Annotated in this window: 56 protein-coding genes, 2 tRNA genes, 1 pseudogene and 1 riboswitch; of the genes and pseudogenes, 27 read left to right on the top strand and 32 right to left on the bottom strand. The window is 56.5% G+C overall.

What is annotated here, in order from left to right; all coding sequences use genetic code 11:
• Positions 1–108 precede the first annotated feature (108 nt).
• Positions 109–1,434: an MFS transporter gene (locus KP708_RS12640; protein WP_215749499.1), complete on the top strand. Its 1,326-nt coding sequence runs from the start codon at positions 109–111 to the stop codon at positions 1,432–1,434.
• 21 nt (positions 1,435–1,455) lie between these two features.
• Here the strand turns inward: KP708_RS12640 and KP708_RS12635 are convergent, their stop codons facing one another.
• On the bottom strand, positions 1,456–2,331 hold the full coding sequence (locus tag KP708_RS12635) for an SDR family oxidoreductase (protein WP_215749501.1): 876 nt from the start codon (positions 2,329–2,331) through the stop codon (positions 1,456–1,458).
• A gap of 225 nt (positions 2,332–2,556) precedes the next feature.
• Here KP708_RS12635 and KP708_RS12630 point away from each other — a divergent pair, with 225 nt between their 5' ends.
• Positions 2,557–4,665 carry a catalase gene (locus KP708_RS12630; protein ID WP_215749503.1) on the top strand — a complete coding sequence of 703 codons (2,109 nt, stop codon included), beginning with the start codon at positions 2,557–2,559 and terminating at the stop codon, positions 4,663–4,665.
• A 41-nt stretch (positions 4,666–4,706) separates the two neighbouring features.
• Here the strand turns inward: KP708_RS12630 and KP708_RS12625 are convergent, their stop codons facing one another.
• The 4 genes from KP708_RS12625 to rfaD are packed head-to-tail and all read right to left on the bottom strand — an operon-like array spanning position 4,707 to position 8,727.
• Positions 4,707–6,107, bottom strand: a complete 1,401-nt coding sequence (locus KP708_RS12625) for an amidohydrolase family protein (protein ID WP_215749505.1) — start codon at positions 6,105–6,107, stop codon at positions 4,707–4,709.
• Between the two features lie 55 nt (positions 6,108–6,162).
• A complete protein-coding gene (gene pgeF, locus KP708_RS12620) occupies positions 6,163–6,936 on the bottom strand; it encodes a peptidoglycan editing factor PgeF (RefSeq protein WP_215749506.1) in 774 nt (257 codons plus the stop codon).
• Positions 6,929–7,735 (bottom strand): prolipoprotein diacylglyceryl transferase, encoded by an 807-nt coding sequence (gene lgt / locus KP708_RS12615; RefSeq protein WP_099211185.1) that lies wholly within the window; start codon positions 7,733–7,735, stop codon positions 6,929–6,931. The genes pgeF and lgt overlap by 8 nt, the downstream gene beginning before the upstream one ends.
• 11 nt (positions 7,736–7,746) lie before the next feature.
• The gene (rfaD, locus tag KP708_RS12610; RefSeq protein ID WP_215749509.1) at positions 7,747–8,727 is read right to left on the bottom strand and encodes an ADP-glyceromanno-heptose 6-epimerase; all 981 of its coding nucleotides are present in this window, start codon (positions 8,725–8,727) and stop codon (positions 7,747–7,749) included.
• Between the two features lie 82 nt (positions 8,728–8,809).
• Between rfaD and KP708_RS12605 the strand changes: the two genes are divergently transcribed.
• From KP708_RS12605 to KP708_RS12585, 5 genes are all read left to right on the top strand, one after another.
• Positions 8,810–9,100 (top strand): accessory factor UbiK family protein, encoded by a 291-nt coding sequence (locus tag KP708_RS12605; protein ID WP_202206821.1) that lies wholly within the window; start codon positions 8,810–8,812, stop codon positions 9,098–9,100.
• 202 nt (positions 9,101–9,302) lie between these two features.
• Entirely contained in the window at positions 9,303–9,809 is a 507-nt protein-coding gene (locus KP708_RS12600) for a YbjN domain-containing protein (protein ID WP_215749511.1), read from the top strand.
• 2 nt (positions 9,810–9,811) lie between these two features.
• On the top strand, positions 9,812–10,633 hold the full coding sequence (proC, locus tag KP708_RS12595) for a pyrroline-5-carboxylate reductase (protein WP_215750088.1): 822 nt from the start codon (positions 9,812–9,814) through the stop codon (positions 10,631–10,633).
• A gap of 80 nt (positions 10,634–10,713) precedes the next feature.
• Positions 10,714–11,403, top strand: coding sequence for a TetR family transcriptional regulator (locus KP708_RS12590; RefSeq protein WP_215749513.1), 690 nt, complete (start codon positions 10,714–10,716; stop codon positions 11,401–11,403).
• 69 nt (positions 11,404–11,472) lie between these two features.
• A tRNA-Gln gene (locus KP708_RS12585) sits at positions 11,473–11,547 on the top strand.
• A gap of 6 nt (positions 11,548–11,553) precedes the next feature.
• On the opposite strand, the gene KP708_RS12580 is transcribed toward KP708_RS12585, so the two are convergent.
• On the bottom strand, positions 11,554–11,823 hold the full coding sequence (locus KP708_RS12580; protein ID WP_202206824.1) for an HU family DNA-binding protein: 270 nt from the start codon (positions 11,821–11,823) through the stop codon (positions 11,554–11,556).
• 162 nt (positions 11,824–11,985) lie between these two features.
• Between KP708_RS12580 and KP708_RS12575 the strand changes: the two genes are divergently transcribed.
• Complete coding sequence (locus KP708_RS12575) at positions 11,986–12,885, top strand: rhamnan synthesis F family protein (protein WP_215749515.1); 900 nt, start codon at positions 11,986–11,988, stop codon at positions 12,883–12,885.
• On the opposite strand, the gene KP708_RS12570 is transcribed toward KP708_RS12575, so the two are convergent.
• Entirely contained in the window at positions 12,871–15,645 is a 2,775-nt protein-coding gene (locus KP708_RS12570) for a glycosyltransferase (protein ID WP_215749517.1), read from the bottom strand. The genes KP708_RS12575 and KP708_RS12570 overlap by 15 nt on opposite strands.
• A 108-nt stretch (positions 15,646–15,753) precedes the next feature.
• Positions 15,754–17,109 carry a calcium-binding protein gene (locus KP708_RS12565; RefSeq protein WP_215749519.1) on the bottom strand — a complete coding sequence of 452 codons (1,356 nt, stop codon included), beginning with the start codon at positions 17,107–17,109 and terminating at the stop codon, positions 15,754–15,756.
• A gap of 565 nt (positions 17,110–17,674) precedes the next feature.
• Here KP708_RS12565 and KP708_RS12560 point away from each other — a divergent pair.
• Positions 17,675–20,518, top strand: a complete 2,844-nt coding sequence (locus KP708_RS12560) for a glycosyltransferase (protein WP_252347313.1) — start codon at positions 17,675–17,677, stop codon at positions 20,516–20,518.
• Positions 20,519–20,618: 100 nt separating this feature from the next.
• Here the strand turns inward: KP708_RS12560 and KP708_RS12555 are convergent, their stop codons facing one another.
• Together KP708_RS12555 and KP708_RS12550 are read right to left on the bottom strand one after the other, a co-directional pair.
• Complete coding sequence (locus tag KP708_RS12555; protein WP_046900348.1) at positions 20,619–22,010, bottom strand: NAD-dependent succinate-semialdehyde dehydrogenase; 1,392 nt, start codon at positions 22,008–22,010, stop codon at positions 20,619–20,621.
• 91 nt (positions 22,011–22,101) lie between these two features.
• The gene (locus tag KP708_RS12550) at positions 22,102–24,120 is read right to left on the bottom strand and encodes an NAD(+) synthase (RefSeq protein ID WP_215749521.1); all 2,019 of its coding nucleotides are present in this window, start codon (positions 24,118–24,120) and stop codon (positions 22,102–22,104) included.
• A 163-nt stretch (positions 24,121–24,283) separates the two neighbouring features.
• Between KP708_RS12550 and KP708_RS12545 the strand changes: the two genes are divergently transcribed.
• Positions 24,284–24,457 carry a DUF1328 domain-containing protein gene (locus KP708_RS12545; RefSeq protein WP_046900350.1) on the top strand — a complete coding sequence of 58 codons (174 nt, stop codon included), beginning with the start codon at positions 24,284–24,286 and terminating at the stop codon, positions 24,455–24,457.
• 6 nt (positions 24,458–24,463) lie between these two features.
• On the opposite strand, the gene KP708_RS12540 is transcribed toward KP708_RS12545, so the two are convergent.
• Genes KP708_RS12540 through mlaD form a run of 6 tightly spaced genes read right to left on the bottom strand, consistent with a single transcriptional unit; the run spans position 24,464 to position 28,502 of the window.
• Positions 24,464–24,979 carry a disulfide bond formation protein B gene (locus KP708_RS12540; protein ID WP_215749523.1) on the bottom strand — a complete coding sequence of 172 codons (516 nt, stop codon included), beginning with the start codon at positions 24,977–24,979 and terminating at the stop codon, positions 24,464–24,466.
• Complete coding sequence (locus tag KP708_RS12535; RefSeq protein ID WP_211495738.1) at positions 24,976–26,313, bottom strand: trehalose-6-phosphate synthase; 1,338 nt, start codon at positions 26,311–26,313, stop codon at positions 24,976–24,978. The genes KP708_RS12540 and KP708_RS12535 overlap by 4 nt, the downstream gene beginning before the upstream one ends.
• Entirely contained in the window at positions 26,301–27,023 is a 723-nt protein-coding gene (gene otsB, locus KP708_RS12530) for a trehalose-phosphatase (RefSeq protein ID WP_046900353.1), read from the bottom strand. Before otsB ends, KP708_RS12535 begins: the two co-directional genes overlap by 13 nt.
• A 50-nt stretch (positions 27,024–27,073) precedes the next feature.
• On the bottom strand, positions 27,074–27,748 hold the full coding sequence (locus tag KP708_RS12525) for a DUF2155 domain-containing protein (protein ID WP_215749525.1): 675 nt from the start codon (positions 27,746–27,748) through the stop codon (positions 27,074–27,076).
• Between the two features lie 2 nt (positions 27,749–27,750).
• Positions 27,751–27,972 (bottom strand): hypothetical protein, encoded by a 222-nt coding sequence (locus tag KP708_RS12520; RefSeq protein ID WP_202206833.1) that lies wholly within the window; start codon positions 27,970–27,972, stop codon positions 27,751–27,753.
• Positions 27,969–28,502 (bottom strand): outer membrane lipid asymmetry maintenance protein MlaD, encoded by a 534-nt coding sequence (mlaD, locus tag KP708_RS12515; RefSeq protein ID WP_207204216.1) that lies wholly within the window; start codon positions 28,500–28,502, stop codon positions 27,969–27,971. Before mlaD ends, KP708_RS12520 begins: the two co-directional genes overlap by 4 nt.
• Positions 28,503–28,696: 194 nt before the next feature.
• On the opposite strand from mlaD, the gene KP708_RS12510 reads away from it, so the two are divergent.
• The 8 genes from KP708_RS12510 to KP708_RS12475 all read left to right on the top strand — a co-directional run bounded on the left by KP708_RS12510 (position 28,697) and on the right by KP708_RS12475 (position 35,289).
• Positions 28,697–30,211, top strand: a complete 1,515-nt coding sequence (locus KP708_RS12510) for a vitamin B12-dependent ribonucleotide reductase (RefSeq protein ID WP_215749526.1) — start codon at positions 28,697–28,699, stop codon at positions 30,209–30,211.
• Positions 30,212–30,356: 145 nt separating this feature from the next.
• A complete protein-coding gene (locus KP708_RS12505; RefSeq protein WP_086634744.1) occupies positions 30,357–30,725 on the top strand; it encodes an AtpZ/AtpI family protein in 369 nt (122 codons plus the stop codon).
• Positions 30,703–31,452, top strand: coding sequence for a F0F1 ATP synthase subunit A (locus tag KP708_RS12500; RefSeq protein WP_046900946.1), 750 nt, complete (start codon positions 30,703–30,705; stop codon positions 31,450–31,452). Before KP708_RS12505 ends, KP708_RS12500 begins: the two co-directional genes overlap by 23 nt.
• A 46-nt stretch (positions 31,453–31,498) precedes the next feature.
• Positions 31,499–31,723, top strand: coding sequence for an ATP synthase subunit C family protein (locus KP708_RS12495; protein ID WP_007284348.1), 225 nt, complete (start codon positions 31,499–31,501; stop codon positions 31,721–31,723).
• Between the two features lie 8 nt (positions 31,724–31,731).
• Positions 31,732–32,292 (top strand): ATP synthase F0 subunit B', encoded by a 561-nt coding sequence (locus KP708_RS12490; protein ID WP_046900359.1) that lies wholly within the window; start codon positions 31,732–31,734, stop codon positions 32,290–32,292.
• Between the two features lie 10 nt (positions 32,293–32,302).
• Positions 32,303–32,803 carry a F0F1 ATP synthase subunit B gene (locus KP708_RS12485; RefSeq protein WP_064275509.1) on the top strand — a complete coding sequence of 167 codons (501 nt, stop codon included), beginning with the start codon at positions 32,303–32,305 and terminating at the stop codon, positions 32,801–32,803.
• Between the two features lie 4 nt (positions 32,804–32,807).
• Positions 32,808–33,560, top strand: a complete 753-nt coding sequence (locus KP708_RS12480; protein WP_211495733.1) for a glycosyltransferase family 2 protein — start codon at positions 32,808–32,810, stop codon at positions 33,558–33,560.
• A 76-nt stretch (positions 33,561–33,636) separates the two neighbouring features.
• Positions 33,637–35,289, top strand: coding sequence for a glycosyltransferase family 39 protein (locus tag KP708_RS12475; RefSeq protein WP_215749529.1), 1,653 nt, complete (start codon positions 33,637–33,639; stop codon positions 35,287–35,289).
• 17 nt (positions 35,290–35,306) lie between these two features.
• Here KP708_RS12475 and KP708_RS12470 read toward each other — a convergent pair.
• A tRNA-Ala gene (locus tag KP708_RS12470) sits at positions 35,307–35,382 on the bottom strand.
• 50 nt (positions 35,383–35,432) lie between these two features.
• Between KP708_RS12470 and KP708_RS12465 the strand changes: the two genes are divergently transcribed.
• On the top strand, positions 35,433–35,831 hold the full coding sequence (locus tag KP708_RS12465) for a YggT family protein (RefSeq protein WP_235271739.1): 399 nt from the start codon (positions 35,433–35,435) through the stop codon (positions 35,829–35,831).
• 3 nt (positions 35,832–35,834) lie between these two features.
• Here KP708_RS12465 and KP708_RS12460 read toward each other — a convergent pair whose 3' ends face one another.
• The 3 genes from KP708_RS12460 to KP708_RS12450 all read right to left on the bottom strand — a co-directional run bounded on the left by KP708_RS12460 (position 35,835) and on the right by KP708_RS12450 (position 38,849).
• Entirely contained in the window at positions 35,835–36,047 is a 213-nt protein-coding gene (locus KP708_RS12460; protein ID WP_202206837.1) for a hypothetical protein, read from the bottom strand.
• A 98-nt stretch (positions 36,048–36,145) separates the two neighbouring features.
• Positions 36,146–37,609 (bottom strand): metalloprotease TldD, encoded by a 1,464-nt coding sequence (gene tldD / locus KP708_RS12455; protein WP_215749530.1) that lies wholly within the window; start codon positions 37,607–37,609, stop codon positions 36,146–36,148.
• 76 nt (positions 37,610–37,685) lie between these two features.
• On the bottom strand, positions 37,686–38,849 hold the full coding sequence (locus tag KP708_RS12450; protein WP_215749532.1) for an aminotransferase: 1,164 nt from the start codon (positions 38,847–38,849) through the stop codon (positions 37,686–37,688).
• Between the two features lie 529 nt (positions 38,850–39,378).
• Here KP708_RS12450 and glnA point away from each other — a divergent pair.
• The 3 genes from glnA (at position 39,379) to KP708_RS12435 (ending at position 42,488) form a co-directional block, all read left to right on the top strand.
• On the top strand, positions 39,379–40,761 hold the full coding sequence (gene glnA / locus KP708_RS12445; protein WP_215750092.1) for a type I glutamate--ammonia ligase: 1,383 nt from the start codon (positions 39,379–39,381) through the stop codon (positions 40,759–40,761).
• 84 nt (positions 40,762–40,845) lie between these two features.
• Positions 40,846–41,475 (top strand): trimeric intracellular cation channel family protein, encoded by a 630-nt coding sequence (locus KP708_RS12440; RefSeq protein ID WP_064275503.1) that lies wholly within the window; start codon positions 40,846–40,848, stop codon positions 41,473–41,475.
• 29 nt (positions 41,476–41,504) lie between these two features.
• Positions 41,505–42,488, top strand: a complete 984-nt coding sequence (locus KP708_RS12435; RefSeq protein ID WP_215749534.1) for an MBL fold metallo-hydrolase — start codon at positions 41,505–41,507, stop codon at positions 42,486–42,488.
• 21 nt (positions 42,489–42,509) lie between these two features.
• On the opposite strand, the gene KP708_RS12430 is transcribed toward KP708_RS12435, so the two are convergent.
• Both KP708_RS12430 and KP708_RS15840 read right to left on the bottom strand, forming a co-directional pair.
• On the bottom strand, positions 42,510–42,722 hold the full coding sequence (locus KP708_RS12430) for a heavy-metal-associated domain-containing protein (RefSeq protein WP_046900368.1): 213 nt from the start codon (positions 42,720–42,722) through the stop codon (positions 42,510–42,512).
• 84 nt (positions 42,723–42,806) lie between these two features.
• Complete coding sequence (locus tag KP708_RS15840; protein ID WP_371822682.1) at positions 42,807–43,118, bottom strand: putative quinol monooxygenase; 312 nt, start codon at positions 43,116–43,118, stop codon at positions 42,807–42,809.
• Between the two features lie 157 nt (positions 43,119–43,275).
• Here KP708_RS15840 and KP708_RS12420 point away from each other — a divergent pair, with 157 nt between their 5' ends.
• Positions 43,276–43,746: a YbaK/EbsC family protein gene (locus tag KP708_RS12420; protein ID WP_064275500.1), complete on the top strand. Its 471-nt coding sequence runs from the start codon at positions 43,276–43,278 to the stop codon at positions 43,744–43,746.
• A 61-nt stretch (positions 43,747–43,807) separates the two neighbouring features.
• On the opposite strand, the gene gcvP is transcribed toward KP708_RS12420, so the two are convergent.
• From gcvP to gcvT, 3 genes are all read right to left on the bottom strand, one after another.
• Positions 43,808–46,645 (bottom strand): aminomethyl-transferring glycine dehydrogenase, encoded by a 2,838-nt coding sequence (gcvP, locus tag KP708_RS12415; RefSeq protein ID WP_215749538.1) that lies wholly within the window; start codon positions 46,643–46,645, stop codon positions 43,808–43,810.
• 76 nt (positions 46,646–46,721) lie between these two features.
• On the bottom strand, positions 46,722–47,081 hold the full coding sequence (gene gcvH / locus KP708_RS12410) for a glycine cleavage system protein GcvH (protein WP_064275498.1): 360 nt from the start codon (positions 47,079–47,081) through the stop codon (positions 46,722–46,724).
• A gap of 17 nt (positions 47,082–47,098) precedes the next feature.
• Positions 47,099–48,232, bottom strand: a complete 1,134-nt coding sequence (gene gcvT, locus KP708_RS12405) for a glycine cleavage system aminomethyltransferase GcvT (RefSeq protein ID WP_215749540.1) — start codon at positions 48,230–48,232, stop codon at positions 47,099–47,101.
• A gap of 137 nt (positions 48,233–48,369) precedes the next feature.
• Positions 48,370–48,460, bottom strand: a riboswitch (glycine riboswitch).
• Between the two features lie 98 nt (positions 48,461–48,558).
• Here gcvT and KP708_RS12400 point away from each other — a divergent pair.
• From KP708_RS12400 to KP708_RS12390, 3 genes are all read left to right on the top strand, one after another.
• Entirely contained in the window at positions 48,559–48,861 is a 303-nt protein-coding gene (locus KP708_RS12400; RefSeq protein ID WP_211499316.1) for a putative quinol monooxygenase, read from the top strand.
• A 1-nt stretch (position 48,862) separates the two neighbouring features.
• Positions 48,863–49,132: a DUF333 domain-containing protein gene (locus KP708_RS12395; protein ID WP_215749542.1), complete on the top strand. Its 270-nt coding sequence runs from the start codon at positions 48,863–48,865 to the stop codon at positions 49,130–49,132.
• Positions 49,133–49,263: 131 nt separating this feature from the next.
• On the top strand, positions 49,264–49,701 hold the full coding sequence (locus KP708_RS12390; RefSeq protein ID WP_215749544.1) for a MarR family winged helix-turn-helix transcriptional regulator: 438 nt from the start codon (positions 49,264–49,266) through the stop codon (positions 49,699–49,701).
• Positions 49,702–49,736: 35 nt separating this feature from the next.
• Here KP708_RS12390 and speE read toward each other — a convergent pair whose 3' ends face one another.
• From speE to miaA, 6 genes are all read right to left on the bottom strand, one after another.
• Positions 49,737–50,609, bottom strand: coding sequence for a polyamine aminopropyltransferase (speE, locus tag KP708_RS12385; RefSeq protein ID WP_046900377.1), 873 nt, complete (start codon positions 50,607–50,609; stop codon positions 49,737–49,739).
• A gap of 72 nt (positions 50,610–50,681) precedes the next feature.
• Positions 50,682–51,161: an adenosylmethionine decarboxylase gene (gene speD / locus KP708_RS12380; protein WP_046900378.1), complete on the bottom strand. Its 480-nt coding sequence runs from the start codon at positions 51,159–51,161 to the stop codon at positions 50,682–50,684.
• 448 nt (positions 51,162–51,609) lie between these two features.
• On the bottom strand, positions 51,610–52,629 hold the full coding sequence (ilvC, locus tag KP708_RS12375; protein WP_046900379.1) for a ketol-acid reductoisomerase: 1,020 nt from the start codon (positions 52,627–52,629) through the stop codon (positions 51,610–51,612).
• Positions 52,629–53,156: an acetolactate synthase small subunit gene (gene ilvN, locus KP708_RS12370; protein ID WP_215749546.1), complete on the bottom strand. Its 528-nt coding sequence runs from the start codon at positions 53,154–53,156 to the stop codon at positions 52,629–52,631. Before ilvN ends, ilvC begins: the two co-directional genes overlap by 1 nt.
• The gene (ilvB, locus tag KP708_RS12365) at positions 53,156–54,952 is read right to left on the bottom strand and encodes a biosynthetic-type acetolactate synthase large subunit (RefSeq protein WP_215749548.1); all 1,797 of its coding nucleotides are present in this window, start codon (positions 54,950–54,952) and stop codon (positions 53,156–53,158) included. Before ilvB ends, ilvN begins: the two co-directional genes overlap by 1 nt.
• A gap of 9 nt (positions 54,953–54,961) precedes the next feature.
• Entirely contained in the window at positions 54,962–55,969 is a 1,008-nt protein-coding gene (gene miaA / locus KP708_RS12360; protein ID WP_215749550.1) for a tRNA (adenosine(37)-N6)-dimethylallyltransferase MiaA, read from the bottom strand.
• A 42-nt stretch (positions 55,970–56,011) separates the two neighbouring features.
• On the opposite strand from miaA, the gene serB reads away from it, so the two are divergent.
• Positions 56,012–56,905 (top strand): phosphoserine phosphatase SerB, encoded by an 894-nt coding sequence (gene serB, locus KP708_RS12355; protein WP_215749552.1) that lies wholly within the window; start codon positions 56,012–56,014, stop codon positions 56,903–56,905.
• Between the two features lie 29 nt (positions 56,906–56,934).
• On the opposite strand, the pseudogene KP708_RS12350 reads toward serB, so the two are convergent.
• Positions 56,935–57,125 (bottom strand): annotated as a pseudogene (locus KP708_RS12350) (hypothetical protein); the annotation flags it as partial.

The raw sequence follows: 57,125 nt of genomic DNA, 5'->3' as shown, positions 1-57,125 counted from the left end.
CCCAGATTCTACCTTCCTGATACCCTACCCCAACCATGGCTGGACCCACGCCCAAACCGCCAGATAGTCTGTCACAGTCCCCATAGTTGCCTGCGTCCCAGAGAATCCATGAGCATCGCCCTCCGCATCGAACATCTGCCATTCACACCCTTCCATCGCCGCCTACTGATCCTGGGGGGCTGCGGATATATGTTCGACGGCCTAGACTCGGCGATTGTAGCCTTCACACTCCCCGTCCTGAAAACGCAGTGGCATCTGTCTGGCCCCTCCCTCGGCCTTCTCGGAAGCGCTACGTATCTGGGCTACAGCATGGGCTCGCTCCTTGCTGGCTGGTGGGCCGACAGATCAGGACGCAAATCCGTCATGATGAGCGCCCTTGCCCTCTACGCTATCGGCTCCCTGCTTTCAGCTGTGTCCAGCTCCTTCAGCAGCTTCTTTTCAGCCCGTCTTCTTGCAGGACTAGGCGCAGGCGCAGAAGCAACCATTATCGCGCCCTATCTGAGCGAGTTTGTCTCTTCCCGCTATCGAGGCGCCTTCACGGCAAGTCTCACCGGGTTTTATTCGTTTGGATACGTAGCAGCAGCCATTCTCGGCTTCATGCTCGTTCCATCGTCTCCTGACGGCTGGCGGTGGGCCTTGATGGCCACAGCCCTGCCTGTCCTGATGCTATTATGGTGGAGGCGCACCCTTCCGGAATCTCCAAGATGGCTAGACCAACGCGGGCGGACACACGAAGCCTGCCATATCGTCGGACTGATCGAGCAGAGCGCAGGTCTGGCCGCAGGCCTCACAACGACATCACACTCAGAGCCGCAGGCGATCCGCCCGCTGAAGGACCTGTTTGCTCCAGATCTCAGACGCTCAACTCTCATGAGCTGGGTCATGTGGCTGACCATCACTTTCTGTTTCTATGCGTTCTTCACATGGATCCCCACTCTCATGATCGAACGCGGCATGACGGTCACACGCAGCTTCGCCTACGCCATTTCCATCTACTCAGCCCAACTCCCCGGATATCTTGCATCGGCATATTGTACCGAACGGCTCGGCCGCAGAACGACCGTAGCAACCTTCATGATCGCTGGCGGGATTAGCGCCATCGGCATGGCGGCCAGTCAGACCCCTGCTCAGGTTCTGGTTTTCGGCATCCTGCTGTCCATGTTCATGAACGGAACCTATGGCGGCATTTACGCTTATACACCCGAGCTTTTTCCGACAGCCCTCCGAGGGCGGGGAATGGGTCTCGCCTCAGCTATTGCTCGGCTAGGCGCCATATCTTCGCCCATCCTGATTGGCTGGATTTACCCCGCAGCAGGTTTCCCCGGAATTTTTGGCCTCACGACCTGCCTGCTCCTGCTAGGCGCGAGTGTCACATTGCTGTTTGGTCCCAAAACTGAAAAACGCCCGCTCGATCAGGAGCAGGCGTTTCCATAATTTACCAATACTTTCAGCACATCAAAGCATCGGCATCCCACCATTGACCGCCAGCAGCGCACCAGTCGTGTAACTATTCAGCGGGTCTGCAAAATAAACATAGGCACCCGCAAGTTCTGCTGGCTGACCCGGACGGCCCAGCGGGACATCAGAGCCCACTTTCTTCTGTGCCTCTTCAGGCATCCCCGTGGCAATGAAAGGCGTCCAGATCGGTCCCGGCATAACGCCATTTACACGGATCCCACGCGCCGCAAGCTGCTGCGCCATACTAACTGTAAAATTCGCAATCGCCGCTTTCGTCATGGAATACGGCACTAAGATCTCAGGAGGAGTTTTCAGATTAACTGAAGACGTATTGATGATGGATGCTCCTGCCTTCAAATGCGGCAAGGCAGCCTTCGTCAGGTAGAAGAGTGCATGCGTATTCGTGTCAAAATGCCGCTTCCATTCCTCCTCACTGATATCTTCCAGATGCTCCGCCCAATTCTGGAAAGCTGCATTATTAACAAGAACATCGAGATGCCTCAGCTCCGCGAGAACCTTATCTATAAGAGCTGAGCAATGGGCTGAATGCCGAATATCTCCGGGCAACAACAGACAACGACGCCCCTCTGCCTCAATCTGGGCTGCAATCTCCTTGGCATCCGAGCTTTCGTCTTCAAGATAGGAAATGGCAATGTCCGCCCCCTCCCGTGCAAAAGCCAGCGCAACAGCACGCCCGATACCAGAGTCACCACCAGTTATCAGAGCCACTTGTCCCTTCAGCTTGCCAGCCCCCTTGTAAGTCTTCTCGCCATAATCGGGCTGCGGCGTCATCTTCGCTGAGAGTCCTGGAAAGGGCTGACTCTGCGCTTCAAAAGGCGGCCGAGGATAACGGTTGCGAGGATGGACAGGCATTCAAGCCTCCTGCTCTGCGAAAACGATGCAAGTAAGTCTCTAACGGTCCGCTCTTTCTTTCAGTTCAGAACATTTCCTCAAATTATTTTCCGGAACATTTGCCCTCGTCTCGGACTTCTAAAGTGACAGATTTCCAAAAAAGGAAATCAACGCACAGGAATTGAATCGAAACACCCGGCGTTATTTGCGCCGGACATTCGAGACGACAGCAGATCGGACCGAACCATGAGCGACACGGCAGACAAACGCACCACCGTGACCATCGGTGACCAGACCTTCGAGCGCGGCCCTCAAGGCGCGACTCATCAGACGGCGGATGGCGACACACCGACCCTAACCACCCAGCAAGGCGTTCCCGTCGCGGATGACCAGAACTCCCTAAAAGCTGGCCCGCGCGGCGGAACGCTTCTGGAAGATTTCCATTTCCGGGAGAAGATCTTCCACTTCGATCACGAACGCATTCCTGAACGCGTTGTTCACGCGCGCGGCTACGGCGCTCATGGCTTCTTCGAACTCACAGACTCCCTGTCCGACTACACGACCGCAAGCGTCCTTGTAAAAACCGGCACCCGTGTTCCGGCATTCGTCCGCTTTTCAACCGTCGCAGGTGGCAAAGGCTCATTCGATCTCGCCCGCGACGTCCGCGGTTTCGCCGTGAAGCTCTACACCGAGGAGGGCAACTGGGATCTCGTGGGCAACAACATGCCCGTGTTCTTCATCCAGGACGCCATCAAGTTCCCGGACATGGTACACGCCGTAAAGGAAGAGCCCGATCGCGGCTTTCCGCAGGCACAGTCCGCTCATGACAACTTCTGGGATTTCGCATCTCTCTCGCCCGAAACCGTTCACATGCTCCTCTGGATCATGTCAGACCGGGCCATCCCCCGCTCCTTCCGCTTCATGGAAGGCTTCGGCGTCCACACCTTCCGGCTCATAAACGCCGAAGGAAAATCCACCTACGTGAAGTTCCACTGGAAGCCGAAACAGGGCCTTCAGTCAGTCGTCTGGAACGAAGCCGTCAAGATTAACGGCGCCGACCCTGACTTCCACCGCCGTGACCTATGGCAGGCCATCGAATCCGGGGACTATCCAGAATGGGAACTGGGCGTACAGCTCTTTGACGACGCCTTCGCCGACAAATTCGACTTCGATATTCTGGATGCGACCAAACTCATCCCGGAAGAACTCGTCCCCGTTCGACGGATCGGTCGCCTCGTGCTGGACCGCATGGTGGACAACTTCTTCGCTGAAACCGAACAGGTCGCCTTCTGCACCCAGAATGTTGTCCCCGGTATTGGCTTTACCAACGATCCGCTCCTGCAAGGCCGGAACTTCTCGTATCTGGATACGCAGACAAAGCGTCTCGGTGGCCCGAACTTCACGCATATCCCCATTAACGCGCCCAAATGCCCGTTCCACAACTTCCAGCAGGACGGCCACGCCGCCATGCACAACCCGAAGGGTCGCGTAAACTACGAACCCAACTCCTGGGGTTCAGGTCCGCGTGAAAACCCCAAGACCGGCTACAGGCACTTCCCCGACGACAACGGTCGCACAACCCGCGAACGCGGTGAACTCTTCGCCGATCACTACAGCCAGGCACGCCAGTTCTACATCAGCCAGACGAAGCCCGAACAAACGCACATCAAGAACGCATTCGTCTTCGAGCTCAGTAAGGTTGAAACACCAAACATCCGCTCCCGCGTCGTTGCTCATCTTCTGAACGTGGATGAAACGCTGGCCAAAGGCGTAGCTGAAGGTCTGGGCCTGAAAGATCTCCCCGCTCCAGCTCCAGCCGCCCGTACACCCATCACGGATTTGGCCGCCTCAACAGCGCTCAGCATCCTCAAGAACGGCCCCGACTCCTTCGCAGGCCGCAAACTGGGTGTCGTGATTACAGACGGTACGGATGCAGCACTGCTGGACGCTCTCCAGAAAGCTGCAAAGGCGGAAGGTACACTGATTGAACTGGTAGCTCCCGTTGTCGGCGGCGTAACACTAACAGACGGAAAAACCGTCCCGGCAGGCCAGAAAATCGTCGGTGCGCCATCCGTACTTTACGACGCCGTCGTGCTGCTTTCTTCTGCCGAGGGAACAAAGCTTCTGACCAGGGAAGCAACAGCCCGTGACTTCGTGGCCGATGCTTTCGCCCATGCCAAATTCATCGCCTACGGCCCGGATGCTGCCCCGCTTCTGGCAAAAGGCGGCATCACACCCGACGACATAGACGATGGTGTGATCGCCATCAAAAACGATGGCGATTTCAAACCCTTCATCACAACCTGCCGGAAGCTCCGCTTCTGGGATCGTGAAGCCAAAACCCACAGCGTCTGACACACGCATAGGAAAAGCCGGGGATCACACCCCGGCTTTTTTTAATGCTGAACAGAGGCCGCAACCCGCCGATCAGCTTCCTGCCGAACATGCGCAAAATCCTGCTTCAGCGGCTTGCCATGTTCCACCATCAGCACGCCCCCCACATAGACCTGCTCCAGATTTTCCTGAGCCGCCGCAAAAACCAGCGTGGCATACGGGTCAAACACATACCCAAGATTGGTCGGATCAATCACAAGGAAGTCCGCCAGTTTCCCGACTTCCAGACTTCCAAGACGATCCCCAACTTCTAGAACATCAGCACTTCCCCGCGTGTGCAGTCGCACCACATCATACGGGCTCATGATTGCAGCGCTCTGGTACTTGTCCCGGATGGCATAAAGCCCGGTCCGCATGTTCTCGAAAGGATCTGCCAGATCGGCACTGGCTTCCCCGTCCTCTCCCATCCCAACCCGCAAACCAGCTTTCAGATAGGCCGGAATATCCGCCGTCCCTGACGCCAGACGACCGTTTGAAAGCGGATTCCAGACCATGGACGCCCCAGCCTTTACGGATCGAGCAATAATCTCAGGCGTCGTATGAATGAAATGCCCGAAAATCAGATGAGGCCCGAGAATGCCTTCATCCTCAAACCAGTGGAACCGAGCCTGCTGGGCTGAAACGTTTTCAGGCGGCTCCAGATAATGGCTCTGGTTGGACAGACGATACTCCCGCATCAACGCGCCTTCGATCTTCGCAACGTCTCCGGTGTCGTGAAATCCCGCCCCACCATTGATCATCACAGACAGGAACGTAGACCCCACATGCTGCCCGGCGGACCACGCCAGAAAATCCCCAACATGCTGACGAGCCTTTGCGAGTGACACATCGGCTTTACCCGGCAATGGCTCAAGACCATGTACAAATCGAATGCCGGAGGCTGTTTCAGCCTGAAACTGCAAACGATCCGTTTGCGCGACCATCTTCGGGCTCGCCCCGCCATAATTGAAATTATAGGCAGCCGTGACGCCATGAGCGAGATGATCCAGCGCGCCATCGAGAGTGAACCAATAAATATCCTCAGCTCGCGCCACACTCGCCTTGCCGGAATACAAAGCCGTAATCCATCCCATCAACGTCTGATCCGCCGCGAGGCCACGATACGCGGCCTGCCAGAGGTGGCTATGAGCGGAAATGAACCCTGGCATGACCCAATGTCCATGCAGATCCACATCCTGATCCGCTTGAAGATCCTTGGGTGGAGCACCGGGGCCAATATGATCGATCACGCCATCTGAACGAACAGAAAAATACCCTTTAAAAGGCGCTTTCTGCCCATCAGCCATCGAAAAAATCAGGGCGTTACGAACCAGAAGATGAGACGGCTCGGCGTAGGCTACGCCCCCGGCACAGGCGGCCACCAGCATGGAACAGAGAATCTGAGCAGGACGAAGCATTTTCATGCCGGAACGATAACAGTCCCAGCGATCCGCACAAGCGCTGCGGCACTCTGCAATACTATGATGAAACGCGAGGCCGGATTGCTGAGATCTGGTGACCAATATGGCCACCGCCTGCGAGTGTCCGTCGGCGGTGGCTGAAGAACCTCTGGTCCGTCAATGTATCCACACCCAGAACTTCAACCTGCTGAACACCAGCAGCTTTCAAACGCGCCGAGCAGTATTCTGGCAAATCGAACATGAAATGCCCTGCCCGTTCCGCCACGCGGAAAAACACGCCTGCGTTCCCGTCCTGAGCCAGAACGGCATCCCGCATATCCGGGCCAACCTCATAACTCTCAGGCCCAATGCAAGGGCCGACTACTGCCCGAATATTCGTGGCGCCCAGAGCTTTCATTTGCGTCACAGCAGATTCGAGAACGCCGCCTACCGCTCCACGCCATCCTGCATGCGCGGCTCCCACAATACGTCCATCCTCGGAAGCCAGAAGAACAGGCCCGCAGTCTGCCGTAATGACCCCAACACCGACGCCAGGGCGATCCGTCACCAGCGCATCGCCATCCTGCCCACGCCCCATAGCCCAGAGAACCGTCTCCCGGGTCACTGGAACCGTAATGTCACTATGCGTTTGCTTCAGACCCAGAAGCTTTTCTGGCTCAACCCCGATCTGCCGCGCAACACGCGCACGGTTTTCGCTCACATTTGCCAGATCATCAGGAGACGACAGAGAGCAGTTCAGGCTGTCATAAGGTTTCGGGGACACGCCGCCGAGGCGCGTAAAAAAGCCATGTGGCACGCCAAGACCATTACTTCTGAGAATAGCCTCAGACATGAGCGCTCTCCTGCGCCGGACGACGAAGGGCATACGTCATCAGACCTAACCCGGCGAGCGCCATCGGAATACACAGGATCTGCCCCATCGTGACCCCGCCGGCCAGAAAGCCGATATTCGCATCCGGCTCCCGAAAAAACTCACAGAAGCTCCGTGCGCAGGCATATCCAAAAAGGAACAACCCTGACAGAAATCCGAAATGTGCCCGCAATCTTGGACGGGTTGCGGCGAACAGCATGACGCACAACAGGAGAACGCCTTCCGTCAACGCCTCATAAAGCTCGGAAGGATGCCGTGCCACGGGGCCACCTGTGGGGAATACCATGGCCCACGGCAGATCAGGCGATGCTGGACGGCCCCAGAGTTCCCCGTTCACAAAATTGGCGCAACGACCTAGCGCCAACCCAATCGGAACCACCGGCACAATCCGGTCCGCAAAAGCCAGAAAGCTTAGACGGTTCTTCCAAGAGAAGAATGCCAGAGCCAGAATGACTCCCAGAGCTCCCCCATGAAACGACATCCCGCCGTCCCATGTCTTGATGATGTCCACTGGGTGCGCGAGATAATCCAGAGGTCGGTAGAACAACACGTACCCAAGACGACCACCCAAAAGAACACCCAAAATAGCGTAAAACAGGAAGTCATCGACCTGTTCACTAGTCGCTACTTCCGGTGCCAGCCTGTTCAATCGTCTCGCAATCGGCAACGCGATGATGAACGAAACCATATACGCCAAGGCATACCAGCGCACCGGCAGCGGGCCGACATGAAATGCAACGGGGTCAAACCCAGGGAACATCAAGGGCTGGCTCAAAGGTTTGACTCCGATCGAGAAAGATAATCACGCACATACTGCCGTATTCCGTCTTCAAGAGACGTGAACGGCGCATCATATCCTGCCTGACGCAAACGGCTCATGTCCGCACAGGTGAAGGACTGATACTGCCCGCGGAGCTTTTCAGGCATCTCGACGAATTCCACGTCCCGCGCCCGATGCGCAGCGTCACAGACCGCATGAGCCAGATCCAGATAGCTCCGCGCCACTCCGGTTCCGCAGTTGAAAAGACCACTGACATCCGGATGGTCGAAAAGCCATAGCATGACGTTCACAACATCCCCGACCCAGATAAAATCCCGCTTCTGTTGGCCATCAGCCATCCCCGGAACGTCAGATTTGAATAGTCGTGCAGCAGCCCCGCGCTGAAGGTCATCATACTTGACCTTCACGACGGAGATCATGGACCCTTTGTGATACTCATTCGGGCCATAAACATTGAAAAATTTCAGTCCAGCCCACTGCGGTGGGGCCGGATGCCCAGCTTCCAGCTCACGCTTTACCCACAGATCAAAAACCTGCTTTGACCATCCATAAAGGTTCAACGGTCTGAGATGATCAATCGCATCCAGCCCGTCACGGAACATCTCAGGCTGGTCTGCAGCGCCATATGTCGCCGCAGACGAAGCGTAAATCATCCGGACATCGTTCTGGGCGCACCAACGCCAGAGAAACTGCGACAACGCCACATTAGTCGACCAGACAAGGTCTCCGTCTCGTGCAGTCGTTGCGCTGATCGCGCCCATATGAAAGACCGCTTCGATCTTTGGCGCTGTCTCGAGGAAACTCGGGAGCGCCTCAGGCGTGATGATCTGATCCGGCGCATGAGACGCGAGGTTGCGCCATTTTACGCCCTCACGAAGCCGGTCCACAACAACCGTCCGCAGCCCGCGCTGACGCAGGGCGGCATGAAGGCACGATCCAATGAATCCGGCTCCGCCGGTGACGATAATCATCCTTCCTGTATAGTCTGCCCCCGAAAACGATCCAAGCGACGCGCCACACACGACACGCCGCCTCTCTGCAGGAGTTTCTCCCATGTCTGACAGACCCCGCTTCTTCGACGACCTCGCAGGCCTTGCCGGCAATGCTTTTTCGGCTGTCACCGGTGCCCGCGAAGAACTACACTCCATCATCCGCACCCGCGTTGACGAAGTCCTGACCTCCCTTGAACTGGTTCGTCGTGATGAGTTCGATGCCGTTCAGGAAATGGCGACGCGCGCGCGCATGGCACAGGACGAAGCAGAAGCCCGCCTTGCTGCCATCGAATCGCGCCTGACAGCACTCGAAGACCTCGCAACCGAAGAAAAGGGTGGCCCTCAGGGCTGAAACAGCCCCTCTTCGTTGCGATCCTGATGCAACACATCTTCGTACGAACTGATTGAAGCCGTGCGTGATACTTGCACACTTCACCAAGGCCACATAACGTGATCAGCGTCAGGAGTGGTCATCCCTCTCCTGACCGCAGACATCTGGAGCGCCGCACCGGTGCATGACCGGTTCCGGCCTCCACGGCCTTGGGAGATCCGACATGCCTGCCCTGAGCACCTCACTCACCACAGAAACCGAATCTCATCCGCTCGACCTTATGGAACAGGTCATGGGCCTCTACGAATGGGAATTCGAGCGCCTCGGCCAGTCCGAAATGGCAGCTCAGGCCCCAGGTCAATGGTGTGACTATTCTCTCTATTTCACCTGGTCAGACGAGCTTTCAGCCTTGCACCTGAACTGCACGCTGGATCTACGCTCCCCCACAGCACGTCGGCCAGACGTGCATGAACTGGTTTCCCTCGCCAATAACAAGCTATGGGTCGGCCATTTCATTATTGATACCGAAACCGGTGTCCCTTCTTTTCGCCATACGCTCCTGATGCGTGGGGTCTCCACACCTCCGGGTGAAAGCATGGAAGACCTGATCGATATCGCGATGTCAGAATGTGAGCGTTTTTATCCCGCGTTCCAGTTCACTCTCTGGGGCGGGAAATCTCCTCAGGATGCACTGGACGCAGCCATGCTCGATTGTGTCGGAGACGCGTGACCTTGCCATCAACACCTTCAATTCTACTGGTTGGTTGTGGAAAACTGGGAGGCGCGCTCCTCGATGGGTGGCTCGCCTCTCCCACACCTCCTCGCATCGTTGTCGTTGATCGTCATAGATCCGGTTCGGACGAAACCTGTTCAGTCGTTCGGGCCGCGTCTGACATTCCATCGACCTTTACGCCGGATATTATTGTCCTGGCCGTAAAACCTGCGACAGCGGAAGACGCGATCAGCGCCCTAGGGGAGTCCTTGGGCTCTCGCATGAACAAGGCTGCTCTGCTTTCCGTCATGGCCGGCCGAACCTGTGCCGCCCTGTCAGATGCGACATCTAAAGGCGGCGCCACCCTCCCCATTCTTCGCGCCATGCCGAACACACCGTCAGCAATCGGTGCAGGTATCAGCGGCTTTTATGCGTCTCCTCAGGCGACAGAAGAACAGACAAGCCTCTGCCACGAACTACTATTCGCCGTTGGCGATGTTGTCCGCGTCGATAGTGAGGAAGACCTTTTAGCAGTAACAGCCGTCTCCGGCTCGGGTCCTGCTTATGTGTTTCTTCTTGCTGAACTGCTTGAAAAGGCCGGAGAAGCACACGGCCTTTCCCAAACGACAGCACGCCGTCTGGCACGCGGAACAATCTACGGCGCAGGCCGGATGCTGGATGACATGCCTGACGACGCTGCCGATCTGCGCAAAGCTGTCACCAGCCCGAACGGAACAACCGCTGCTGCCCTGAATGTTCTCATGGCTCCAGACGCATGGCCGTCAAATATTTCAAAAGCCATTGACGCCGCCACAAAACGGGCCGACGAACTCGCCGGTTGATCGTTTCTCTCTGGTGGGAACTTGCTGACACTGGCAAACGCTCCCACCATTAAGAAACAAGATTTCTACAGGAGACCGGCATGGAAGAGCGGCAGGACCCATTTGACACCGATGAGCTGGCATCAGACAGCACACCGGAACTGGACAGGGAAGCCTTCGACATTGCTCTCCTCCAGTCTGCCTTGAGCTTGGCTGGCTCAGACGGCTGGCACCGGTTTTCTCTGGTCGATGCGGCACGAGAAGCAGGACTTCCTGTCGATGCTGTACGTTCCCGTTATCCGGTCAAAGCACTGCTGCTGCTGCGTCTGGGGCGGCTCGCCGATGAAAGCGCACTCCGCGACGAAGGAAATGGCGGTACCCTCCGCGAATATCTCTTCGACCTGATGATGCGCCGATTCGATATTTTCGAAGAATACCGCACAGGCGTCAGGGCTGTTCTTCACGCCCTTCCCTATGACCCCGCTCTGGCAGCCCTTCTCGCCGGAGCAACTGTGGATTCCATGCGCTGGCTTGCGGACGCAGCAGGCATGGACTGCTCTGGTCTCGGCGGCATCTGGCGTATCAATGCCCTGACCGCTGTCTGGGGACATGCGCTCCGGGCTTGGGAAAAAGACGAAAGCCAGGATCTCGGAAGCACCATGGCGGCCTTGGATCAGGCCCTCAACCGAGCCGAGCGTCTGGGTATCCTGAAGGCATCAGCCCGTCGCAATATGGACGAAGCCCTGCGCACTACAGGGCTGCCAGATCACGAACTGGAACTTGAATTCTGATATTGGGCTTTACGAGACGCGTCGGTTCGGATTAAAAGCCGATCCATCGCGTTCGTAAGAGCGATCTACTGGGGCGTAGCCAAGCGGTAAGGCAGCGGATTTTGATTCCGCCATGCGGAGGTTCGAATCCTCCCGCCCCAGCCAAACTCTCTATAAATTCTGCTTCAATCCAGGGCTTGCCTTGAATCGGACCGTTCGCCCGGCAGGAACCTCAACAGGCTCTCCTGTCCGTGGATTTATGGCATGACGTGCTTTTGTTTCGCACACAGTGAATGTCCCGAAAGAAGAGATAGTAAATCCCCCCTCGCGCTTTAGTTCATCAATAATAGCATCTACAAGATCGCTGGCCGCACGCTGTGCAGCGACACCTGTACAGTCGATAGAGTCCTGAAGAACGGCTGCGAGAAATGCCTTACTCATGGGCGCATGCTTCTCCTCTTTTGCGGACCTATCTCAGGATGTATCTTCAACACCTGAACATTCATCATCTTTTACAGCATTCCTCAGTATTTCTTACAATACAATCGGGCAACGATGATATAATCGCGCAAACAGCCTTAGCGTTCCATCGTCAGGGATTTCATGTCGCGTTCTATCTGCCTTTTCGCCTATCACGACCTATCAGCAACGCTGGCTCCACACACCAGACACCTCCTGAGCCAGATTGCAGGATGCGGGTTCGAACTTCATGTCGCGGTTTCCGGACTGGATCCAAATGACACGGCGAGAATGACAGCCCTCGAAAACAGCTTTGCCTCCGGTCCGATCCCGATCAGGGCTAACCTGTACGCCAGAAAGAATTCTGGTCTTGATTTTGGAGCCTGGCAGGACCTGCTCAATAACCACTGCGACGCGGGAGCGAGTGAAATCCTCTTCGCGAATGACAGCGTGTTCGGACCCATGACGCCCTTACGGCCCATTATGGAAAACATGCGGGCCACCCGCTCCCCTATCTGGGGCATGGTACGATCAGAAGCTATTACAGCTCATCTTCAGTCCTGGTTTCTCGTCATGACACGCGATGTCCTCGATCATCCCGCCATCAGGCGCGTGTTCCAGCAGCCATTCAACAGTATGAGCAAGCCGGAAATCGTCTTGCATGGTGAACTCGGTCTCGGCTTGGCCATACAGGCCGCCAAACTGGATATCGCAGCTTCATGGAGCAGCACACGGGGGCTGGCACGCCTTTTATCCTTGAACCCAATGCATACAGATTGGCGCACTGTGCTCCACTCAGGGCAAGCACCGTTCATTAAGACAGAGCTTCTGCGAGATAACCCAAGCGGGGTCGCGTCAGTCCATCTGTGGCGAAGCGAAATTCCTGACAAAACCTTTTTCGACCCAGACTGGATCGCACTCTATCTGGCCAATAACCCACCGCGCGTTCAGCACAAGAAGGCCGGTTTCCGGGCACGACTGGTGCAGGCCCTTGCCAGTGAAGACAGACTGCGTGCCTTACCAGCTCTTTTAATGGGTCACTAACTTGGTTTTACGCTTGGCCACGCGCTCCAGAAAGCCTAGCAACTCTTCTGTCTGCGCCTCATACGTTGCCAGATCGCCCTTGAATGGATTGACATATCCGTCAAACTTTTCGGCCTGATTGAGCAAGGCTTCAACAGCCGCTGCGAGTGTTTCAGGACGCCCATCAAGAGGAAGATGCGTCCCGTTGATCCCGTCCACAACATCCTCTGACTGTCCCCCTGGAGCAGTCGTCACAACCCAGACGTCGCGCGCCAGAGCTTCACGAACAGTCAGGCCATAACTCTCTTTCCATTGGGAAGGAAACAGAAGAACATCAATCTGATCATAGAAGTCATCGAGTCCAGCCTGCGTGAAGGCAGGTACAATTTTTAGATCCCCCTTTACTGACCAGTCTTCAGCATGAATGGACCTGAAACCAAGATTGATCTTGTTATCAACCAGAACCAGCTCCCAGTCAGATCGCTCAAGAGACTCCATACATTTTTTAAGCTGTGGATATCCCTTTACTGCCTCAGTTCCGCCAACGAATCCGAAGCGTAGCCGCGAGCCCGAAATTCTCTGGCGACGAAACCGTTCAGGCCACCGAAAGCCATTCCTGTTCACAACGATCCGCTCCGGCTCAACGCCATTAGCAAGATAAAGCTGACGATGCGCCTCAGACGGACTTATCAACAACGCCGCCTCAGCCAACGCCTGATGCATGATCGTCACGCGATCCCGTAAGTGTCGGGCATGAGGTTGGCACATCTGGCAAACCTGCTGGTCAATACGGGTCTGGAAGCAGTAAAGCCCATCTTCCCGGACCATGAACTGCCGGTCGCATAGCCACCACGCATCATGCAGTGTCAGAACGTACGGAACCCCGCGCTCCTGACAGACCCGCAGCATTGCAGTACCCAGCCCCTGAGCCGCATGCACATGCACGACATCTGGCTGATAAGCGTCCAACCAATCGGCAAACACCTCAGCCATCTGCGGATTGTCGAGAGCTCCTATGAGGTCTGTTCCCTCCGGAATTACCGCGGACAACACATCCGTACCGTTGATGACATAGCGAATACTTCCTGACAAATTCTCGTCCAGACGTGGACGAGACGTCATGACTCCCACTTCAACACCACGCTGCATGAGCCTTTCTGCCAACTCCTCTGCAACGATCGTCGCCCCTCCGAATGAGCGGGGAGCGTAATAGACATTTGCCATAAGGACGCGCAAAGCGTGCCGATCCGGCATCACAGGCATACCGAAAACAGCCTGCCCCTGCGTAACCGCCATCGCATCGGGCGCGTACCGTTCCATCACATCCTGCAGGGCCTGAGCCGCAAGGCGCCGACGCAGCGATATATCTCGGGCCAAAGTCAGAAAACTCTGTTTCCAGTCATCATCGGTGACGGCCAGCAGACCATTCTCGCCATGCCGCATCACAGAGAGAAAAGCACTCCGGGGGGAGCAAACCGAAGCAACCTGGACGACTGCCGCCTCCAGAAATTTGATATTGCTTTTGCAGTCGTTGAAGAGCGTCGGTTCCAGAGGTGCAATGGCAATATCCGTTCGGGAAAGCACGCCCAGATAGTCGCGATAGGACAACTCAGTGAGCCGCTCTACACGGTCTCCGAACTTATCAAAGTCACCCGAAAGCTTGAGTTGACCAATGACCCGCAGACATAACCGCGGCTCATCTTCCATCGCAGCAATCAGCCCGGCCTGAGCCTGTCGAAAATCTTCATCGTGCGTATTGGTTCCTGATCCATAAGAAACCCACACACGCTCCACGTCCGTACCTTCATGGGTCGGAAGAGACGCCGCGATCTCAAGCGTCTCATGATCAAGAGCATTTTCCAGCACTGAGACGTCTGTAAGGCCTGCGTCCAACATGGCTTGCGCCAATGCCGGGGTCGAAGCGATGCCACGGCCACAAGCCAGCATACAACGCCGGAATAAGGTAACACCCGACATGAGCAGATCCTGCTCTGCCTGCGGCAAACTGCTGATGTTCCCATTCTGAAGATACTCTTCAGCATCGAAAATAAGATCATCCACTTCCCACCACGGCTCAAGACGCAGGCGATGGGCCTCGGCGACCAGCTTCATGACAGTCTCGAAGCCAGGAACTCTGTAAAAAATAACCCGCGTACAAAGCTGTAACCCGGACATCGCAACACCAATGTCCCGCCAGTCCACAACCTGAACAGACCATCCAAGGCGTTCCAGAAGATCCCGCTTCTGCCAGACACGATACTTCGCACACTGCCGCAAAGAAACTTCTGCAATAATCAGAACTTTCGGGGCCAGTGCTGTCGCCGTTTTATCGAGTGGATCACTGTAAACGGAAAGCCCCGACACAGCTTCATCTGGAGACGCCTTCTTGGCAGAGGTAAGAGAAGCAGAAACTTCCCGCCCCTTCTTCCTGCCAGAACGAGGCAGAACCTGACGTACCAGAGCATTTCCTAAAGCGCTGGGGCCCCCTTTGCTCCAAAGTTCGAGAACGCGGTCAGGCAGGTCTTTGAGAGACCTTCCAGAAGGCAGACGACCTAGCGTCAACCCTCTTACGAGCCTCAGTGGAGTAGTAACCCGCCATGAGAGGGAGCTCTGAACAAGAGCCATCTGCTCCCGGAGGTGCGTGTTCTCAATTTGCAGTCCCTCAGCCCTCATTCCATTCAGACGTGCAGAACTGCGGTAACTCTCAAGCAGGACCCGCCGCGAATCTTCTTCGGCTGCCTCTGGAAGGAGTGTCACGTTGGAACCGGGATGCACTGTCATCAAAGAAAAGGCCAAAGTCTGGAAACGAAGAGGTACAAACAAAAAGAGCTGGGTTCTTACGAACCCAGCTCCCTTCATGAATGCTGGTGAACCAACAGACAGGGTAGATCAGCTCAGATTGAAGTTCGAAGCCTTCAGATCCGTAACGCCAACAAACGTGATGTTGGAGCCATCGGACAGAGCAATGGTCGTGTTGCCACCGGCAACAGTTGCATTGGACAGAACGTTCTCAAGCCCACCGTTGTTCTGAAGGCCGTACTGGTACAGAGCCATCAGGTTACCTGCTGCGCTGCCAAAGTCACTGATGGTGTAGTTGCCACCAGCGGATCCCTTGTTCAGAGCAAACAGGTTAGCAGAGCCGGAACCACCCTCAAGGGTAGCATTGCCCGTTCCACCAACCAGCGTATCAGCACCGGTTCCGCCAATGACGGTCGTGTTGCCGGTACCTGCGAAAGCCTGCAGAACACCATGAGAAGACGCAGCAGAGATTGCTTCGTCGCCCTCGTTGCCCACGAACAGGCTGTAGCCGGACGTGCCATCGAACTGAGCGTTCAGGCCAGATGCACCGAACATGGTGGCATTGCCAGCCGTGATGGTGGTGTTACCCGTACCGTTCAGGAAGGACAGGGAGCCACCGACACTGATGCTGTTGCCAGTACCACGAACCTGCTGGAAGTCACCTGCAGCAGAAATCGTATCGTTCAGGCCACCAGCAACCGTTGCGGTCGTTCCAGTCGCGAAGTACGTGCTGGAGCTGCCGCCCGTGATAAAGCCGTTGCTGCCAACCGTTACGTTGTTGTCGTACGTCGTGTCATAAACCGTGGCATTGTTGCCAAGAGTTACGACCGAGCTGCCACCCAGAAGGGTAACAGTATCCGTACCAGCAGAGCCATCAATCGTGTCCTGGCCTTCAGAACGAACAGCATTCGTGCCTGCACCCAGGGTGATCAGGTTATTGCCTGTTCCGCCACCGATGGTGTTGTTACCATCTGTCCCGGAAATCGTGTCGTTGCCCGACCCTGTAGCAATGTTCCAGTTACCGGTCTTGCCTGTCCCCGTGAACGTGTTGTCACCAACACCACCGATGAACGTGCCGTTCTGGTTTCCAGCCTGAACCGAAACGCCAACCCAGCTACCTGTCAGCAGGCTGATGTTCGAAGCGGTATCATTGGAAAGGTCAATTGAAACAGCGCCATTCAGTGTATCTGTAGCGCCGTATGAACCGGCGGCGATGTAAGCTACATCCCCGTCGATGCTATAGCTGCCGCCCTGAGTAATAACGCCCTGAGAAACGCTTGCGTCGCTCAGGCTGCTGTTACTGCCTGGAACCAGATCATAACTCGTCAGACCGCTGACACCAGCGATAGCAGACGAATATTGACTGGCCAGAGCGTGGGCCTGCGCACCGTCGACCGTGACCGCAAGGATCCGGCCGGAGGCGCCAACCACGGTAGTGATTGCCATTACCATGCACTCCTAAAAAAGGTTGCCTCGCACTGGCGGCCCTCAGACCACCCAAATGATCGAGTGACGAGTCTTGCATATACCAAAGCCTATTTACCAAAAGCAATAAGGATTTGACGTATCTGTGCAAGACCTACCCGAGCATCGGAGCAATATAGAGACCCACTCACAGTGCAATTCCCTACTGTGATTTGAAAGACACAGAAAGGCTGGGGCAGGAATGCCCCATCACAGAAGGGAGCATTTTACGAATGGTTGCAATGACGGGATAAACTTTACAGCACGCAATCAATAAAAAATTAAAATACTTCATAAAAAACAAACAGAAATAGGGATTGTGTCTCTACAATGCCTTAAGATGTTTTCACACCATACCTTTACGAATCTGTAAATTGCACCTGTGACAAACCCATCCTCAACCTCCCCCTCGCCCTCTCTGCAGGATAGGTATCTGGCCGAATTAGCCAATTTGCTTATCCAGAGGCCCTTACCCGAGAGAAATTCAGGCCCCCAGGGAGATGGGGCTGACCACGCCGCCAGAGCAATTCTCTGGCTAGGAAGCGTCTTGCAAAATGACGCCTTCCCACAGGTGGCCACTATCCTTTTGTCTCCGGCGCTGGATGATGAACTTGGCTCCCAGCTCAGAGCTTGGCAGGAACTTGAAAGTCATCATTCAGAAAGAACATTCGCGAGAATCCACAGCGATGGTGATTCCGGCATATTGCTCTGTCACCGAACACATGAGGAACAATGGGCAAAATCCAGTATTCCCGTGGCTCTGGTAGGGAAAACAACTCAGAGCCGCCCGAATGAAGTCGTTCTGTCAGACTATATTGCGCTCCGCCCCGCAGGGACGCATCCCTTCATTGAGCTTTTGGTGGGTCAGTCCGATAAATCCCGCGATTTCCGTTACAGGGTTCGCCAGCTTTTTGCTCATGACCTAGCCACACGCCAGAGCGCCGCAGAGCTTCAACGATACAAGCAGGCTGCTGAACACGCAGAACGCACAACTCATGCTCTCCGGATCGAGAGCCGGTCTCTCTCCAGAGGCATCCGCATTCGAGATGAAAAGATTGCGTCCCTGACGCATATTCTTGACCCGATACGCCAGGAACGTGACGCTTTCCGCATAAAAATGGCGGAAGAAAACCACAAGCGGACAACGATCGAACACCATTATACAGAAAACCGCGAGGGTCTGGATTCCCTAAGAATCTTTCTCTCGCAACCCGCACCTTTATGGCGCCGGGTTCTTCGGGCTTTTCGAAAACCCTTTATTCCACATATCCCAACACTTCCCGAGCCTCTCGCCTTGCAGTCTTGTTCAGAGCAGGAAGACTTTTCATCCAGTAAGTCTTTCGCTCTGGTAGAACCTTCTACAGTTCCCGACGATGGAACCTGTTCGCCTGAAGTCATACAGCGCGTTCTTTTCGTCGCCGGTGAGCCCGATACACCTGGCGTTGCCTATCGATGTGACCGAAATGCCGAAGCCGTCCGTAACGCAGGATATGAGGCACGTATCCAGCCTTGCGCCACAGTCGGGTATGAAGACATCCGCTGGGCTGACGTCATGATCTTCTGGCGCGTGGAATATAGCGGCCACGTCAGCACCATTCTTGATCTGGCGCAGCAGGAAGGCGTCAGAACCATTTTTGACGCCGACGATATCGTTTTTGTTCCGCATTACGCGCGTATCGACTTCATTGACGGCATTCGCTCTGTGGGCGCGACGGAAGAGCGCATTGAGCGCTGCTTCGCAGACATGCGCCGAACTCTTGTGCGTTGTGAACAGGGATCAGCAACAACCGGGGAGCTGGCTCTTGCGATGCATGAACTGCGCCCCGTCATCCATCTTCTTCCGAATGTCTATGACCATGAGACACTGCGTCGATCCCGCCTGGGCTGTCGCCTCCGCGGCGAGCCTGGTCGTTCAACATCTGACGACGGACTGATCCGCATTGGATATGCTACGGGTTCTCGCACCCATCAGCGTGACTTCACCATTGCTTATCCTGCTCTGACGAGTGTGCTGAAAGCACGCCCCAACACGCGACTGGTTCTATTCAGGGAAAAAGACAATCACCGTCCCGTCCTTCTGATGGAGGAGTTCCCGGCTCTCAAGGCCGTAGAAAGCCAGATCGAATGGCGAGATATGGTTCCCCTTTCCGAACTGGGAGAAGAGTTCGCCAGATTTGATATCTCCATTGCGCCACTGGAAGTCGGCAACATCTTCTGCGAAGCCAAAAGCGAGATAAAATTCCTTGAAGCCTCTCTTGCAGGCAACGCCTCCATCGTTTCTCCAACTGGCCCATTCCGTCGGGTCGTAAGAAACAATGAAACCGGCCTCTTGGCTGAAACACAGGAAGAATGGACCAGCGCGCTCCTGAAACTGGTCGACAACCCCGATCTGCGCCGCACTCTGGCCCGTAACGCCTATCATGACGTTCTCTGGCCCTTCAGCCCGGAAGCTCAAGCCCGGCGCATGGCACTCGCCCTGTCTTCCCTCAACGGCGATGTGGAAGCGGCTCAAGCGGCGGAAACTCTTCTGGCCCGCGGCCGCGTAAAGCCTCCTGCGCTGCCGGTCGTTCCAGAGAGTGAAACGCTCTTCCACCATGACATTCTGGGCGAAGCAGACGTCACAGTCATCGTAACATCCTACAATTACGCCAATCACGTTCTGGATGCTCTGGATTCCGTTGTTGCCCAGACACTTCCAATCCTGGACCTTATCGTGGTGGATGATGGGTCAACGGATGAATCCGCTGACCTCATCAGGATCTGGATGGAACGGCACACCGGCCGCTTCAACCGCCTGATCTTCAGACGGTCCATCCGCAATGCAGGCCTGGGTGGGGCACGAAACATCGGCATGGATGCTGCTGAAACCCCGCACACTCTACAATTGGACGCCGATAACATCCTGCGCCCGGATGCTTGTGAAACACTATTGGCTGCCATGACATTCGGCATCGCCTACGCCTATCCGCTGATCCAGTGCTTTGACGAGAACGGGCCACTCGTCACAAAGAAGACCCCTGATCTGATCACACCACCCGGCGCACCTGTTCTTTTGGGCGATCTGCCCTCAAACCCTCTGACACTGGTTTCAGGCAATCGCATTGATGCCATGGCCATGGTCGCCAAATGGGCGTGGGCAGCAGCCGGCGGCTACTATGTTTCACGTGAAGCAATGGGCTGGGAAGACTATGACCTCTGGTGCACTTTCGCTGAACTGGGATTACCCGGACGACAGGTACCAGCCATTCTGGCGGACTACAGACAGCACAGTAGCTCCATGACCAACGCCTCAACAGAGCGGACCGCCCACAAAGCGCGTGTCGTTGCATATGTGCAGGACAGACATCCCTGGATTAATCTGACCGCAGAGAAGGCCCATCAGAGAGCCTGACCTTCCCCGATCAGTCTTTCAGACACAAAAAACCCCGGACAGTTTCCTGTCCGGGGTTTTCCATGAACAGGCCGGATCGCAAGATCCAGCCAACTCACAATCAGAACGGTGCGTCGATATCCACGACATCAATCAGCTTGTGATTCACAAACTCCTTGATGCCCAGACCAATCAGTTCACGGCCATAACCGGAACGAGCCACACCACCGAACGGCAGATCAGCCTTCACCATCGTCGGATGGTTCACATACACCATGCCCGTGTGGATCTTCTCGGCAACCTTCACGCCACGCGCCGTATCCTTGGTAAAGACGGAACCGCCCAGACCAAACGGCGAGTCATTGGCAACGCGAATTGCTTCAGCCTCGTCCTTCACACGATAAAGCTGCGTGACGGGGCCAAAGAACTCCCAGTGACGGGCTTCGTTGTCACCATGCAGGTTTGTCATCAGAAGCGGCTGGAAGAATGCGCCCTTCTCTGGAACCGGTGCGCCGATCACTTCAACAACAGCGCCGTGCTTCTTTGCTTCTTCAACCTGGGCCTTCAGATCATCAGCAGCCTTCTGTGAAGACAGCGGCGCAAGCGTCGTAGCCGGATCCATCGGGTCACCAGCCTTGAACTTGAGAACCTCAGCCTTATAGATCTCAAGGAACTTGTCGTAGATGGCGTCTACAACGATCAGGCGCTTGGAAGACACGCAGACCTGGCCGGCATTCCAATGACGCCCGAAAGCAGCCCACTTGGCGGCCTTTTCAACATCGGCATCTTCAAGCACGACGAATGCATCGGCACCGCCGAGTTCCATCGTTGCCTTCTTGAGCGCCTGACCAGCCGTGCTGGCCACAATGGCGCCCGCACCTTCAGAGCCGGTCAGCGCCACACCACAGACGCGCGGATCATTCAGGATCACGGCCGTATGGTGACGGGCAGCATAAAGATTGTGGAATGCGCCCTTTGGCAGGCCAGCCTCGATCATCAGGTCATCGAAGATGGCAGCACACTGCGGCACATTGGATGCATGCTTCAGCAGAACCGTATTACCGGCAGAAAGCTGCGGCGCGATGATACGAGCGATCTGGTAGTACGGGAAATTCCAAGGCTCAATCGCAAAGACAATGCCCTGCGGCTGATGAATCAGGATGGCTTCGCCTTCCTTCGGATCAGCAACCGGAAGCTTTTCCGGCTTCAGAAGCTCTTCAGCGTTCTTGGCATAATATTCGAAGATCTCAGCAGAGAGAATGGTCTCCAACTTGGCTTCTTCATAAAGCTTGCCCATCTCAAGGGTGAGCAGCTTGGCATATTTATCAATGTCGCGACGAAGGATCGCACCGGCAGCAGCCATAACCTTGGCGCGGTCTGCAAAGGAAACGTCGCGCCAGCTCTTGAAGGCCTCATATGCGTCAGTAATCGCCTGCTGCACTTCCTGGTCAGTTGCTTCCGGGAAGGTTTTAAGCGTTTCACCCGTATATGGATTGGTCGTAGCGTAAGCCATGACGGAAAATCTCCGTTGAATAAAATGGTACCCAGCATATTGGCATGAAAGCCATGGTACGGAACCCCCAACCCCTCAAAAGTTTGAAAGTTCACATAGCCGTGTTCTGTTTAAGCTCTTCCAGCCATGCTCGTGCGTTACCATCGGACGGTGCCCTCCAGTCTCCACGCGGAGAAAGAGAGCCGCCAGCAACGATTTTCGGCCCATTTGGCATGGCCGAGCGCTTGAATTGACTGGTGGCAAAAAACCGGTGAATAAAGATCCTCAACCAGTGACAGATCTCTTCCAGATCATAGGATTTCCGCCGATCTTCGGGGAAATGCGTTGGCCAAGAACCTGTTGTAACACTTCCCCAGGCCTTTTCTGCCAAAAAGGCGATACGTGATGGGCGAAATCCATATCTGAGCACATAGAAAAGCGTGAAATCCTGCAAGGCATACGGGCCAATCATCTGCTCCGTACTCTGAATTCCCTGCCCCACATCCGGGACGAGTTCCGGGGAGATTTCAGCATTGACGATCTTCTCCAGAACGTCTGGTGCGCCACCTTCCAGCCCCCCTTCCCGAACCAACCAGCGAATGACATGCTGGATCAGCGTCTTCGGCATTCCAGCATTCACATTGTAGTGAGACATCTGATCCCCGACGCCATAGGTGCACCACCCCAGCGCCAACTCGGAGAGGTCCCCCGTCCCGATGACAATGCCGTTTCGATGATTGGCCAGACGGAAGAGAAAGTCCGTTCTCAGTCCTGCCTGCACATTCTCGAAGGTGATGTCATGAACCGGCTTGCCCTCTGCATAAGGATGACCAATGCCCGCCAGCATCGTCTCGGCCGCAGGCCGAATATCGAGCTCATTGGTTTCTACGCCCAGCGCTGACATGAGCGCATGAGCAAGCCCACGGCTTTCACTACCGGTGGCAAATCCGGGCATCGTGTAGGCAAGAACATGCGTCCGGGGCCAGCCAAGCTCATCCGCAGCTCTGACAGCGACCAGCAGCGCCAGCGTACTATCAAGGCCGCCGGAAACACCAATGACAGCACGCTGGGCACCACTCGCCTGCAACCGCTGACGAAGCGCGCTTACCTGAATGGTCCAGGCTTCATAGCAATCCCGAGCCAGTGTTTTCGGATCAGAAGGAACAAACGGGAATCTTGCAACGTCACGCTTTAACCCAAGGTCTTCCAGTGGGGCAGACAACGCGAACCCAATGGTTCTGAAACAGTCACGCCCGACACCAAACTGACCCGTCCGCAAACGCTCCTGCCGGAGAAGATCAAGATCCACATCCGCCACCACCAGCCGCTCTCCCTGAGGGAAACGATCTGACTGCGCGAGAAGGCAGCCATTCTCGTGAATGGAAACCTGACCATCCCATGCCAGATCAGTGGTGGATTCCCCTTCCCCAGCCGCTGCATAAGCATATGCTGTCAAAGTCCGCATGGATTGAGCCTGGCACAGCAGAGAACGGTCATCTGTACGGCCAATTGTGACTGGCGACGCAGAAGGGTTGAGAACAACACTCGCCCCCGCCTGAGCCAGCATTCCGCTCGGAGGATTGGCCACCCACAAATCCTCACAGATCTCGACGCCCAGCGTCAGACCCGGCAGATCATGCGCTTCAAACAGAAGGTCCGCCCCAAACGGAACCTCAGCGCCACCAATCCGCACCAGTCCGGACGCTCCCAAGCCAGACGTGAACTGTCTGGGCTCATAAAACTCCCGGTATCGTGGAAGATAGGATTTGGGAACGACACCCAGAATACGCCCACGATGAATGACTGCTGCACAATTATAGAGCAACTCCCCCCGGCAAAGCGGCAGCCCGACCACGGCAACACTCATCAGGTCAGCCGTCTGCCTGGCGAGCCATTCCAGGGCAGTTCGGGCACCATCCAGCACCACATCCTGGAACCGCAGATCATCAAGCGTGTAGCCAGTCAGCCCAAGCTCCGGAAAAACAACCGCAGCAACACGCTGTCGGTCACAGTCCTTCAGAACCTCAAGAACCCTCTCCGCATTGGCTTTTGGCTCGGCCAGAGAAACGGGAAGCGTACAGGCCGCAATCCGGGCAAAACCCTGATGATAAAGTGAGCGGAATCTGGTCATGGTGCCTCTCTCAGACCCAGGCGACCCGGAAAGCGGGCGTCACGTTTTAATGTGTTCAACGATACAGCCATTACGAAATTGAACCGGAGCGTCTTTGTCCCGTTCTGCCTTGCTCACCCCGTTTCTCCAACCGGAGGAACATCATGACCCAGGAGACTTACCAATGGATCTGCTTCGCTGGACGGTTGTCTTCCTCATCCTTGCCCTGTGCGCCGCCGTGCTTGGGTTCGGTGGGATTTCGGCAGATTTCGCCTATATCGGCAAGATCCTGTTCTTCATCTTCCTCGTACTGCTGATCATCAGCCTGATCTTCGGTCGCGGTCGCCCGAGACTCTGACAGGTTTCAGCCTCGGGAGCGCAGCATGCGCACGCTTCCGAGGCTGGCCACCACAAAAACGACTACAGCATACAAACCGCCCATTTCCGTCATGGAAATCGGAAGGCCGAATAGATAATCGGGCGAATCACAAGGCTTGTTCGGCCGGGCCGGCATCGCTGCCATCCAGTCCTTGAAGCTACCGCCATGAAAAACTGGCGCACGGCACTCGGGAGCAGGGCTTGGCCAGAATTTGTGTTCAACACCAGCGTGCAGAACTGCCAACCCAATACTGACCGCTAGGCACAGCAGACCCGCAAAGACGAGATATCGTGCGTAACGTCGCGGCAAAAGCAACGTCAAAGCTCCAATCCCGATCAGAACCAGCCAGGGCCTCCGCTCCCACAGACACAGTTCACACGGCGCCAGCAGAAGCCGATGCTCCGCAAACCATGCCGTCCCGAGCGCCAAAACCCCGGCCAGAACGAACAGCCCTCCCAGTACTCTGGTCATATCGGGCTGCTTCGTTCCGGTCAGAGTCATGTGCGAGAGGCCTCCAGGCTGTCTAGAAACTGCTTGGCCCAGCTTCCCGCTGTGTTGCGAGAGACTTCGCCGTAAAGTGCGGACCATGCCTCATGACGGGTCTGCACGTCCATGGTGAGTGCCGCATGAAGTGCATCTGCCATCCCCTCAGCATCCAGCGGATTGACCTGAAGCGCCTCTGGCATCTCAGGTGCGGCACCAGCGAACCGTGACAGAACCAACACGCCCGGGTCCTTGGAATCCTGAGCCGCGATGAACTCTTTGGCGACAAGATTCATGCCATCGCGCAACGGTGTGATGTAACCGACATCGGACACCCGATAGAGCCCCGCCAGAACATTCCGGGAAATCGGCCAGGTCGTATAACGGATCGGCACCCAGTCCGGCGTGCCATATGCCCCGTTGATCGTTCCCACCAGGCCATCAAGCTCTTCCTTCAGAAGCCGATAGCTTTCCACACCCGTCCGGGAGACAGGCGTGATCTGTAAGAACGTCACCTTGCCGCGATATTCCGGATAGTTTTTCAGGAGCATTTCATACCCCCGCATCCGCTCAGGCAGACCTTTGGAATAATCCAGCCGATCCACACCAATAATCAGGCGCTTTCCAACCAGACTGTCCACAATCTGCTCCACGTCTTCCGTGGAGGCACTTTCAATAGCCTGCTGCCGGAAACGGATCGGATCAATCCCGATCGGCACAGCCTCTACTTCTGCCTTGAGGCCATACTCCGCGAAACATCCCCTGAGGTTCTGGGCATCTTCGGGTGTCTGCACGCCAATTCGGTCACAACCTGCAAGCCCTTTCAGAAGGCGCTGCAATTGCGGCAGGAGACGCGCCACACTCCAGGGTGGAAAAGGAATATGCAGGAAAAAGCCAATCCGGCCCGTGACCCCTCTGTCCCGCAGCATCTCAGCCAGCGGGAACAGATGATAATCATGAATCCAGATCGTATCGTCCTCTTTCAGAAGAGGAACCAGACGATCGGCAAAGACGGCATTGGCTTCGTAATAAGCCTCGCAATCTTCACGCGTGTAACGGATCAGCTGGGTTCTGTAGTGGCATAACGGCCAGAGAACCCCATTGGAAAAGTTCAGATAGAACCTGTCATATTGCCGGGGCGTCATATCAAATGTGGCATAAGTCACATTGCCAGCACGGTCCTCCATGACAGGCCGGTCCAGTGCGTCTTCGCACTGTTCCCCGGACCAGCCGAACCAGAGGCTGTCCCGTGTCTGAACAGCATCATACAACCCAACAGTCAGACCACCCGCAGGCTGCGTCCGTTCTCCGGGCGCTGGTGTACGATTGGAAACAACTATCAGGCGCCCCATCCATGCCCCTCCGATAAATCGTGCAGCCACCGGCGGAACGTGACTGCATCAGGAAAATCATCCGGAATGAGCCAGCCAGCACCGCCCATCTGGCGCGCAGCCCTCACTCCGTCCATGTCTGTAACGTCATCCCCGACAAAGAGTGGCAAGCGACCGCGAAAAGGATTTTCAGACATCAACTCCCGCACGGCTCCTCCCTTGTCCACGCCCAACGGACGAAGCTCGATAGCCATGTGAGCGTCCTGCAGACGGAAACCGCCAGCTTCCGGTGACCATTGCTCCGTCAACGCCCGAAATGCCGTTTCAGCCTCCGGCGCCTGACGATAGTGCAGGACCATTCCAGCCTTCTTGCGTTCCACGCTCGCACCGGGATGCAAAGAGACAATATCTTCCGCCTTCTGCAGCCAGTCAGCTGGCACAGAGGGGAGAGCAGGATGGGTGATGTCTTTTTCAGGTGAGGTCCGCACGGCCACTCCATGCTCCCCCGCTACGGCATGAGGAATGCCGGGCAAAAAATGGTCGATCTGGGCGATCGGTCGGCCAGTCACGATAGCCAGCGCTCCGCCGAGCATATCTTTCAGGCGGAGGAGATCGTCTGCCAGTCCCGGAGGAACAACCACACTTTCAGGAGTAGGAGCGATATCGACCAGTGTTCCGTCGAAATCCAGCAGGATTGCAGCTTTGGAAGGCGGAAAAGGAATCTGGATCATGAGTAGGCTTCTCTTTCCAGTTTCAGGGGTACCCCCGCTCCGCCCACTCCTTATTCCAGGCCGGGATCGGCTGCGGGAGGAGGCAAGGACGGTCCGGCTGATGCCGGTGGTGCGGGAGGCACAAGAGACTGCGCACCCCCAGAGGGCGGCGCGAGAGGAATCGGTGCGTGGCTGTCTGGCGCCAGCGGAACCGCTCCTCCTTCAGATGACGATGAAGAGCCGGACTGATCGGTCCCCCCTTCATCTTCCGTTGCTGTCGTACCGGCTAGTTGAGGCGCTTTTATGACGGGCAGCGGTCCAGCGTCCGGCGCAACACGATCTCCCGTGCACGCCACAACACGCACATCATAAAGCGAACTGCCATAAGTCCCGAGAGATGGCTCATTCTGCAACATCCATCCGTCGAAGGGTGGTCGAGCCGAATCTCCCGAATCACGCAGGTGCAGCAATGCACCAGAGTCAGCCGGCAATGTTTCCGGACGACTGACACACGCCTCAACCGCCACCGAAAGCGTTCGGTAGGAGGCATTTGCGCCCACCGGGATTGTCAGCGTTTCAATATGGGCATCAAGCCGATCCAGAACACGAATGACAGCTTGTGTCCGTCCCTGCCAGGTATTAGCCGGGTACATCGCCGGGGGGGCAACCCCTACAGCAGCAAACGCCGATGACGTTACAGACAGAGCCAGAAGCGCCGTACCGGCAAACAGGAACCGATTGGTCATGATCAGGCGTTTCCTTGGGATTTCGGGTCCACGAGATCGGCAAGCATGGCGATGAAGGACTGGCGCATGGCATCTGGGGAAACACCCATCAGAATACCGTCCTCAAACGCATCCTGTAGGGCCTGACGCAATTCGGCATCGTTTTCTCTCAGCACGCGCACTTTCTCGACGCAGGCCACTGGCTGCCCATCACGATCCAGCCAGGGAAAGTCCTCGGAACTCACGGCTCGTCTGACAGGCCACCAGCAGGCTTCTGGGGCTTTTGAGCCTTCTGAAGCGTATCCGTGACCGAAAAGATAAATTTGCTCAGAAGCTGCTCAAGACTGATAGACCCCTGCGTCTCCGTCAGCGCCCCGCCAGCCTTGATAAGAGCGTCAGCGCCCCCCGGTGACAGCGCAATGTATTTTCCGCCCAACAGACTGTCAGACGTGACAATCGCGGCAGAATCCGTTGGCAGCTTCACGTCCGGGGATAGTGTGAACGTCACCTGCGCCTGAAAAGTCTTCGGATCCACGACCTCAGACATTACATGGCCGACGGTAATTCCAGCCAGACGCACATCTGATCCGACATTCAGACCATCAATCTGGCTGAAAGACGCATGAACCTGATAGCCGCCGTCATCATGACGATGATGACCCAGCATCGCCAGAACCAGCATCCCGACCAGAAAGACCAGCACCAGAAACCCAGCCAGAAGCTCAAGCCGATCGTGGCGAGCTGCGGCAGGCGCTGTTCCCGTGGCTGCGCTCATGACATCACCTTCGAAAAAATCATTTTCCTGCACTAGCGGACTCCATCGCCACAGTCCAACCCTCCCTTTGGAAACAGAGATTATCAACCTGGGAAAATGTTATCCCCCATATCCCCATGTTCCCACCCATTAACCCGGCCAAAAGGCACGTTTTCCCGCTTCCGGGCCACCGGAACGCAGCGTAGATTCGCAGCATGACAGCCCGTCTTCATTGGACCGGCGTTCGCATGAGAACGCTTCGGGTCACCACCGATCCGGACGACAGCGCCACGCGCTCCGTCACCCTTCCGGCCGCCTGGGAGGATGATGCCGCGCAGGCGCTGGCCCAGATCACGCAAAATGGTGGCCCCATCCGCCTTTCGACGGAAGCGGCACGTTGGGTTGACACAATTGATGCGTGCCCGCCTCTCCCCGGAACGCCAGCCAATGCACCTTCTCCTGCCCGGAGCCTGTCTTATCTTCTGCTGATGCGTCAGCTCGCCCCCAACATTGCCCTGTGGGAACGTCACCCTGACGAAATTCCAGGTTTTGTTGTCCGACTGTCTGGCTTTGTTCAGGAGGACGGTTTCGCACCAGAGCATTTCGTAGCCTGCCTGAAGCTGGCCTGCGATTCCCTGCGTCGACTTCACGCAGCAACACGCGTGGAGCGAACAGGTGAGCTGCCGCTCTTTGACCTGCCCGCTGATCCGTCAGAAGAACCTGCAGGCATTATCCTGCTAACGGACCTGGACGCTTGCCTCGCATCCATGGGGCTCGACTACGACAGTGATGCAGGACGAGAGGCCGCCAGAGCCATTGCAGCACTGGCCACGAGCATCGCACATGCAGGCACAAATCTCTCACTCCCGACCATTCCAGCCTGCGCATCCCTGCCGGGGTTGCGCGCCCTCGCGGCAGAAGCCTGCGCGGCCATGGAAGGCCAGCATCTTCCCCCTGTGGAAACGGGGTTTTCCGGACCCGGGCCTGTCGACGCACTTCTGGGTGTTGAATCCTGCGGGTTGGCGCCGGTCTTTTCGCCTCTACGAAGCGATGGACATCTCCGCGCCTCGACCCTTGCCAGACTGGCTTACAGAGGCCTGACGCCCGAATCCGCCCTTGCGATGGCTCTTGCTGGTGAAGCTCCCCTTCCTCCGACAAGGCCGGGAGCCCATACCGCCATGCATAAGGCGATGGAACGCTCCGTCGATTTTCTTCCGGAGTTGCCAGAACCCGAACTGGCGAATCTGCGTGCCAGACTGGAACGTGGTGCTCGGCGTCAGCTTCCAATGCGTCAAACCGGCTTCACTCAGCGCACTGCTGTCGGCGGTCACAGTCTCTTCATGCGCACGAGTGAGTTTGAAGACGGCACCCTGGGTGAAGTCAGCATCATCCCGACCCGAGAAACGCCAATGGCCCGGGGTTTAATGGATTGTCTCGGGCAGGCTGTCAGCATCGGTCTTCAGTTTGGCGCCCCGCTGGACGCTTTTGTCGAACGATTCGCTTATACCCGCTTCGGGCCTGCGGGTACGGTCGAAGGTGATCCGGGCGCGGCCTACGCATCATCGATGCTCGATTACGCCTTCCGAACACTTTCGGAGGCTTATCTCGGTCAGCACATGCCAGACGCACCACAGATCGAACCCAACGCGGAAGATACATCTCCTATGTTGCCGTTCGATCATTCGTCGGGCGATACACCCCGCGGTCGACGCCTCAGACTGGTGAGTTGATGAAAATATGGCGTCTTCCGACGTCTGCGCTGCTGGAATACATTGACAGCCTGCGGACACGTCGGTAGCTAGCGCCTGCGCTGAGAAGGAATCCGGTCATTGTGCCCGGTGGACAGGATGCGCACAGGGTAAGGGATCAGACAGCGTGGGACACGCCCCTTCCGACGAGGATGACAGCTTTGATGTGCGCCTGAAGCGCGCAAGCAAAAAGCTTGATCCCCACGCGGAAGAGTTTTCCACAAAGTCCTCCGATGGAGATGCGGGTTCTATCGCATCTTTCGGGGTTGCGATCCGGGTCGGAACGGAGCTCGTAGCCGGTCTGGCGGTTGGTGTGGCATTAGGCTACGCTCTTGACCGCTGGCTAGGTTACAGGGTTCTTTTCCTTCTGATTTTTGCCCTGCTAGGTTTTGGTGCCGGCATGATGAATGTCTGGCGGGTTTTGAATGGGCCGGGCATGGTGCCCGAGCTGAAAGATGACGGGAGAAGCCAGCGTGGCAGCCGGATCGACGATTGACGCGCTCGGACAGTTCGAGCTCCATCCGGTTCTCGGATCTCTGGGCGAAGCTCTGCGGTTCTCACAGTCTCCACTGTTCATGCTGATCGCCGTTGTGCTGGTGCTCGCATTCCTCTTTATCGGAATGCGCCCAGCCTCCGTCGTTCCTGGCCGTCTTCAGGCCGCAGCCGAAATTGGTTACGACTTCATTCATGACCTTGCCATCGGCACGATGGGTGAAGAAGGCGCTGCTTTCTTCCCGTTCGTGTTCGCTCTGTTCTTCTTCATTCTCGCCGGTAACTACCTCGGCCTGCTTCCCTTCTCCTTCACCTATACAAGCCATATCGCAGTGACACTTGCGCTGGCCGTAACGGTGTTCGTGATCTCAATCCTGGCTTCCCTGCGCTTTCAGGGTCTGGGTTTCTTCAAGCACTTCATGCCAGCTGGCGCCCCTGTGTGGCTGTCACCGCTGCTCGTGCCGATCGAGATCCTTTCTTTTCTTTCTCGCCCCGTCAGCCTGTCGATCCGTCTGTTCGCCAATATGGTGGCCGGTCACGTTCTGCTCGAGGTGTTTGCCGGCTTCACAATCATGCTCGCCGGTCTGGGCTTCTTCGGTCATATCCTGGCCGTTGCCCCGATCGCGATCAACATTGCGCTGACGGCTCTGGAATTGCTGGTGGGTGTGCTTCAGGCATACGTTTTCGCCATTCTCACCTGCATCTATCTGCGCGAGGCCGTCGCTCACTGAGCGCGGTTTTGCACAACCCCTGTATCGACCCTAAAGGAACCTGACCATGGACGTTCAAGCCGCTCGTGACATCGGCGCCGGTATTGCAGTAATCGCCCTCGCAGGCGTCGGCATCGGCCTCGGCAACATCTTCTCGACGCTCGTGAGCTCCATCGCTCGCAACCCGGCTTCCCGCCCGCACGTTTTCGGCCTCGGCATGCTTGGCTTCGCGCTGACGGAAGCCGTTGCTCTGTTCGCGCTGCTGATCGCCTTCCTGATCCTGTTCGCCTGAGGTCGAACATGCACCGCACGCCACGTCTTTTCCTGTTCGCCGCTCCGCTGGCGGCTGTGCCGGGCCGAGCTGTGGCTGCGGGCATGCCGCAGCTGAACGTCCATGATCCGCTGCTGATCGGACAGGTCGCCTGGGGAGCCGTCATTTTTGCCGGCTTCTATGTCGTCCTTAGCCGTTCCGCTCTGCCGCGGATCGAGCGCGTGCTGTCGAACCGACGCACCCGCATCCAGAACGACCTCGATATTGCCCGCCGTGCGAAAGCCGAGTCCGACCGCGCAAGCGCCGAACTCCTGAGCACCCGCCATGAAGCGGCCGCACAGGCCCGGGCCAATGTAGAGCGCATCCAGAACGAGGCTCGCCTCAGCGCTGAAACGCATGCACGGGAAACCGCAAAGCGTCTTGAAGCTGAAGTTGCAAATGCCGAAGCCCGGATTGCCCAGTCCCGCGAGCAGGCTCTTTCCAGCCTCCCCGCGATTGCTACTGGTACCGCTCAGAACCTGGTCTCCCGTCTGATCGGGGAACAGGATGAACAGACTGTCGCCAGCGCCGTGAAACGCGTCAGCGCCTAAGGAGACGACGATGTTCCAAGAACCCCGTTTCTGGACTGCTCTGGCATTTGTCCTCTTCTTCGTGATCTTTGGGCGCAAGCTCTGGGCCGTCATCACGAGCCATCTTGATGCCCGTGCAGAAGGCGTTCGCCGCGATCTGGACGAGGCAGCCCGTCTCCGCCGTGAGGCAGAGCAGATGCTCGAAGATGCGACCCGCGAGCGTGAGAAAACGCTGGCAGAAACGCAGGCCATGATTGCCCGCTCAGAGACGGAAGCTGCTGCTTTGGCAGAACGCGCCCGTCACGAAGCAGAAGCAGCAGCCGGCCGTTACGAGAAGATGGCGCACGACCGGATTGAAGCCGCAGAGCGCGCTGCAATCCGTGAAGTTCAAGAGCGCGCAACAGCCATTGCCATCTCGGCAGCTCGCGATGTTGTGGCCTCCCGTCTTTCCGAAAGCCCGGACGTTGCTGCTCAGCTGATTGAACAGAGCATTCAGAACCTTCCTGAAGCGCTGCGCCGTTCTGCGGCCTGAGTTTATGACATCCGTCCGCCCATCCCAGACTCCTGTGACGCTTTCCATTGTCATGGCAGTCCTGAATGAGGCGGACAATATTCTACCTGTCTGTCAGGAACTCGCTGGAGTTCTTGATGGCTTCCCGGAAAATACTGAAATTCTCGCCATCGACGATGGCAGTACAGATGCCACTGTCGAGAAGCTGCTTGAAGCACGACGTCAGTATCTTCCAAATCTCAGAATTCTTAGCCACCCACGGCGCCTTGGCAAATCTGCTGCTCTGAGAACGGGAGCAACAGCCGCTCATGGCGAATGGATGGCGACCATTGATGGCGATGGTCAGGACGATCCTTCTTCCATCATCCGCATGCTTGAGCTGGCGCGTTCAGCCAATTCCAAGCCGCCGCTGGTGGTTGGTGTCCGTCGAAAAAGGAACGACCGCCTCTCCCGGCGCATTGCGACAAAGCTGGCCAACGGCTTGCGCCGTCGCCTTCTGAATGATGGTTGCCCGGACACCGGAGCGCCCCTCAAACTTTTCTCTCGTGAGATGTTCCTGCGTATTCCGCAGTTTGAGGGTGTACACCGCTTTCTACCGGCCCTCCTTGGACACTATGGCGCCCCGCTGATCTGCCATGAAGTTCAGCACCGTGCTCGTCTGCACGGCTCATCAAAATATACCAACTTCAATCGGGCTCTTGTTGGCATCCGTGATCTTCTGGGTGTCATGTGGCTACAAAACCGAACCCACCTGCCCGATCGTCTGACCGAACACTGATCCATCCTTTAACGAGGATGGCCTTTCAGACACTTTCCGGCCACCATTCTCTGATGGACCGGAACGGAGCCTCTGCATGAAACTGACATTCCGGCATTATGCCCTCCTTGGGCTAGTGACCTTTCTGCTTGCCTTGCCGGGACGCATGACATTGCCCCCGCTGGATCGTGACGAACCACGTTATATGGAAGCGTCAGAGCAGATGCTCACGTCCGGAAATTTCGTAGACGTCCGCTTTCAGGACAAGCCACGCTATTTGCAGCCGGCTGGCATCTACTGGCTTGAAGCCTCTTCTGCAAAGATTGCGGAAGAACTCTTTGGCTCAGACGTTCTTCGAAAAACCTGGCCCTATCGCATTCCAAGCCTCCTAGCCGCCGCCTTTATCATTCCCCTGACAGCCTGGATGGGAAGCGTACTCTTCGGAGCCGTCACCGGTCTGATGGCTGCGGGTCTCCTGATGGTTTCGACGCTCTTTGTTGCCGAAAGCCATATGGCGACAATCGATACAGTCCTACTCTTGGATATTCTGTGCTTTGAAGCAATGCTTCTGAGGGCATTTCTCGATCGTCAGAAGAACAGTCCGACATCCGTCTGGGTTGCCTGTGGTTACTGGCTGGCGTTGGGCGTCGGCCTAATGCTCAAGGGCCCTGTTGTTCTCATTCCAGGCTTTTGTACCCCACTGGCCCTATGGGCTGTCGAACGTGATCGAGAATGGTGGTCCAGATTGCGTCCACGCTGGGGTTGGCTGCTCATGCTTGCCGTAGTGGTTCCTTGGTGTGTCGCGATTGATGTTGTCAGTCATGGGGATTTCTTTTCACGCGCCATCGGCCGTAACTTTCTGGGGAAAGTGGCGCATGGACAGGAAGCTCACGGCCTACCACCAGGGTTCCATCTTATTGTTTTTGCGCTGGCATTCTGGCCTGGATCTTTTTTTGCTGCTTTGGCAATTCCATCAGTCTGGAAAAATCGCAAACAGCCTCAGGTCAGGTTTTTGCTGAGCTGGATTATCCCGCACTGGCTGGTCTTTGAACTAATCGCCACGAAGCTTCCGCATTACGTGCTCCCAACATATCCGGCCATTGCAATCCTGACTGCTGCGGCTCTAACGATCTGGGGTCGTCCAGCTCTTTCCAAATGGAGCAAAATCGCCCTCGGACTTTACGGCGTTATATGGGGGATAGTCGGCTTGGCGTTCTGCTTCGCTGGCACGATCGTGCTGTATAAAATGGAGCACATGTTTTCGATCCGTGAAGGCCTGGCTCTCTGTGGAGCACTGCCTCTCATGGGAGGAGCAATTCTTCTCCTGATGCGCAATCATCGGCAGCAGGCTGCATTCTGCGCGATGGGAGCCGCTGTAATTGCGCAGGCAGGCCTCTTCCTGGCTGTTATCCCGAACCTTCAAACCATTCGACTGGCTCCACGAGTGGCTGCACTCTTTGAAGACGTGAAGCCATGCGCTCAAACAGTGCTCGTCTCGACATCTTATTCCGAGCCAAGCCTGGTCTTCCTAGTGGGTGAACACACGCAGTTGATTGGCCCAGAAGCCGCGGCAGCTTATCTCCAGCAAAATCCTCGCTGCACCCTCGCTCTGGTAGACCGAAAGGATGAAAAGACCTTTCGGGATGCATTGAACCGAACCAACCTCAGCATCGTAGAATATGGCCGTATTCAAGGCCTGAACTACTCAAACGGTCATCATCTTGACCTAGGCCTGTTCGCACCGGACTGAATTTCTGGAAATTGCCATGGTGGAGCTGAGGGGAATCGAACCCCTGACCTCCTCATTGCGAACGAGGCGCTCTCCCAACTGAGCTACAGCCCCATGGCACTTTTGATAGTTCCCATCAGCCCGGTTTCTGTCAAGCAATCCAGATGAGGTTGTCCTGTCTCGCCGAGGCAGATACAAAACCTGTTCCTGGCTGGCCGCTTACCCGGTCTTCCGCGTTTTCCGACGAGGTTTTCAGCATGCTTGCCCTGCACGCCATTATCCTGATGATCATTCAGGCATTCGTATGGGCTCTTCTGGCTTACTGTATCCTGTCCATGCTGCTGGGCTTTGGCGTGCTGGATATTCGTAACCGGTTTTTCTACTCGCTCTTCAACACCCTCGCGCGCGTCGTCGAGCCTATTCTGGCCCCTATTCGAAATATCCTTCCCAGCACAGGCGGCATGGATTTCGCGCCGATGGTCCTGCTACTGGCAATCCAGTTTCTGGTCTATCCCCTCGTCAACCGGGTATTCGCAATGCTGATTTACCACCCGGCTTTCTGAGACTTACCTTACTGCGCGCCACACTTCTTCCAGCGCATCAGCCAGATCATTGTGTGGTTCGCTCCACAGGCCTGAATGCGCCGGTGGTTGCATCCAGGCGCGCCACCTTTTTCCAGCCTCACGTTCAATACGAACAGACCAGTCTTCAGGCAAGCGGCTTAGCACACGCTCCATCCGGACCTGACTGGTTAGTGGCTTGGCGTAATTATGCCCCATGGTGGAGCTCCTTTCACAACGTGAACTCCTGAGCTGCAATATCCGGAAATGAGTTACGGCTACTTTTAAGAGCCGGGAAGCCGGAGAGCTTTACCCTGTCAGGCTGTGCCACCTACCGTCAGGCCAGACAACTTCAACGTCGGTTGCCCCACTCCGACAGGAACGCCCTGACCGGCTTTGCCGCATGTTCCAATTCCCGGATCAAGCGCCACATCTGACCCGATCATCGAAATCTGGTTCATGGCATCTGCACCATTTCCAATGAGCGTCGCTCCCTTCACCGGACGCGTCACTTTTCCATCTTCAATCAGGTAAGCTTCAGACGCCGCGAAAACGAACTTCCCGGACGTAATATCAACCTGACCACCGCCAAAATTGACGGCATACAGTCCACGCTTTGTAGAGCGGATCATCTCGTCGGTCGTCGCTGTTCCTTCAAGCATCACCGTATTCGTCATACGTGGCATAGGAGCATGAGCGTAAGATTCCCGACGCCCATTTCCCGTGGAAGACACACCCATCAGACGGGCATTGAGGCGATCCTGCAAATAGCCCGTCAGAATGCCGTCTTCGATCAGAACAGTTCGTCCTGTTGGAGTCCCTTCATCGTCGATGCTCAAAGATCCTCGACGCTCCGGCAGTGTCCCATCATCAATAACCGTCACCCCAGGAGCAGCCACCCGCTTCCCGACCATACCTGTGAAGGAGGATGTTCCCTTCCGGTTGAAGTCCCCTTCCAGCCCATGGCCAACAGCTTCATGAAGCAGAATACCTGGCCATCCTGGCCCAAGCACCACATCCATTTCTCCTGCAGGTGCCGGCGCTGCATCGAGGGTCAGCAGAGCCTGCCTCAGAGCTTCATCAACTGCGGCTTTCCATGTTGCGCCATCCAGAAGACGATCCAGTTCATACCGTCCCCCCTGTCCATGACTACCACTCTCGCGACGACCGTCCTTTTCAACCACGACCGATACATTCAGACGGACCAGCGGACGAAGATCCGCAACGCGATCTCCAGCATCCGAACGCCGCATGATCTGCACGGCTTGCCACTCGGAACTCAGACTGGCACTGACCTGAACAACGCGGGTATCCACACCACGGGCATAGGCATCTATTTCGCCCAGAACGGCCGCACGCGCTGCAAAGTCCGTTCCCTCCAGCGGTCGGGAGTCAGAATAAAGACGCTGATTGGTTGATCGCGGGCCAGGCGCCATCACGCCACTTCGTCCCTGTCGCACGGCGCCGACAGTGCTAACCGCCCGTGCCAGAGCGTCTTCACTCATTTCATCAGAATGGGCGAAAGCCGTTTCCGTTCCCAGAACTGCGCGCAGACCGAAGCCTGAAGAGGTTGTGAAACTCGCGGATCGGATTGTCCCGTCATCCAGCGAGATCCCCTCATTTTCGCGGTATTCGAGAAACAGCTCTCCATCATCTACCCCTGCCAATCCCTGTGCAACCAGTGCTTCGGCACCCTCCCGCGTCAGTCGGGAACCGGGGCGGTCAAAAAACAGGGCATCAGTTGTGGCAAGGGCTCCCAGCGCATCTGCGGCAATGGACATCGGGGTAATCTCCTGGCTGAGAGGATGGTGAAGAACTAGAAATGGGTCATAGCACGCGAATTGAAAGAGGCCGCCTTCAGGTGAGTGCTTTTTCTAGGCGACGCAGGGCTTCCTGAAGAATTTCCGGCTTCTTGCAGAATGCAAAGCGGATCATGTTGCGTGGCGGTTCAGCGCCCTCCGGGTCATAAAAGGCAGAGACCGGGATTGTTGCCACGCCTGCATGCTCAACCAGCCATTCGGCAAATTCCACATCCGTTCGCCCCTGAGCATGACGTGACGTATCCGCCACGACAAAATAGCTTCCATCTGCGGGAAGTGTCTCAAAACCGAGGCGATGCAATCCTTCCACAAGAATGTCTCTGCGCAATTCCAGGTCAGCGGACAAACTTTTGTAGTAGCTGTCGTCCTTATTCAGACCATGCGCCACAGCGCGCTGAAGATTAGGAGCCGTGGCAAACACCAGCACCTGATGAGCCTTGGCAACCACAGACGCCAGAGCCGCAGGAGCCGTGACATACCCGACTTTCCATCCCGTCAGAGAGAAGCTCTTGCCTGCGCTCCCAATACGCATGCAGCGCTCCCGCATGTCAGGAAGCGTCATGAGGGGAATGTGTTTCACGTGAAACGTCAGATGTTCGTAAACTTCGTCACAGATCACATACGCATCATGTTCCTTCACCAATCCTGCAATCAGCTCAAGTTCAGTCTGTGAAAAGACCTTCCCCGCAGGGTTCATCGGAGAGTTCAGGATCATGGCCTTTGTTTTGGGGCCAAAGGCTGCACGCAGCTCTTCTTCAGGAAGCTTCCAGTGTGGCGGCTGAAGACGGACGCACTTGGGAACCGCGCCTATCATCTTGAGCATGGGAAGATAGGTATCATAGAGAGGTTCGATCAGAACCACTTCATCACCAGCTTCCACAACAGCCATCAGGCAGGCTGCCAGAGCCTCCGTTGCTCCAGACGTCACAACGACTTCTGTCGCCGGATCAATCTCAAGCCCATAAAAACGCCGGTTCGATTCAGCGACAGCCTGCCGCAACTCCGGCAACCCCGTTAGCGGCGCATACTGGTTTCTATTATCCTTCAGCGCCTCAGCCGCGACGTTGATAATATCCGCCGGGCCTTCAGTGTCCGGAAAGCCCTGCCCCAGATTGATTGCATCATACTTGGCAGCAAGCTGAGACATAATCGTGAAAACGGTCGTGGGCAGCGAAGACAGATAGGTATTGGGCGTTTTCATGGACCAGCGCTTTTAAGACATGGAACGGAAGAGAGACTTCACCATTGCAGGACCCGCACGTCCTGAAAAGCCATTCCCTGCGCTTTGGTTCTCACCTCACGATCTCAGTCAAACAAACGTCTTTTTGGAATCAGTACCCGCACAGTAACTATGGAATTCCCGATCAATAAAATTTTCCCGATCGGACAACACCCCGGCCAGTCAGAGCTTCGCCATCCCTGATCGGCCAGAAAAACGTGTCCAATCAGGCCAAGTGCCATTTTGAGACACTTTCTTTCTTCAATTGATGATGAAATGAAGGTGTATGTCGTACTCGACAGATGGGAAATTGTCCCGTAATCGTTTTGAAGCCGTTCACACGATGCAAGGCGACAGATCGATGGCCAGAAAAGCCCCTACTTCCTCCACCGCCAAACCGAAAGCTGCAGCTCCACGCCGCGCTTCCGCCAAGGCCGCTTCCCCCAAGACAACCGCCGCAGCTGGCAAGCCACCAGCACCGAAGCCCGAGGCCGTTGCCCGCGTTTTCGAGATGATCCAGGAACATGCGGCTGAGTTCGTCGATCTGCGTTTCACCGATCCCAAGGGCAAGTGGCACCACACGACCCAGACGGTCTCCACCATTGAAGACGACACGTTCGTTGAAGGCTTCATGTTCGATGGCTCGTCCATCCAGGGCTGGAAAGCGATCAACGAGTCTGACATGGTCCTGCTGCCAGATCCGGAAACGGCCGTCATGGACCCGTTCTCCGCAAAGCCGCAGCTGATCCTGTTCTGTGACATTATTGATCCCAAGACAGGCAACTTCTACAATCGTGATCCCCGCTCCACGGCCAAGCTTGCAGAAGCCTATCTGAAGGAAGCCGGCTTCGGGGATACCGCTTTCTTCGGTCCGGAAGCTGAATTCTTCATCTTCGACAACGTCCAGTTCGGCACCGGCCCGAACTTCGGCACGTACCAGCTCGACAGCATCGAAGGCCCAGGCGCATCTCTGAAAGCCTACCCTGAAGGCAACATGGGCCATCGCCCTGTCGTCAAGGGTGGTTACTTCCCGGTCCCGCCAGTGGACAGCGAGCATGACCTCCGCGCCGAAATGCTCTCAACGATGGGCGAAATGGGTCTTCCGATCGAGAAGCACCATCACGAAGTTGCACAGTCCCAGCACGAGCTTGGCACAAAGTTCGACACACTCGTGAAGTCTGCTGACTTCATGCAGATCTACAAGTACTGCGTGCACAACGTCGCCCACTCCTACGGCAAAACGGCCACGTTCATGCCGAAGCCGATCTCGGGCGACAACGGTTCCGGCATGCACGTTCACCAGTCCATCTGGAAAGACGGCAAGCCAACCTTCGCTGGCAACAAGTATGCGGACCTGTCCGAAGACGCACTGTTCTACATTGGCGGCATCATCAAGCACGCCAAGGCTCTGAACGCGTTCACGAACCCGTCCACCAACTCCTACAAGCGCCTGATCCCGGGCTTTGAAGCGCCCGTGCTGCTGGCTTACTCCGCTGCCAACCGTTCAGCTTCGTGTCGTATCCCGCACGCCACGAACCCGAAGGCAAAGCGCGTTGAGGTCCGCTTCCCGGACCCGATGGCAAACCCATATCTCGCGTTTGCAGCCATGCTGATGGCCGGCCTTGATGGCATCCGCAACAAGATCCACCCTGGCGACGCCATGGACAAGGATCTGTACGAGCTGCCGAAGGAAGAACTGGCTCAGATCCCGACGGTCTGCGGTTCGCTCCGTGAAGCCCTCGAAGCTCTCCAGGAAGATCACGCATTCCTTCTCGAAGGCGGCGTTTTCACCAAGGACCAGATCGAGAGCTACATCGACATCAAGTGGCCTGAAGTCTACAAGTTCGAACACACACCGCACCCGGTCGAGTTCGAGATGTACTACTCGGTCTAATCCGAGCAGACTTCTGCAAAACGGAGAAGCCCGGCCTTTGCGCCGGGCTTTTTCGTACCCGCGTTCCCTGTTACGGCACCCGTCATGATGCATCCCGCTTTCGAGGCTTTCTCAACTTCTGTCTTGCCCATTCTGGATATTGCCGGAACGGCCGTCTTTGCCGTTTCAGGAGCCCTCGCCGCCGCACGGGAACGCCTGACAATCCTGACCTTCATGTTCTTTGCCGCCATTACAGGTGTCGGCGGTGGAACCGTGCGCGATCTGCTGATTGGTGCACCTGTCTCATGGATGCATAACTCCACTGGCATCACTGTCTGCATGGTCTGCGCTTTGCTCGTCTGGTTCACGCCAGGTAGGCTTTGGTCCGAGCGCGCCGTAGACTGGTTCGACGGAATGGGGATTGCGGCTTATGGCGTGTATGGCGCAGCCAAAGCCATTGCCTATGGCATCCCACCTGTTCCAGCCGCTCTGATGGGAATTGTCAGTGCCTGCATGGGAGGCATTTTTCGCGATGTGCTAGCTGGCGTCCCATCCATCATCATTCGTCCAGAGCTGTATGTTACGGCTGTTGCCCTCTCATCATGCAGCTATGTCCTCCTGACAAAAGCAGGGTGTGACACCACACTGGCGGCTGCCATCGCCATTTTCGCAGGGTTTGCCCTTCGCGCACTTGCCCTTCTCAAGGGACTGTCGCTGCCGCATTATCGAAAATAGCCCCTCCTCACGGAAAAGAACGCCCGCTCATGCGCATCGCCCCCGTCCTGAAGGGATTTCTCCCTCTGCTTCTTTGTGGCTCCATAGCGCAGGCCTCAGATTTTGATATCGTCGTACTGGGAGCCGCCGGGGGCCTGGATGACGGAACGTTAAGCGCCTACCTGATCCGGCCTCAAGGTTCTGACAAAGGCGTTCTCTGCGATGCGGGAACAGTTCTACATGGCCTGAAAGACGCCGTAAAAGCGGGTGCGTTCAAAACCCTTTCCCTCAATTCTGCAACACTGACACCGGAAGGGGAAATTCTTCACACGACCATTGCGGCCTATCTGATCAGCCATGCTCATCTGGATCATATTGCCGGTCTGGTCGCCATCTCCCCGGATGACACACCCAAACCGATCATGGCTCTCGCATCCGTCAATGCCATTCTCGCAGACCATATCTTCAACTGGCAGATTTGGCCCAACATGGGCGACCAAGGCGTCAAACCCCGGCTCGGCACATACCGCTATGACGATCTAACACCCGAAAAGCCCACCCCCATTAGTGGAACATCTTTGCAGGTTCAGGCCTATCCATTGAACCACGGCGGTGTGGAATCAACAGCATTTCTGCTCACAAACGGCCAAGACGCCCTGCTCTATCTCGGAGATACCGGGCCAGACGCCCCACAGCACTCAGATCACCTGCATCGTCTCTGGCAGGCTGTCGCGCCCCTTGTGCGTCAGAAACATCTCCATGCCATCATGATAGAGTGCTCTTATGACAACTCCATTTCCGATAGCCACCTGTACGGGCATCTGACGCCGCACTGGGTAGAGGCAGAACTGGAAGACCTTCAGCAGATCGCAGGCGTTTCGCTCAAAAATCTGCCCGTCGTAATTACGCACGTCAAACCGACACTCAAACGCCAGCAAGATCCCGTTCTGCGCATTCATGCAGAACTGGAAGCGGGCAATACAACAGGCGTCCACTTCATTATGGCAGCTCAGAGCCTGCACCTCAGGCTCTGACCGCCAAAGGCAATCTCTCAGTCAGCCAACGACGTCAAAGCCAACGTCTTCCACTGTCTCTTTCAGCGCTGCCGTAGAAACCTTGGCATCGTCATACTGAATGACAGCCTGTGCTGGCTCCAGGGTTACATCCGCAGCAGAAACGCCAGGAACAGCTTCAAGGGCTTTCTGGAGCTTGCCTGAACACCCTGTGCAGGACATGCCTTCGACCTGAAATGTTACGGTTGCTGTCATGGGTGTCTCTCCTTCGTGCATGGTTTGCCGCCCCAACAGCGACACATCAGAAGAGACATATTCCCGCTGGAATTGAAACAGCTTTCAGATCGCATCACTGATTTCATCAAGCGGCGTCACCTTCATCAACTGCACCGAAACGTCCAGACGATCCAGCAATGCGGCAAGAGACCGGAAATGCGGCGTCTCCAGATGCTGCTCGAAAGCCTCAGTCGAAGCCCAGCGCTCCTCGGCCGTGAAGCGTCCTGCATGGTCCTGATCGCGGCTGATTACGTAACGCTGGCAGCCTTCTTCCACACGTGATGCAACAATACAGCGTACCAGTTCCAGCTCCAGTTCTCGTGCCTGGTCAGACGATACAGTCAGAATGGCGACAACACAGGCAGCATGACTCACGATGTTTTCCTCACAAAAAAAGTACAGGAGCTGGTTCCCATCGGTAAACTGATGGCCCTCGCCCCTGTGCGCTGCCATTTCTACAAGATACGTTTTCTGAAATCTCCCCCATGTTTCACATGAAACATCTTCCTGAAGTTTCCGGAGGCACCTATTCATGAGTCTTGAAAGCGTAAGGACTGATCTCGCCCAGCGCGCGCCTGATCTCTCCATCATCGTGACGGAGCGTTCCACGGCTACCGTTGAAGAGGCTGCTGCCACACACAATGTCGAACCCGACCAGATTGCCAAAACACTCGGCGTGAAGGTCGGGTCAGGGCCACAGGCTAAAATTGCCCTGATTGTCATGGCAGGAACCAAACGTCTGGATAATCGTCTGACAAAAGACGCTCTGGGAGGGCGTCCCCGCTTCCTTAACGGAGAAGAAGTACTGGCACTTACAAGCCATCCGCCCGGCGGCGTTTGCCCCTTTGGACTATCAAAGCCACTTCCCGTTTATTGCGATGAGTCTCTTCGCGCATTTAACATCGTGATCCCTGCTGCAGGTGCCACCAATGCCTCCGTCATGCTCACCCCGGCGCGTCTGGCAGAACTGACGTCTGCACAATGGGTCACCGTCACATCCTGATAGACAATAAAAAAGGCGCCCCTTTTGAGGGCGCCTTTTTTACTCACAAAACAGACTAATATTACGCGTCTGCGTAAGTCGAAATATCCGGGCACGAACACACCAGATTCCGGTCGCCCCACGCGTTATCCAGCCGTCCGACAGGCGACCAGTACTTGGACGTGTTAACCCCACCCGGGAAACAGCCCTTCTCCCGCCCATAGGGGCGACCCCACTCACCGGCCAAGTCAGCCGTCGTATGAGGCGCAAACCGTAGCGGGCTATCCTCTACGGAAACTGCCCCTGCTTCCACATCTGCAATTTCGGCCCGAATGGCGATCATCGCATCGCAGAACCGATCCAGCTCGACCTTCCCCTCGGACTCTGTCGGCTCGATCATGAACGTCCCCGCCACGGGGAAACTGACCGTCGGCGCATGGAACCCGTGATCAATCAGACGCTTGGCAATGTCGTCCACCGTTACACCAACCGCATCCTTGATCGGCCGCAGGTCAACAATGCACTCATGCGCCGTAAAGCCGTTGCTACCCCGATACAGCACCGGGTAATGCGCTTCCAGACGCGCCGCGATGTAGTTCGCATTCAAAATGGCCACTTCCGTCGCCCGGCGCAGTCCCTCATCCCCCATCATCATGATATAGGCGGCAGAGATCGGCAGAATGGACGCTGAACCATACGGCGCAGCAGAAACGGCAACTCCGTTCTGTCCCGGCAGATACGGCGCCAGATGGCTGCCCACACCAATCGGCCCCATGCCCGGTCCACCACCGCCATGCGGAATGCAGAACGTCTTGTGCAGATTGAAATGCGAAACATCAGCCCCGTACAGACCCGGCCGCGCCAGACCGACCTGCGCATTCAGGTTCGCACCATCCAGATAAACCTGCCCCCCAGCCGCATGCACAAGATCACAGATCTCGACAATCCGTTCCTCAAACACACCATGCGTGGACGGATAGGTAATCATGATGGCCGCCACACGTCCGTCATGCTGCGCAATCTTCGCCTTCAGATCCTCCACATCAACATTGCCATTGCTGTCACAGGCCACGACAACAACCCGCATCCCCACCATGTGGGCAGAAGCTGGGTTTGTCCCATGCGCGGACGCCGGAATCAGGCACACATCCCGATTCATATCCCCACGCGCCTGATGATACCCACGGATCGCCAGAAGGCCTGCAAACTCACCCTGCGCGCCAGAATTTGGCTGGAGCGACACAGCATCGTAGCCAGAAATCGCACACAGCGTCCGCTCCAGATATGCGAACAGTTCCGCATATCCAGCCTGCTGATCCTTCGGCGCAAACGGATGAATCCGTCCAAATTCAGGCCAGGTGATGGGAATCATTTCCGCCGTCGCATTGAGCTTCATCGTGCAGGAGCCCAGCGGAATCATCGTCCGATCCAGCGCCAGATCCTTGTCAGACAGAGACCGCATATACCGCAGCAGATCCGTCTCTGAACGATGAACCTGAAACACGGGATGCGTCAGCAAAGCCGCCTGACGGAACAGCGCTTGCGGTAGAGCTTCCTCCACGGAAAGCTCCCGCTCCAGAACCGCAACACGAGCCTCATCCGCCCCGAAGCACTGCCACACCGCCCGAACGGTCTCAGGCGTCGTCGTTTCATCACAGGACAGACCAATCCGTCCTTCGCCCGCATCACGCAGATTGATCCCGGCGGCTAAAGCCTTAGCAATGACATCTTGCACCTCGGAACCAGCCTGAACTGTCAGCGTGTCGAAGAACGTTTCCGTCTCAACGGTCACACCCAAGGCCTTCAGGCCCGCAGCCAGAATAGCCGTCAGACGATGCGTGCGACCCGCAATCGCCTTCAGCCCTTCCGGCCCATGATACACAGCATACATGGACGCAATGACCGCAAGCAGCACCTGCGCCGTGCAGATGTTAGACGTCGCCTTCTCGCGGCGGATATGCTGCTCCCGTGTTTGCAAGGCCAAGCGATAAGCCGGGCGCCCTGCGCTATCACGGGACACACCGACCAGACGACCCGGCATGTGCCGCTTGTAAGCATCCTTCGTCGCCATGAACCCGGCATGCGGGCCACCACCACCCATCGGCACGCCATAACGCTGCATGGACCCGATAGCGATGTCCGCGCCCAGAGCCCCAGGGCTTTCCAGCATCACAAGAGCCAGCGGATCACAGGTCACGGCAACAATACCGCCCTGAGCATGAACAGCCTCAATTACACCGCGCGGATCACGCACAGCACCGGACGACCCCGGATAGGACAGCAGTGCACCAAACACAGACGCCGCATCCAGATCCGTCGCCGGATCGCCCACCACAATCTCCCAGCCAAGAGGCTCGGCCCGCGTTTTTAGAACAGCCAGCGTCTGCGGGTGCGTGTCGGCATCTACAAAGAAGCGGTCGGACTTGGACTTGCAGACACGCTTGGCCAGCGCCATCGCCTCGGCACAGGCCGTGCCCTCATCCAGCAGGGACGCATTGGCAATATCGAGCCCCGTCAGATCCGCCACAAGCGTCTGGAAGTTCAGAAGCGCCTCAAGGCGGCCCTGACTGATTTCCGGCTGATATGGCGTGTAAGCCGTATACCAGGCCGGATTTTCCAGAATATTGCGCTGAATAACCGGCGGCAGAACCGTGTCGTAATATCCCTGCCCGATCATGGACGTCAGAACACGGTTCCGGGACGCAATCTCCCGCAGACGCGCCAGAGCCTGCTGCTCCGTCAGTGCCTCACCAATCCCATGATCGCCACGATCAAGAATGGCTTTCGGAACCGTCCGGTCAATCAGATCCTCAAGGCTGGACGCCCCGATCGTCTGCAACATCTCCGTAATTTCAGATGAGCGTGGGCCAATATGGCGGGAGCTGAAGTCTTCGGTCTGTTCAGGCCACAGGATCGTCACGGTATCGTTCTCTGGAAGTCTTGATGGGCAGGGAAAGAAAAATGGGCCCGGCAAAAGCCAGACCCATCACAGAACGTCAGAGGCTCTTGTACTGCTCTGCCGTCAGAAGGGACGTCACGTCTTCCGGGTTAGAAACCTTCATCTTGAAGATCCAGCCCTCACCTTCCGGGTCATTACCAACCAGCGTCGGCTCATCAGAAAGCTTCGTGTTGAAACCCGACAGCACACCGGCAACCGGAGCATAAATGTCAGACGCCGCCTTAACGGATTCCACAACTGCGGCGGCATCGCCCGCCGCCACGTCCGTGCCCTCGTCCTTGGCTTCCACGAACACCAGTTCGCCCAGCTCTTCAGAAGCATGAGCCGTAATGCCTACAGTCGCTTCTTCCCCGTCCAGACGGATCCATTCATGCGATTTGGTATAATAAGTCGTCATCGCTGCTTTTCCTTGGCTTAACGCTTGAAACCGGGCGCCACGAACGGCATCGCCCGAACATGAACCGGAACGAATTTTCCACGCAGTTCGGCAAACAGTGCCGTGTCATTCCCCGCGTAATCTGTTGCGACATATCCCATCGCCACTGGCGCCTGGACCGTCGGGCCAAACGCCCCTGACGTCACCAGACCGATCTCTTTCTGGCCTTCCGCATCCGCAAAAAGCTTCGCACCCGCACGAACAGGCGCACGCCCCTCCGCCATCAGGCCAACACGCTTGCGGCTAACACCTTCACGAGCCTGACGCAGAACGATTTCGGCGCCCGGATAGCCTCCTTCACGAGAGCCCCCTTCGCGCCGGGCTTTCTGAATAGCCCAGGCCAGAGACGCTTCAATCGGCGTAGTCGTCGTATCGATATCATTGCCATACAGGCAAAGCCCCGCTTCCAGACGAAGCGAATCCCGGGCTCCAAGCCCAATGGGAAGAACCTGCGGCTGAGCCAGCAACGCCCGCGCAACAGTCTCCGCATCAGCGGCTGCACACCCAATCTCGTACCCGTCTTCACCCGTGTAACCCGAACGCGACAGCGTAACCGGAACACCAGCAAGCTTCGTCTCGATCACGTCCATAAAACGCATATCGACCGCTGCCGGACAAAGAGATGCGATAGCCTCCTGAGCCTGCGGCCCCTGCAACGCCATCAGCGCGCGATCAAACTGCCGCGTCACAACACAACGGTCAGAAAGAGCTGCTTCAATCAGTGCCGCATCCTGATCCTTGCAAGACGCATTCACCACAACGAACAGATCATCACCCATGTTGGCAACCATCAGATCATCCAAAATGCCTGCGGCGTCATTCGTCAGAAATCCGTAACGCTGCCGCCCCTTCGCCAGCCCCGCATAGTCAGCCGGAATCAGGCTTTCGAGCGCCAGAGCGGCATCACGCACATCACCACTGCGAGCAGCAATCCGGATCTGTCCCATATGGGAGACGTCAAAAAGCCCCGCCTTGCTACGCGTGTGCAAATGCTCGGCCATCAGCCCTGCGGGATACTGAAGCGGCATCTCATAACCCGCAAACGGCACCATTTTGGCGCCAAGTTCCAGATTGAGAGCATAGAGAGGGGTACGCTGAAGAGAGTCGGTCATGGGAAAGGTCCGGCCCAGTCAAAACGTGAAGGTGCAGACGTACCCAGAAGTCTGGAAAACGCCGCCCCTTCTGTCCTTTTGCCTGAGATCGCTATCCCGTCGGCGGGTACGTCAGGCGCACCTCTCTCCAGAATTTACCGACCAACTCGGTCCTTTAGCCTGAGAGTTTCCGGGGCGGTTGCTCCTTCGGCGCCAGCCCTGAAGGCCAGTCTCTCCCGTATTGGTCGAACCCGATCCTGCCAGTTTCCTGATCTCTTCGCAATCGTTACGGTTAGTTCTGCGTTACGATTGCCGCATACCTTTGTAACCAGAACGGGAGAACTTTCATGGCTGGCGAACTGACTGTCATTGCAGAATTGTCCATTCCCCCAGAAAATCGGGGAAAATTCCTTGAAATGTGTGCTTATGACAGCAAGCATTCCAACGCGGACGAGCCCGACTGCCATAGCTTTGACGTGATGACATCCAACGAAGATCCGAATCTCATTGTGCTTGTCGAAACCTATCGCGACCAGGCCGCCTTTGATGTGCATCTCAAAACGCCGCACTTCCAGAAATTCGCAGAGGCTGTAAAAACCCTTGGCGCCAAGGAAAACAACGTCCGCTTCTTTACAAGGACGGCACCCTGATATGCGCTTCTCGCTCAAAAACAGCGTCTGTGCCGCCACTCTTCTCCTATTGGCTGCATGCAACGCGGAACAACCACAGAAGCCGCATCTCATAGGTCTGGCAAACCCCGCCAGCGTCTCCTGCACAAAGCAGGGAGGAACTCTGGAAATTGTTAGTCAGCCGGCTGGACAGGTTGGTATGTGCCACCTCCCCTCCGGTCAGACCTGTGAAGAATGGAGCCTGTACCGCGACCACCAGTGCAAGCCCCTACCACATACCTCTACGCCCTAAGCGCTTCCTCTCGTTTTCCTGATTTCCAAAGAGATCAGGAAAACCGCTTTACGATGTGAGCAGTCTTCTTAAAATAAATACATAACATGTTATGTATGTTATCCACACTATCCACCTGAAGGCAGTTCCCCATGCAGAATCAGGCCCCTTGCCTCTCCATAGGCTCGTTAACAAGCAAGACCGGGCGCCTTTTCACGCGCCTGATGGAACAGAAACTGAAACCCGCCGGAATGCGCGCAGGACAGATTCCGGTTTTCCTTGCCCTTGGAAAAGGCGAAGTCCGCACTCAAAAGGTACTTGCTGAGCTCGCAGGGATTGAGCAACCAGGCATGGCAACGCTTCTGGCACGCATGGAACGGGACGGCCTGATCGAACGCGAACCCGATCCGGACGACAAACGCGTCAGTCAGATCCGACTTTCAGCAGTCGGCCTCACTAAAAGCCAGCAGGTTATTCCGATTATGGAAGGGGCCAGCGAGGAAGCCTTCAAAGGCTTCACTCCGCTGGAAAGAGGCATTCTCATTACGCTTCTGGAACGCATGAGCAGCAGCCTCGAAAGCTGTCTTTAAAATCCTTCACTCCTAAAAGAGCGAAGGATCAGGCCTTACTTCTCCGTCTTAGGAAGATGCTCGGCAATATACGGCGGCAGATTAAAAGAGCCGACGTGAATTTCAGGCGTCCAATAGCGTGTCGTGCCGAGAATCTTGGCAGCGTCTGCACGTCCGCGAATCTGCTCCAGCGTCTGCGTATTTGGAGCCTGGCCTTTGGAAGCCATACCCAGCGTCATGAAACCGCCGACATAAGTCGGGACAGCGGCAACATAAGCTGAAACATGCGGGAAGAATTTCGCACGACGCAGGCTCGTCTCATACAGTTCATCAGACTGCATGAACGGGACACCACACTGGTTCACGATCAGACCTTCATCCGACAGGATACGTGCGCAGTTGCTGTAAAATTCGTCCGTAAACAGAACTTCACCCACGCCGATCGGATCCGTGCTGTCCACGATGATGACGTCAAAAGAACCGTCAGCAGCCTTGGCAACATAGTCGATACCATCACCGACAATCACTTCAGCGCGCGGGTCATTCCAGGCATCACCCGCAATGTTCGGCAGGTGCTGCTTGGAGAGTTCGATCACAGCACCATCGATTTCCACCATAACGGCTTTTTCAACGGTCTTGTGCTCAAGAACGCGACGCAGAACGCCACCGTCACCCGCACCAATGATCAGAACGCGCTTCGCACACGGATGCGCCAGCATCGGAACATGCGTCAGCATTTCCTGATAAACGAACTCATCGCGTTCCGTGATCTGAATGACGCCATCCAGAACCAGCACACGGCCATGGCTGGAGCTTTCAAAGACAACAATGTCCTGGAAGTCAGATTTTACGCGCGCGAGCTCGCGCGTTACGAGAAAACGCTGTCCCCAGTCCGGGTACAGGGTCTCGTTGATCCATGTTTCAGCCATGGTCATCGGTTCCTTGTCGGGATTGAATAGCAGAGTAAAGACCAGCCGGCTCGGCTGGCCCCTATCCGAGAATCAGGCCGCGCTAGCGTTCCTGTCCTGCACGCGTCCACGGCGTACGGCATCGACTTCGATGCGGCCAGCCTGGAACAGGCGCTGCATGACCGGAATCGAAAGATTCGGATCACAGGCGCCGCACATGAACACATCTACCGCAGCGTAATTACGCTCTGGCCATGTGTGGATCGAGATGTGACTTTCCGCCAGAACCAGAACACCAGACACACCACCATTCGGCGTGAAGTGGTGGAAATGGCTGTGCAGAATCGTTGCACCGGCTGCAATAGCACCCTCGCGCAGCGTCTCATCAATCCGTGCTGGATCATCAAGATTCCGGGCATCCCAGAAATCGATCAGCAGATGATTACCGGCATAGCGTTCGCCATCCCGTTCAATAAAATAGTCTTTGCGCTCCTCTTCAACAGAGTGAGCAGCGCTGTTCTGGATATCTCTCGGGAGTTCCGATACCATCCCCAGTTGAGCAAGTGCGTTCATCACGTACCCCCAAACCAGTAGACAGCCTGTTGGGCGAAATCGCCCCCTTGGGCCAAGAAGCGCGGTAGTTAGAGCCCCCTTCCTGCGGATGCAAGGGTTTTCTGGCCTGATTCGCGAATATGTCACATTCCCTAAAAAAGCAGGGCCGACATTGCCGACCCGACTACCGCCGTCAGCCGTCCCCAACAAGAACCTTCATTTGGGAATCCGAGGCAAAACCGCTCTCAGAACATCTAAAAAGCGGAAGGCCTTTGGGATCACCCTTCACTTTAAGGTATTTCTGACTCAGCAACGGACGCTAACCTGTAGCTAGAGATTCGTCGTCCTCTACTGCACAGCACATAAAAAAACACGCATTCCAAAGCCGGAAATAATCCCCGCTTCGCAATACGTGTTCTTCATACCCCCTCAGCCCATAACGACTGGAGGGGGCCCTAATCCCGAAGGATCAGTTCTTTGCCTTGTCGACCAGCTTGCCCTTGGCAATCCACGGCATCATCGCACGCAGCTTCTCACCGGTCTTCTCGATCTGGTGAGCGTCATTGCGAGCGCGAATGGCCTTGAAGCCAACGCCGCCGGACTGGTTCTCAAGAATGAAGTTACGAACGAACGTCCCATCCTGAATGTCCGTCAGAACGCGCTTCATCTCAGCCTTCGTTTCCGGCGTGATGATGCGCGGACCCGTCACGTACTCACCATACTCCGCAGTGTTGGAGATGGAGTAGTTCATGTTGGAAATGCCGCCTTCGTAGATCAGATCCACGATCAGCTTCATTTCGTGCAGGCACTCGAAGTAAGCCATTTCCGGGGCGTAGCCACCTTCAACCAGCGTCTCGAAGCCAGCGCGGATCAGGTCAACAACACCGCCACACAGAACAGCCTGCTCGCCGAACAGATCGGTTTCGACCTCTTCCTTGAAGCTCGTCTCGATGATGCCTGCACGGCCGCCGCCATTTGCCGAAGCGTAGGACAGAGCGATGTCCAGAGCCTTGCCAGAAGCATTCTGAGCCACAGCAACGAGGGACGGAACGCCACCGCCACGCTGGTATTCGGAACGAACCGTATGGCCCGGGCCCTTCGGCGCGATCAGGAACACGTCCAGATCAGGACGAGCTTCAATGATGCGGAAGTGGATGGACAGACCATGTGCGAATGCAAGTGCTGCACCCTGCTTCAGGTTCTTCTCAAGGCTGTCCTTGTACAGGGCGCCCTGGCCTTCATCCGGCGTCAGAACCATGACCACATCGGCCCAGGCAGCAGCCTCGTCCGGGGACATGACCTTGAAACCAGCCTCTTCTGCCTTCTTGACGGCAGAGGACGTCGGACGCAGGCCAATGACGATGTCGGTCAGGCCGCTGTCACGTAGGTTGTTGGCATGAGCGTGACCCTGGCTGCCGTAGCCAATGATCGCGACTTTCTTGCTCTTGATCAGATTCAGATCGGCATCGCGATCGTAATACACCCGCATCAGACATGTTCCTCGTTAACGTGAAAGACTAAGGGGCCACGACCAATGGCCGCAATCCCCGTGCGCGAAACCTCAGCCAGGCCAAGGGGGCGCATCAACTCGATAAAAGCGTCGATCTTGGAGGGAGACCCCGTCAGTTCGAACACAAAACTGGTGGCCGTCGTATCAACCGGGCGCGCCCGGAAGGAATCTGCAATCCGCAAACCTTCCGTGCGGTTCTCGCCACGGGAAACGACTTTCACAAGAGCAAGCTCACGGCCCACATACGGGCCTTCTTCCGTCAGATCACAAACCGCATGAACCGGAATCAGACGCTTCAGCTGCGCCTTGATCTGCTCAATAACTTGCGGCGTCCCCGACGTCAGAACCGTAATGCGTGACAGGCTGCGCTCGGCATCCACCAGCGCCACAGTCAGGCTCTCAATGTTGTAGCCCCGGCCTGAAAACAGACCTACCACGCGGGCCAGTGCGCCACTCTCGTCTTCAATAAGAACCGAGATGACCGAATGTTGGATTGTCTCCGTCATCAGACCAGCATCATCCCTTCTTCGGTCAGACCTGCGGCTGCGGAATCCTGATCCGGGCCAAGCAGCATCTGGTTGTGAGCCGCGCCCGATGGAATCATCGGGTAGCAGTTTTCATTTTCCGCCACGCAGATATCCGCGATGACAGGGCCGTCATGCTCCAGCATCCGGCGGATGACATCGTCCAGCTCACCCACGCAGGTCGCACGCATCCCGGTTGCCTGGAACGCTTCCGCCAACTTTACGAAGTCTGGCAGCGCCTCGCTGTAAGACTGGGAATAGCGTGACCCATGCAGCAGTTCCTGCCACTGACGCACCATGCCCATGTACTGGTTGTTCAGGATGAAGATCTTCACCGGCAGACGATACTGCGCGATCGTGCCCAGCTCCTGAATGTTCATCAGGGTCGAAGCTTCACCCGCAATATCAACCACCAGAGCATCCGGGTGCGCAACCTGCGCGCCCACAGCAGCCGGCAGACCGTAGCCCATTGTACCTAGACCACCGGAAGTCAGCCAGCGGTTCGGCTTGGCAAACTGGAAGTGCTGGGCCGCCCACATCTGATGCTGACCCACCTCGGTGGACACAAACGTGTCACGCCCCGTTTCCATTGCCATTTCGTACAGGCGACGAACGGCATGCTGCGGACGGATCACCGCAGACGGCGTCATGTCCTGCGTGAAGCCGAAGCCATCCACGCTGCGCCAGGACGCAATCTGGTTCCACCATGTGCTCAGATCAGGTGTCGGCGCATCGTCCCACGCGTCCAGCAGCGCCTGAAGCGTATCGCGAACATCCCCTTCGAGACGCACATCCACACGGATGATCTTGTTGATCTGGCTTGGATCAATATCCGCATGCACTTTGAACGAATTCGGCGAAAACGCGTCCACACGCCCCGTCACACGATCATCAAAACGCGCACCCAGAGCAATCAGCAGATCACAGCCATGCGTGGCCATGTTCGCCTCAACAGACCCGTGCATGCCCAGCATACCGAGGAACTGCGGATCAGGAGACGGAAACGCTCCCAGCCCCATCAGAGTAGACGTGACCGGGAAACCCGTCTTGCGCGCCAGACGACGCAGCAGCTCAGACGCTTCCGGACCGGAATTGATGATACCACCGCCCGTGTAGAACAGCGGGCGCTTGGCCGTCTTCATGGCCTCGACCGTGCGGGCAATCGCCTCGGCATCCGGCCCACCCTGACGACGGAAACGCTTCAGCCGTGAGAGCGCTGGCTCCGTTAATGGAGCCTGACCAACCGTGATGTCCTTGGGCAGATCAACCAGCACAGGCCCCGGACGACCGGAACGCGCAACCTCGAAAGCTTCACGCACAGTCTGGGCCAGAGCGCCCGGCGTCCGCACCAGATAGTTGTGCTTCGTGGCCGGGCGGGTAATGCCCGTTGTGTCCGCTTCCTGGAACGCATCATTGCCGATCAGCTTCGTCGGCACCTGACCGGTCAGGCAGACCAGCGGTATCGAATCCATCAGCGCATCGACAAGACCGGTCACGGCATTGGTTGCGCCAGGACCGGAGGTCACCAGAACAACACCAACCTTGCCCGTCGAACGCGCATAGGCCTCAGCCGCATGAACGGCAGCCTGCTCATGACGGACAAGAATGTGGCGGATACGGTCCTGCTTAAAGAGCGCATCGTAGATTGGAAGGACAGCGCCCCCCGGATAGCCAAAGACTACCTCTACGCCCTGTTCATCGAGAACGCGCAGAAGCACCTCCGCGCCATTCAGCGCCTCGTTGCCTGTTGTTGCGTCTCTTTCAGCAGAAGCCGTCACCGTATCCTCCTAAGGGGTATGAGGCGCGGGATTTAGGACAGTTCTGTAGGATTCGTCAACTCGCTCAGATATAAAATTCTCAATTTTTTCGTGTTCTGTTTTCGATTCTTGCGCAAATGGGGTGTATCTACGAAACGAAACCATCGAATTGCCATCTGATCCCAAGGCATGATGCCGAAACCACGTCGCCTGTCGGCGCGTATATCGGCCTGTCGCCAGAACAGCAGCCTGTCGCGCAGCCTCGATCGTCACGTCACCCTGCAACACCGCAGCAAGCTCAGGAACCCCATGCGCGCGCATGGCTGGCAATACAGAATCCAGACCTCGTGCAACAAGTTGACGCACTTCATCCAGCGCCCCGGCCTCCAGCATCTGGCTGAAGCGGGCATCAAGAGACGCCCGCAATTCCTCCCGTGGCGGATCAAGAAGAACGGAAACAAATCGGCAGGGAGCCGCTGGCAGACCGGGTTGAGCCCGCCACCAGACAAGACCATGCCCCGTCCCACGCCAGACTTCCCATGCTCTGGAAATACGCTGCGTATCATTCGGGCGCAGCGTGGAGGCAGTTTCCGGGTCTACCTCCAACAGCTTCTCATGCAGAGCTGCCGAGCCAATATCCTGCACCAGCGTTCGGGCTTCCTGTCGCGCGCTATCCCCCGGGTCAGGCACTTCCACGAGACCATCCGTGAGAGCGCGGAGATACATGCCCGTACCGCCGCACAGAATTGGCAGACGCCCAGCCCTCCAGGCCGCATCCATTTCGGTCAGAGCCTGCTCGCGCCACCAGGCCACACTACCCGGCGTCGCCGCATCCAGAACACCATACAGCCGGTGCGGAACAACCGCCTCATCCGCGGCATCGGGGCGCGCTGTGAGAATATGAAGATCGCGGTAAACCTGCATGGAATCAGCATTGATCACTGTTCCATTGAAGGTCCGCGCAAGATCAAGAGCCAGAGCAGACTTGCCGGAGCACGTCGGGCCAGCCACAATGATTGCTGTCTTTGGGGCGTTCATTCCCCTGTTCCTGCCACACGCGCTGGATCGTTACGAGAGCTTATGTCCCTTCCTTCCGTTCTGACACTCATTGCCGACCGCAAGGCTGGCCCCCTCAAACCAGAAGCCATCGACGTCGCCCGCTCTCTGGTGAAAGGCAAAGCCCCTATCGTTCTGTCTGAAGGGGAAGCCGTCGATATTCCATGCCCCACACCTGGGCCCGGCGCCGCAAGCGCAGCAACAATCCGCGCAACGCTGGCCCCCTATCAGGTCGACACACTGCTGCTAAAAACCCGTGGCCGCCGCAAAGCTGTTCTCGTTGCAGACATGGACAGCACTATCGTGACGGGAGAAACGCTGGATGAAATGGCGGCGGCTCTTGGTGTAGGCGAGCAGGTTGCGACCATCACCCGAGCCTCCATGAATGGAGAGATCGACTTTGAAACGTCCATTGAGCAACGCGTTGCTCTGCTCGCAGGAAAATCAGCGTCTGTTCTGGAAGACGTCTGGAAGAATGTAACCCTGACGGACGGCGCAAAAGAGCTCGTGCAGACCATGCGCAAGCACAACGCACGCACGGCTCTGGTGTCAGGTGGCTTCACATGGTTCACACAACGTGTGGCAGAGCTATGTGGCTTCGACGAAAATTACGGAAACATTCTTGAAATCGTCGATGGCAAGATGACTGGAAAGCTAGGCGGCCCGGTTCTGGGGCCAGATGCAAAGCTGACTCATCTGGAAGCCCTGACAACTGAGCGGGGTGTTCAACTTCGTGCTGCGCTCACAACTGGTGACGGTGCGAACGATATTCCAATGCTGGCCAGCGCTGGGCTAGGCCTAGCCTTCCACGCAAAACCGAATGTGAAGAAGGTGATTGGGACGCAGATCAATTTTTCAGGTCTGCGTGCACATCTGTTCGCTCAGGGATACCGCGCCGCCGATTTCGTCACTGACTGACGAAAAGGCCGCGCCCTTATACTCCCGCCTCAATACCCCCAGGTATAAGGCGGGACACCACCATAATAGGCTGGCGCTCCATAATATCCCTGCGGAACGGCATACCCGCCAGCAGGAACACCCCCCTGATATCCACCAGGGTAGTATCCGCCGGGATAGGAATTGGCAGCACCTTCGATCGCCATGCCGGCTGCGACACCAAGGGCAGCACCAACGCCCC

Origin of the sequence: Gluconobacter sp. P5H9_a (genome assembly GCF_018812085.1) — a bacterium.
Taxonomy (GTDB): domain Bacteria; phylum Pseudomonadota; class Alphaproteobacteria; order Acetobacterales; family Acetobacteraceae; genus Gluconobacter.
The sequence above is the reverse complement of the archived record's forward strand: the minus strand, read 5'-3'. Positions and strand labels throughout refer to the sequence as shown.

Coding starts and splice junctions, on each gene's coding strand:
- KP708_RS12640 (WP_215749499.1), top strand. CDS start 109: ATGAGCATCGCCCTCCGCATCGAACATCTGCCATTCACACCCTTCCAT.
- KP708_RS12635 (WP_215749501.1), bottom strand. CDS start 2,331: ATGCCTGTCCATCCTCGCAACCGTTATCCTCGGCCGCCTTTTGAAGCG.
- KP708_RS12630 (WP_215749503.1), top strand. CDS start 2,557: ATGAGCGACACGGCAGACAAACGCACCACCGTGACCATCGGTGACCAG.
- KP708_RS12625 (WP_215749505.1), bottom strand. CDS start 6,107: ATGAAAATGCTTCGTCCTGCTCAGATTCTCTGTTCCATGCTGGTGGCC.
- pgeF (WP_215749506.1), bottom strand. CDS start 6,936: ATGTCTGAGGCTATTCTCAGAAGTAATGGTCTTGGCGTGCCACATGGC.
- lgt (WP_099211185.1), bottom strand. CDS start 7,735: ATGTTCCCTGGGTTTGACCCCGTTGCATTTCATGTCGGCCCGCTGCCG.
- rfaD (WP_215749509.1), bottom strand. CDS start 8,727: ATGATTATCGTCACCGGCGGAGCCGGATTCATTGGATCGTGCCTTCAT.
- KP708_RS12605 (WP_202206821.1), top strand. CDS start 8,810: ATGTCTGACAGACCCCGCTTCTTCGACGACCTCGCAGGCCTTGCCGGC.
- KP708_RS12600 (WP_215749511.1), top strand. CDS start 9,303: ATGCCTGCCCTGAGCACCTCACTCACCACAGAAACCGAATCTCATCCG.
- KP708_RS12590 (WP_215749513.1), top strand. CDS start 10,714: ATGGAAGAGCGGCAGGACCCATTTGACACCGATGAGCTGGCATCAGAC.
- KP708_RS12580 (WP_202206824.1), bottom strand. CDS start 11,823: ATGAGTAAGGCATTTCTCGCAGCCGTTCTTCAGGACTCTATCGACTGT.
- KP708_RS12575 (WP_215749515.1), top strand. CDS start 11,986: ATGTCGCGTTCTATCTGCCTTTTCGCCTATCACGACCTATCAGCAACG.
- KP708_RS12570 (WP_215749517.1), bottom strand. CDS start 15,645: ATGACAGTGCATCCCGGTTCCAACGTGACACTCCTTCCAGAGGCAGCC.
- KP708_RS12565 (WP_215749519.1), bottom strand. CDS start 17,109: ATGGCAATCACTACCGTGGTTGGCGCCTCCGGCCGGATCCTTGCGGTC.
- KP708_RS12555 (WP_046900348.1), bottom strand. CDS start 22,010: ATGGCTTACGCTACGACCAATCCATATACGGGTGAAACGCTTAAAACC.
- KP708_RS12550 (WP_215749521.1), bottom strand. CDS start 24,120: ATGACCAGATTCCGCTCACTTTATCATCAGGGTTTTGCCCGGATTGCG.
- KP708_RS12545 (WP_046900350.1), top strand. CDS start 24,284: ATGGATCTGCTTCGCTGGACGGTTGTCTTCCTCATCCTTGCCCTGTGC.
- KP708_RS12540 (WP_215749523.1), bottom strand. CDS start 24,979: ATGACTCTGACCGGAACGAAGCAGCCCGATATGACCAGAGTACTGGGA.
- KP708_RS12535 (WP_211495738.1), bottom strand. CDS start 26,313: ATGGGGCGCCTGATAGTTGTTTCCAATCGTACACCAGCGCCCGGAGAA.
- otsB (WP_046900353.1), bottom strand. CDS start 27,023: ATGATCCAGATTCCTTTTCCGCCTTCCAAAGCTGCAATCCTGCTGGAT.
- KP708_RS12525 (WP_215749525.1), bottom strand. CDS start 27,748: ATGACCAATCGGTTCCTGTTTGCCGGTACGGCGCTTCTGGCTCTGTCT.
- mlaD (WP_207204216.1), bottom strand. CDS start 28,502: ATGAGCGCAGCCACGGGAACAGCGCCTGCCGCAGCTCGCCACGATCGG.
- KP708_RS12510 (WP_215749526.1), top strand. CDS start 28,697: ATGACAGCCCGTCTTCATTGGACCGGCGTTCGCATGAGAACGCTTCGG.
- KP708_RS12495 (WP_007284348.1), top strand. CDS start 31,499: ATGGACGTTCAAGCCGCTCGTGACATCGGCGCCGGTATTGCAGTAATC.
- KP708_RS12490 (WP_046900359.1), top strand. CDS start 31,732: ATGCACCGCACGCCACGTCTTTTCCTGTTCGCCGCTCCGCTGGCGGCT.
- KP708_RS12485 (WP_064275509.1), top strand. CDS start 32,303: ATGTTCCAAGAACCCCGTTTCTGGACTGCTCTGGCATTTGTCCTCTTC.
- KP708_RS12480 (WP_211495733.1), top strand. CDS start 32,808: ATGACATCCGTCCGCCCATCCCAGACTCCTGTGACGCTTTCCATTGTC.
- KP708_RS12475 (WP_215749529.1), top strand. CDS start 33,637: ATGAAACTGACATTCCGGCATTATGCCCTCCTTGGGCTAGTGACCTTT.
- KP708_RS12465 (WP_235271739.1), top strand. CDS start 35,433: ATGAGGTTGTCCTGTCTCGCCGAGGCAGATACAAAACCTGTTCCTGGC.
- KP708_RS12460 (WP_202206837.1), bottom strand. CDS start 36,047: ATGGGGCATAATTACGCCAAGCCACTAACCAGTCAGGTCCGGATGGAG.
- tldD (WP_215749530.1), bottom strand. CDS start 37,609: ATGTCCATTGCCGCAGATGCGCTGGGAGCCCTTGCCACAACTGATGCC.
- KP708_RS12450 (WP_215749532.1), bottom strand. CDS start 38,849: ATGAAAACGCCCAATACCTATCTGTCTTCGCTGCCCACGACCGTTTTC.
- glnA (WP_215750092.1), top strand. CDS start 39,379: ATGATCCAGGAACATGCGGCTGAGTTCGTCGATCTGCGTTTCACCGAT.
- KP708_RS12440 (WP_064275503.1), top strand. CDS start 40,846: ATGATGCATCCCGCTTTCGAGGCTTTCTCAACTTCTGTCTTGCCCATT.
- KP708_RS12435 (WP_215749534.1), top strand. CDS start 41,505: ATGCGCATCGCCCCCGTCCTGAAGGGATTTCTCCCTCTGCTTCTTTGT.
- KP708_RS12430 (WP_046900368.1), bottom strand. CDS start 42,722: ATGACAGCAACCGTAACATTTCAGGTCGAAGGCATGTCCTGCACAGGG.
- KP708_RS12420 (WP_064275500.1), top strand. CDS start 43,276: ATGAGTCTTGAAAGCGTAAGGACTGATCTCGCCCAGCGCGCGCCTGAT.
- gcvH (WP_064275498.1), bottom strand. CDS start 47,081: ATGACGACTTATTATACCAAATCGCATGAATGGATCCGTCTGGACGGG.
- gcvT (WP_215749540.1), bottom strand. CDS start 48,232: ATGACCGACTCTCTTCAGCGTACCCCTCTCTATGCTCTCAATCTGGAA.
- KP708_RS12400 (WP_211499316.1), top strand. CDS start 48,559: ATGGCTGGCGAACTGACTGTCATTGCAGAATTGTCCATTCCCCCAGAA.
- KP708_RS12395 (WP_215749542.1), top strand. CDS start 48,863: ATGCGCTTCTCGCTCAAAAACAGCGTCTGTGCCGCCACTCTTCTCCTA.
- KP708_RS12390 (WP_215749544.1), top strand. CDS start 49,264: ATGCAGAATCAGGCCCCTTGCCTCTCCATAGGCTCGTTAACAAGCAAG.
- speE (WP_046900377.1), bottom strand. CDS start 50,609: ATGGCTGAAACATGGATCAACGAGACCCTGTACCCGGACTGGGGACAG.
- speD (WP_046900378.1), bottom strand. CDS start 51,161: ATGAACGCACTTGCTCAACTGGGGATGGTATCGGAACTCCCGAGAGAT.
- ilvC (WP_046900379.1), bottom strand. CDS start 52,629: ATGCGGGTGTATTACGATCGCGATGCCGATCTGAATCTGATCAAGAGC.
- ilvN (WP_215749546.1), bottom strand. CDS start 53,156: ATGACGGAGACAATCCAACATTCGGTCATCTCGGTTCTTATTGAAGAC.
- miaA (WP_215749550.1), bottom strand. CDS start 55,969: ATGAACGCCCCAAAGACAGCAATCATTGTGGCTGGCCCGACGTGCTCC.
- serB (WP_215749552.1), top strand. CDS start 56,012: ATGTCCCTTCCTTCCGTTCTGACACTCATTGCCGACCGCAAGGCTGGC.